This is a genomic window from Streptomyces spinoverrucosus, assembly GCF_006539505.1.
Classification (GTDB): Bacteria; Actinomycetota; Actinomycetes; order Streptomycetales; family Streptomycetaceae; genus Streptomyces; species Streptomyces spinoverrucosus.
Genome location: NZ_BJND01000030.1, coordinates 1 through 57,493 on the forward strand (window position 1 = coordinate 1; position 57,493 = coordinate 57,493).

Consider the following 57,493-nt stretch of genomic DNA (forward strand, 5'->3'; position numbering starts at 1 on the left):
TCGCGATGACCGGCGTGGTGATGACCGCGGTGGCTTCCGCCGTGACGACCGTCGCGATGACCGGCGTGGTGATGACCGTGGCGGGTTCCGCCGTGACGACCGCCGTGATGACCGGCGTGGTGATGACCGCGGTGGCTTCCGTCGCGACGATCGCCGTGACGACAGGCGCGACGACCGGCGTGACAGCGACCGGGGCGGATACGGCCGCCGGGACTACCGTCGGGACGACCGCCGGGACGACCGTCGGGACGATCGCCGGGATGATCGGCGCGACGACCGGCGTGACGACCGCGACCGTGGCGTCCGGCGGGACGATCGTGGGGACCGTGGTGGCTACGGTCGGCGTGACGACCGGGGTGAGCGTGGTGGGTTCCGCGGGCGGGACGACCGTGGACGTGGGCCCCGTCGGGACGACCGTGGCGGTCGGCCCGGTGGCTTCCGTGGGCGTGATGACCGGCGCGGCGGCGGTGGCGGTGGCGGTCGGTTCCGTGAGGAGCGGGAGCGGGACCGTGAGCCCATCAAGCGGCTGCCGATCCCGGAGGACGTGACCGGCGACGAGATCGACAAGGACGTACGGCAGGAGCTGCAGAGTCTGCCGAAGACGCTCGCGGAGGACGTCGCCAAGAACCTCGTCATGGTCGCGCGGCTGATCGACGAGGACCCCGAGGGGGCGTACGGCTACTCCAAGGTCGCCCTGCGGCTGGCGTCGCGCGTCGCTGCCGTACGGGAGGCGGCCGGGTTCGCGGCCTATGCGAATCAGAAGTACGCGGAGGCGTTGGCCGAGTTCCGTGCGGCGCGGCGGATGACGGGTTCCGTGGAGCTGTGGCCGGTCATGGCCGACTGCGAGCGTGGGCTCGGGCGGCCGGAGAAGGCGCTGGACATGGCCGGGGCGCCCGAGGTGCAGAAGCTCGACAAGGCCGGGCAGGTGGAGATGCGGCTCGTCGCGGCCGGCGCCCGGCGTGACATGGGGCAGCTCGACGCGGCCATCGTGACGCTGCAGAGCCCGGAGCTGGCCTCCAGCTCCGTACAGCCGTGGACCGCGCGGCTGCGGTACGCGTACGCCGACGCGCTGCTTGCGGCCGGGCGGGAGCGTGAGGCGCGGGAGTGGTTCGCGAAGGCCGTGGAGGCGGACCGGGACGGCAGCACGGATGCCTCGGACCGGCTGGCCGAGCTGGACGGGGTGGAGTTCGTCGACGCCCTCGACGAGAGCCAGGAGGACGAGGGCGAGGTCAAGGACGAGTCGGGCTCCGCCGGGGACGGCGACCGGGACTGACGTCCGGATGTGAGAGTGGGCGGGACCCTAAGGGTCTCGCCCACTTTCGTATGCGCGTCAGATGTTCAGCGCGCGGAGCACCAGGCCCGACGCCGGTTTGGGGCCGAACGACGTCGACTTGCGGGGCATCGTGACGCCCTGGCGGGCCAGGTCTCGTACGACGTCCTCGTGGACCGGGTGCATCAGGACCGCCGTGCTGCCGTCGCGTTCCGCCTTGCGGACCGTGGCGGCCGCGTCGTGGATGTACGCGATGTGGGCGGGGGAGTCCTCGGGGATGTGCCAGATGTGGTCGAGGAGGGTGGCGTGCAGGACCGTGGCGTCGAGGGTGCGCCAGGCCTCGGGGCGGTCCGTGGGGATCGTGCGGGTCAGGAGGTCCGGGTCGGGGCGGTCGACCAGGTGGAACGTGCCGTCGCCGGCGAGCAGGAAGGCGTTGCCTGAGGCCGCGGCTTCGGCGAGGGCCGTGAGGGCCTCGGGGAGCGGTGCGTCCACGCGGCGGACGCGGAAGTGGCCCTGGAGGGCGGACAGGGCGTCGGGCACCGGCAGGCCGTGCAGGAGGCGGTGAATGGCGCGCACGCGCAGGGGGTAGCGAGCGGTGTCGACCAGGAGGACCAGGCCGTAGTCCCAGGGGCTGGGGGAGGGGTGCTCGGCGCGCAGGCGGCGGTAGGTGGCCCAGCGGTGGTGGCCGTCGGCGATGAGGGCCTGGTGGTGGGCGAGGTCGGACTGGACGCGGGCCAGGTCGTCGGCGTCGGTGATGGACCAGAGGCGGTGGCTGAAGCCGTCCTCGGTGGTGGTGGCGAGGAGCGGGGGCTTTTCGGCAGTTCGTTCGACGACCTCGCTCGTGTCCGCCCCGCCGTTGCCGCGGTAGGTCAGCAGGAGGGGTTCGAGGTTCGCGGAGGTGGCGCGCATCAGGTCGGCGCGGTCGGCGACGATGTGCGGCATGACGTCCTCGTGCGGCAGGACCACGCCCTCCGCCGGATCGGACACGCGCAGGGCGCCGATGATTCCGCGCTGGAGCATGCCGTTGCCGTCGTGCTGTTCGTAGACGTAGAGGCCGGGTTCGGGGTCGGCGGCCAAGATGCCTTCGGTGAGCCAGCGGTGCAGGGTGTCGGCGGCCTGGGCGTTGCGCGCGGTGGGCGTGTCGGCCTCGGGGAGGATCAGCCGGACGATGTTGTGCGGGTCTGCCGACTGCAAGTGGTGCAGGCCGTCGGGGCGTACCACGACGTCGTACGGCGGGGACGTCACGGCCGCCAGACTGCCGACCCGGTCGGGGTCGTAGCGAAGGCCTCGGAACGGGGTGAGTTCCAGGCCTCGGCGCGTCGCTGCTTCCGGGTGACCTGCTGTGTTCATCTCGGCATCGTACGTGCGCGCGTGTGTCAGTGGCGTGAGGCATGATCGGGGGAAAGCCGGTGGACCGAGGAGCGGTGGGGAATGAGCCAGCAGGTCAGGACCAGGCCCGAGGGCAGCGGGCGGGCGCTGAGCGAGGCGTACGACACGGCGCTGCTCGACCTGGACGGGGTGGTGTACGCGGGCGGGGAGGCGATCGCGCACGCCGTCGACTCGCTGGGGGCCGCGCGGGCGGGTGGGATGCATCTGGCGTACGTCACGAACAACGCGCTGCGGACGCCGGACGCCGTGGCCGCGCACCTGACGGAGCTGGGCATACCGGCGCAGGCCGGTGACGTCATCACCTCGGCGCAGGCGGTCGCGCGGCTGATCGCCGAGCAGGTGCCCGCGGGGGCGCGGGTGCTGGTGGTCGGTGGCGAGGGGCTGCGGGTGGCGGTGCGGGAGCGGGGGCTCGTGCCGGTGGAGTCGGCGGACGACGACCCCGTGGCGGTCGTACAGGGGTACGGCGGGCCGGAGTTGCCGTGGGGGCGGTTCGCCGAGGCGTGTTACGCCATCGCGCGCGGGGTGCCTTGGTTCGCGTCGAACACGGACCTGACGATCCCTAGCGCGCGCGGGATCGCGCCGGGGAACGGGGCGGCGGTGGCGGTGGTGCGGATAGCGACCGGTGCCGAGCCGCAGGTGGCTGGCAAGCCGCTGCCGCCGATGCACCGGGAGACGATCCTGCGGACGGGCGCACAGCGGCCGCTGGTGGTGGGGGACCGGCTGGACACGGACATCGAGGGCGCGTTCAACGGGGGCGTCGACTCGCTGCTCGTGCTGACCGGCGTGACCGACGGGCCGCAACTGCTCGCCGCGCCGCCGCAGCACCGGCCGACGTATGTCGACGCGGATCTGCGGGGGATGCTCACCGGGCAGCCGGAGGTCGTGGAGGCCGGTGTGGGCTTCCGGTGCGGTGGCTGGACGGCGACGGCCGGGGACGGGCGGCTGGAGCTGGACGGTGAGGGGGAGGCGCTGGACGGGTTGCGGGCGCTGTGCGCGGCTGCCTGGACGGCGGCCGGGGAAGGGGTTTGTGAGCTGGACGGGGGGAAGGCGTTGGCGAGGCTGGCGCTGTAGCGGCCTGGGGGCCCGGCGTCGGGGCGTGGCCTGGTCCGGTCGGGATCTTGATCCAATGCGAGGGTAGGCTAACCTAACTGCGTGTTGGTCGAGAGTCCCCCCGAACAGCGCGCGGAAGACACCTCCGCGCCCCCAACCCGCCGGGTGATACGTGCCGTTGGGCTGCTCCTCGCTGTGCTGATCATGGTGCTCGTCGCGTTGACGAGCATCGCCGTCGGTGCGAAGGAGCTGACCCTTGGGCAGGTTTGGCACGGTCTGTTCCAGGATTCGGGGACCTACGGCGACGTCGTGGTCGGCGAGCGGCTGTCCCGGACCCTGCTCGGGCTGCTCGCCGGTGCCGCGCTCGGGCTGTCCGGAGCGGTGTTGCAGGCGCTCACCCGCAATCCGCTGGCCGACCCCGGACTGCTCGGCATCAACGCGGGCGCGTCCGCGGCGGTCGTCACCGCCATCACCTTCTTCGGCGTCACCAGCCTCAACGGCTATGTGTGGTTCGCGTTCTTCGGCGCGGCCGCGGTCGGGGCGCTGGTGTGGTTCCTGGGCGGCAGCCGGGGTGCCACGCCGGTGCGGCTCGCGCTCGCCGGTACGGCGATCAGTGCCGCCCTCTACGGCTACCTCCAGGCCCTGATGATCCTGGACGAGGCGGCGCTGGACCGGATGCGGTTCTGGACGGTCGGTTCGCTGAGCGCGGCGACCGACGACACCATCACGCAGGTGCTGCCGTTCCTGGTGGCCGGTTCGCTCCTCGCGCTCGCCCTGGCACGCCCGCTGAACGCGATGGCCATGGGCGACGACACCGCCAAGGCTCTCGGCGCCAACCTCAACCGCACTAGGGCGCTGTCCATGCTCGCCGCCACCGTGCTGTGCGGGGCGGCGACCGCCGCCTGCGGGCCGATCGTGTTCGTCGGCCTGATGGTGCCGCACGTCGTACGGTCCTTCACCGGGCCCGACCTGCGCTGGATCCTGCCATACGCGGCCGTCCTGTCGCCGGTGCTGCTGCTCGGCGCCGACGTGCTCGGCCGGATCGTCACGCGGCCCGCGGAACTCCAGGTCGGCATCGTGACAGCGATCATCGGCGGCCCGGTCTTCATCTTTCTCGTACGACGGCGGAGGACGGCCCAGCTGTGACCACCAACCGTGCCAACCGTGCCGTACGGACGCCGGGCGGGCTGTCCGTGCGCCTGGACGTCCGGGCCTGCACCGTCGTCGTCCTGCTGCTGCTCGCCGCGCTCGCCGCGAGTGTGGTGCTGATCGGCACCGGTGACTTCCCGATCCCCGCCGCCGACGTGCTGAAGACGCTCGTCGGCAACGGGGACGCCGGGCAGGAGTTCATCGTCAACGAACTGCGGCTGCCGCGGGTCCTGGTCGGGCTGCTGGTCGGCGCATCGCTCGGGCTGGGCGGCGCGCTCTTCCAGTCCATCTCCCGCAACCCGCTGGGCAGTCCGGACATCCTCGGCCTCGGGCAGGGCGCGACCGCCGGGGCGCTCGTGGTGATCGTGCTGTTCTCCGGCAGCGCGGGCGCTGTCACCGTCGGGGCGCTCGTGGGCGGCCTCGGGACAGGCCTGGCGATCTACGTGCTCGCGTGGAAGCAGGGCGTGCACGGGTATCGGTTCGTGCTGGTCGGGATCGGTATCTCCGCCGTCATGACCGCTGTCAACGGCTATCTGCTGACCAAGGCCGACCTGGTCGACGCGGCCCGGGCAGTCGTCTGGATGACCGGGTCGCTCAGCGGCCGTGACTGGGCGCAGGTCTGGCCGCTGCTCGCGCTGTGCGCCGTCGTCGTACCGCTCGTCCTCGCCAACGCACGCGGGCTGCGGATGCTGGAGATGGGCGACGACGTGTCGTACTCGCTCGGAGTGCGGGTCGAGCGGGTGCGGATGCTGCTGCTGGTGGCCGCGGTGCTGCTGACCGCCGCCGCCACCGCCGCCGCCGGTCCCGTCAGCTTCGTCGCGCTCACCGCGCCGCAGCTGGCCCGCCGGCTGACCCGCTCGCCCGGCCCGAACCTGCTGCCCTCGCTGTGCATGGGCGCGGCCCTGCTGGTCACCGCCGACTGGATCTCGCAGCGCGTCTTCGGCGCCGACCAACTGCCCGTGGGCGTGGTCACCGGCGTGCTCGGTGGCGTCTACCTGCTGTGGCTGCTGGTCACCGAGCGCAAGGCGGGGCGGATATGAGCGGCCCCGCGCACCAGAACATCCAAAGGAGCACCGTGAACCGCCTGTCCGCCGAGAACGTCACCCTCGCCTACGACCAGCGCGTCATCGCCGAGCGGTTGTCGGTGGAGATCCCCGACAACTCGTTCACCGTGATCGTCGGCCCGAACGCCTGCGGCAAGTCCACGCTGCTGCGCGCGCTGTCGCGGATGCTCAAGCCGAGCCAGGGCCGGGTGCTGCTGGACGGGCAGGTCATCCAGTCGATGCCGGCGAAGAAGGTCGCCCGGACGCTCGGTCTGCTGCCCCAGTCGTCGATCGCGCCGGACGGGATCACGGTCGCCGACCTGGTGGGCCGCGGACGGTATCCGCACCAGGGGATCCTGCGGCAGTGGTCGACCGAGGACGAGCGGGTCGTGCAGGAGTCCATGGCGCAGACCGGGGTCGCCGAACTCGCCGATCGCTATGTCGACGAGTTGTCCGGCGGCCAGCGACAGCGCGTGTGGATCGCGATGGCCCTCGCCCAGCAGACGCCACTGCTGCTGCTGGACGAGCCGACGACGTATCTGGACATCCACCACCAGATCGACGTACTGGATCTGTGCGCGGAGCTGCACGAGGAGCAGGGGCGGACCCTCGTCGCCGTGCTGCACGACCTCAATCACGCCGCCCGGTACGCCACGCACCTCATCGCGCTGCGCGGCGGCGAGGTGATCGCCGAGGGCGCGCCGAACGACATCGTCACCGCCGAGCTGGTGGAGGAGGTCTTCGGGCTGCGCTGCCAGGTCATCGACGATCCGGAGACGGGGACGCCGCTGGTGGTGCCGGCGGCGCGCAAGGCACGCGCGCGGGTGGCGGCTAAAGAAGCTTCCTGAGGCGGAACAGATCACGCAGGCCCGCCTCGAACCGGACCCGGCCCGACCCCCAGGCCTTGGCGAAGTTCAGCTCGCCGTCCACCAGCGCCACCAGGTCGTCGCCGGTCAGCGCGAGCCGGATCTGCGCCCTCTCACGGGGCGGGCCCTCAAGTGTGTCGTGCACCACGATCCGGCCCCCGGTCATCCGGCCGGCGAAGGTGACGTCCAGGTCCTTGATGTGGCAGCTCACCGAGCGGTCCAGGGCCGCCGCCTCGCGTACGTCCCCTTCGGCGCTCTGCATGTTGTCCGAGAGCTTTTCGAGTGCGGCGCGGCACTCCTCGATCGTGGCCATCGCGGTCGACCGTACCGCAGGGGTACGGGGTAGCGTCGGGGCATGAGCGACGCAGTGCCGGAAGCCGGTATCCCAGCAGCGGCGGAGGATGAGCCCGGGGCCGGGCCCGTGCCCGAGTACGACCCCGCCGCGCCCGCCCCGCTCGGCGTGCCCCGCACCCCCACAGGCAACTCCGAGGTGGACGCCCAGCTGGAGCGGCTGGCCGACGCCGACCACCTGGCCACCGACGGACACGTCGAGGTGTACGAGGATGTACATCGGGGGCTGCGCGACGCGCTCACCGCGCTCGACGCCCGCCCGGGACCTCCGGCGCCCCCATCGACGTATGGCAGTAGGAGCTGAACCGAACGTGGCAGGAGTCGCACGTCGCCGTCTGGATGCGGAGCTGGTCCACCGGAAGCTGGCGCGCTCGCGCGAGCACGCCAGTCAGCTGATCGCCGCCGGGCGGGTCGCCGTCGGCAAGATCGTCGCGACCAAGCCCGCCACGCAGGTGGAGACCTCGGCGGCCATCGTCGTCGCGGCCGACGACAGCGATCCCGGCTACGTCTCGCGCGGCGGCCACAAGCTCGCCGGCGCGCTGAAGGTGTTCGTCCCGCAGGGGCTTGTCGTCGAGGGGCGGCGGGCGCTGGACGCCGGGGCCTCCACCGGCGGTTTCACCGACGTGCTGCTGCGGGCGGGGGCCGCGCATGTCGTCGCCGTCGACGTCGGATACGGGCAACTCGCCTGGAGTCTGCAGAGCGATGAACGCGTCACCGTCAAGGACCGTACGAACGTACGGGAGTTGACGCTTGAAGCGATCGATGGGGAACCTGTGGATCTTGTCGTGGGGGATCTGTCCTTCATCCCGCTCGGGCTGGTCCTGCCCGCACTCGTGCGCTGTGTACGGCCGGACGCCGACCTGGTGATGATGGTCAAGCCGCAGTTCGAGGTGGGCAAGGAACGGCTGGGCAGCGGGGGAGTGGTACGGAGTCCGCAGTTGCGCGCCGAGGCCGTGTGCGCGGTGGCCGAGCGGGCCTGGGAGCTGGGGCTCGGGGTGAAGGGTGTGACGGCCAGTCCGTTGCCCGGGCCCTCGGGGAATGTCGAGTACTTTCTGTGGCTGCGGGCCGGGGCTCCCCGACTGGACCCGGCCGACGTCGATCGTGCAGTTGCGGAGGGGCCGCGTTGACAGCGAACCGAGCTCGTACTGTTTTTCTGCTCGCCCACACCGGACGGCCCGCGGCCGTGCGCAGCGCCGAGCTGGTGGTCAAGGGACTGCTGCGGTCCGGGATCGGCGTGCGGGTGCTGGAGGCGGAGGCGCTTGATCTGCCGCTGCCGGACGAGGTGCAGCTGGTCAAGGAGGCGACTCCGCAGTGCCTCGACGGGTGCGAGCTGCTGATAGTGCTCGGCGGTGACGGGACGCTGCTGCGGGGCGCGGAGTTCGCGCGGGCGTCCGGGGTGCCGATGCTCGGCGTCAACCTCGGGCGGGTGGGGTTCCTCGCCGAGGCCGAGCGGGACGATCTGGACAAGGTCGTCGACCGGGTGGTGACGCGGGCGTACGAGGTCGAGGAGCGGATGACGGTCGACGTCGTCGTGCACAGCAACGGCGACATCGTGCACACCGACTGGGCGCTGAACGAGGCGGCGGTGCAGAAGGCTGGCGCCGAGAAGCTGTTGGAAGTGGTGCTGGAGATTGATGGGCGGCCGGTGACCGGGTTTGGGTGTGACGGGATTGTTCTCTCGACGCCTACTGGGTCTACGGCGTATGCGTTTTCCGCGGGTGGGCCTGTGGTGTGGCCCGAGGTGGAGGCGTTGTTGATGGTGCCGATCAGTGCGCATGCGTTGTTCGCGAAGCCGTTGGTGACGTCGCCCGATTCGGTGCTTGCGGTGGAGGTTTTGCCGCATATTCCGCCGGGTGTGCTGTGGTGTGATGGGCGGCGGACTGTGGAGTTGCCGCCGGGGGCGCGGGTTGAGGTGCGGCGGGGGGCTGTGCCTGTGCGGCTTGCTCGGCTGCATCATGCTTCGTTCACGGATCGGCTGGTGGCCAAGTTTGCGTTGCCTGTTTCTGGGTGGCGGGGAGCGCCGCATTAGCTGATGCCGGTGGTCGAGTGCGGGTGGTGTGTGGTTTCTCGCGCAGTTCCCCGCGCCCCTTCCCGGCGTGCACTCGCGTGGGTGACATGGGTGGCCCGCGTGCACTTCTGCTCCCGGACCTCGTATGGTCGTGTCCGTGTTGGAGGAGATGCGGATACGGTCGCTCGGAGTCATCGACGATGCCGTCGTCGAGCTGTCGCCGGGGTTCACCGCCGTCACCGGTGAGACGGGTGCGGGCAAGACCATGGTGGTCACCAGCCTGGGGCTGTTGCTGGGTGGGCGGGCGGATCCGGCGCTCGTGCGGATCGGGGCCGGTAAGGCGGTCGTGGAGGGGCGGATCACCGTGCCCGCGGACGCCTCGGTCGCCGTACGGGCCGAGGAGGCCGGGGCCGAGCTCGACGACGGGGCCCTGCTGATCAGCCGTACCGTTTCCGCCGAGGGGCGGTCCCGGGCGCATGTCGGCGGGCGGTCCGTGCCCGTGGGGGTGCTGGCCGAGCTGGCGGACGAGCTGGTGGCCGTGCACGGGCAGACCGATCAGCAGGGGCTGCTGAAGCTGTCGCGGCAGCGGCAGGCGCTCGACCGGTACGCCGGTGACGCGGTGGCCGGGCCGCTGGCCAAGTACTCCGAGGCCTACCGGCGGCTGCGGGCCGTCTCCGTCGAGCTCGAAGAGATCACCACGCGCGCGCGTGAGCGGGCTCAGGAAGCCGACATGCTGCGGTACGGGCTCGACGAGATCGCCGCCGTCGAGCCGCGGGCCGGGGAGGACGTGGAGCTCGCCGAGGAGGCCGAGCGGCTGGGGCATGCGGAGGCGCTGGCGTCCGCCGCCACGGCCGCTCATGTGGCGCTCGCGGGGAATCCCGAGGATCCCGAGGGCGTCGACGCCTCGACGCTCGTCGCGGGGGCGCATCGGGCGCTGGAGACCGTACGGTCGCACGACCCGGCGCTGGCGGCGCTCGCCGACCGGATCGGGGAGGTCGGGATCCTGCTGGGCGATGTGGCGGGCGAGTTGGCGGGGTACGCCGACGATCTGGACGCCGATCCCCTGCGGCTGGCGGCGGTCGAGGAGCGGCGGGCCGCGCTGACCGCGCTGACCCGGAAGTACGGCGAGGACATCAACGCCGTGCTCGCCTGGGCCGAGCAGGGCGCCGCGCGGCTCACCGAGCTCGACGGCGACGACGAGCGGATCGGGGAGCTGACCGCCGAGCGGGACGCGCTGCGGGCCGAACTGGGTGGGCTGGCGCAGGCGCTGACGGACGCGCGGAGGGACGCGGCCGAGCGGTTCGCGGCCGCTGTGACCGCCGAGCTGGCGTCGCTCGCCATGCCGCACGCGCGCGTGTCGTTCGCCATCCGGCAGACCGAGGACCCGGAGGGCGTCGAGGTCGGCGGCCGCCCGGTGGCGTACGGGCCGTCGGGTGCCGACGAGGTCGAGCTGCTGCTGGCGCCCCACCCGGGTGCGCCGCCGCGGCCCATCGCCAAGGGCGCGTCCGGCGGTGAGCTGTCGCGCGTGATGCTGGCCGTGGAGGTCGTGTTCGCGGGGACGGATCCGGTGCCGACGTACCTCTTCGACGAGGTGGACGCCGGCGTGGGTGGCAAGGCCGCGGTGGAGATCGGGCGGCGGCTGGCACGGCTGGCGAAGACCGCGCAGGTCGTCGTGGTGACGCACCTGCCGCAGGTGGCGGCCTTCGCGGACCGGCAGTTGCTGGTCGAGAAGACCAACGACGGGTCGGTGACAAGGTCCGGCGTGAAGGTGCTGGAGGGCGAGGACCGGATCCGGGAGCTGTCCCGGATGCTGGCCGGTCAGGAGGACTCTCAGACGGCGCGGGCGCATGCGGAGGAGCTGCTGGAGACCGCTCGGGCGGACGGGTAGCAGGTCGTACGGTAGTGCGATGATCACCCGTCTCCGTCGCACGCCGAGGACCACCTCTCTCGCGGTCACCGCCGCCCTCACCCGCGCCGCCCTCACCGTCCTGCGCAGCACCGCCCCCGGCGGCCGTGAGCGCTGGGAGCGGAAGAACTACGCCGGACGGACCGTCGAGTTGTACGCCGGTCCGGCCACCGCCCTCGCCACGGCCGTCGGCGTCGGACGGGTGAGCCCGCTCGCCGGGGCCGCCCTGGTCGCCGTCGGCGCCTGTGGGGCGTACGACGACGTGGCCGGGGATCACCGGCGCGGCTTCCGGGCGCATCTGGCGGCGTTGCGGGAGGGGGAGGTCACCAGCGGGGCCGTCAAGCTGGTCGGGATCTCCGCTGCGGGGCTGCTCGCGGGCGCCGCGCTCAAGGAGCGGCCGCTCGACAAGGTGCTGGCGGGGATCGTGATCGCCGGGGCCGCGCATGTCGTCAACCTGGTGGATGTGCGGCCGGGGAGGGCCGCCGGGGCGGTCGTCGCGCTCGCGGCGCCCGGGCTGCTGCGCAAGGGGCCCGGGGCGGCGGAGTTGGCCGCCGTCGCCATGGGGGCGGCCGGGGCCGTGCTGCCGGACGATCTCGGGGAGCGCGTGATGATCGGGGACACGGGCGCGCATGCGCTGGGTGCCGCCCTCGGGGCGGCTGTCGTCGCGGCCAACGGGCGGGTCGGGCTGGTCGCGCATGCGGCCGGCGTCGTGGTCGCGGCGGTGTGCGGGGACCGGGTGAGTGGGCTTGCGAGGTCACTCGGGTGAGTGACGTCGGGCGGCGCGTTGCCCCGGCGTGCGGGAGCGTGTGATCTCCGGCGTTGCCGGAACGGCCGTACCTCCTGGCATCCTTGGGCGAGTGCGCGGAGGACGTCGCGCGGCGCACCCCCTCCGCCGCATCCTTCTGTACGTTTCTCCGTGACCGTCGTGAACCGTCGTCACCGTCCGACGCCGAACCGCCGAACCCAGGAGCCCCGGCCACGTGACCCCCGTGAGCAGCCACTCTCCGCACGGCCAGTCGACGCTGCGCACCGTGCAGGTGCTGGGCGGAGGCAACGCCGGCAGCAGCGCGCACGTGCGCTCGCTGGCCGCGGGGCTCGTCGCGCGGGGCGTGCGGGTCACGGTGTGCGCCCCCGTCGAGGCGGATCGCACCTACGACTTCAGCGGGGCCGGCGCCGAGCACGTGCACGTGCCGCGCAGCAGCGACCCGGGGTCGGTGGCGGCGCTGCGCGCCGCGTGCACGGGCGCCGACCTGGTGCACGCGCACGGGCTGCACGCCTCGTTCCGGGCCGCGCTCGCCCTGGCCGGACGGAGCACCCCGCTGATCGTCACCTGGCACAACCGCGCCCACGCCGAGGGGGCGCGCGCCCACTTTCTGCGCATGCTGGAGCGCCGGGTGGTGCGGGCGGCCGCCGTGGTGCTCGGCACCACCTCCGATCTCGTCGACCGGGCACGGAAGGCGGGTGCGCGCGACGCACGGCTCGCCGCGATCGCCCTGCCCGGGCACCGCACGCCCGCCGAGCCCGACGAGCCCGACCTCGCGCGCCCCAAGATCCGGGCCGAACTCGGCGCCATCGGACGCCCGTTGCTGATGGCCGTCGGCTCCCTCGACCCGCGGCGCGGCTACGACGTCCTGCTCGCCGCCGCCCGCGCCTGGCGTGGGCTCGATCCCGTGCCGCTGGTCGCCATCGCGGGCGAGGGGCCGTTGCGCACGGCGTTGCAGCGCCGGATCGAGGAGGAGGGGCTGCCGGTGCGGCTCATCGGCCGCCGCGACGACGTGGGTGAGCTGCTCGCCGCCGCCGATCTGGCACTGCTGCCGAGCCGGTGGGAGTCGCGGTCACTGCTGGCCCAGGAGGCCCTGCACGCGCGCGTGCCGCTGGTCGCCACCGCCGTCGGCGGTGTGCCCGAACTCGTCGGCGACGCGGCCGAACTCGTCCCGCCCGGGGACGCGGAGGCGTTCGCCACCGCCGTCGTACGGCTGCTCGGCGACCCCGAGCGGCGGGAGCTGCTGGCGGAGAAGGGGCTGCGGCAGGCGGCGACCTGGCCGACCGAGGACGAGACGGTCGCCCAAGTGCTCAGCGTGTACGACGAGTTGACGCAGCCCCGGCCGCTGATCTGACCCGATGCCGCTGATCTAGCCGATGCCGCTGCCCTGACCGACGTGCCTGCGGGCCCGCAGGGCGAGGCTCAACGCCAGCACCGTCTGCGGGTCGTCGAGGTCGGTGCCCAGCAACTCACCGATGCGGGCGAGGCGGTTGTACAGCGTCTGCCGGTTGAGGTGCAGCTCGCGGGCCGTCTCCGCCTTGCGTCCGGCGTGCGCGAGATAGGTCTCCAGGGTGGGCAGCAGCGGCGGCTTGGCACGGCTGTCGTGGTCCCGGACCGGACCGATCGCCCGGTCCACGAAGGCGGCCAGATCGGGATGGTCCCGCAACCGCCACAGCAACAGGTCGATGTCCAGCCGGCGGGCGTCGTACCAGGGCCGGTCCGTGAGCCCCTGCGCGGCGGTCGCCGTCTCCGCCGCGTGCCGCAGCCCCGCCGACGCCGCCGCCCAGCCGCCGGCCACCCCGACGACCACGACCGGCGGCTGCGCCCCCGGACGCTGCATCCCGGCCCGCTCCACCCCGGCCCGCAGCGCCGCCGCGACCCGGTCGGCGACCGCCGAGCGCTCCGACTCCGAACGCAGGCCGAGCAGCACCAGGACGCGGCCCTCCACCGGTCGTACGCCGAGCAGGACAGGCACGCCCACCGAGGCCAGCTCCTCCGAGACGGCGCGTGCCAGCACCGCCCAGCCGCCGCCCGGCGCCAGCGCGTCGCCCAGCCGCATGACCACCGGCAGCAACGGGCTGCCGCCCGGTTTGAAGCCCAGCACGCGCGCTTGCGCCGGGGCGTCCTCGGCGGTGATCCGGCCCTCGGCCAGGTCGGTCAGGAAGTCGCCGCGGCCGCGCGCGGCCAGCTCCTCCTCCTGGCGGGCCTGCATCAGCACCACGGCCAGGATGCCCGCGGTCCGCTCGGCGGCGATCCGGTGCACCGGCGCGAGCGGCGCGCGCACCGGCAGCAGCACCAGCCTCGCCCGCACCGAGCCAGTGCCGGGGCCCGTGCCCGGGCCGCTGCCCGGCACGTCCACCAGCACCGACCCGGCCGGCGGGGCGTCCTTGTGCTGGCCGCGCAGCCCCTCCCACACCTGGAGCGGTTCCGCGCCTTCAGGCCCGGCCCCGGCGGCGTACAGCAGCTGGCCGTCGGTGGTCTCCAGGAAGACCGGGTTGCCGCTGAAGTCGGCCAGGATGCCGAGGACCTGCGGGATGCCGCCACCGCCCAGCAGGGCCTCCGTGCAGCGGCGGTGCACCTCCTCGGCGCGCTGGAGCAGCGCGTAGTGGCCGTTGACGATCTCGGTGTGGATCTCCTCGGTGACCGTCACGAACGGCACCTCGCGGTGCAGCTGGACCAGCGGCAGCCCGGCCGTGCGGGCCGTCTCGACCAGGGCGGCGGGCAGCCGGGTGAAGCGGGGGCCGAGCTCGACGACCAGGGCCGCGATACCGCGCTCGGCCAGGGTGCGGACGAACGCGCGCTGGTCCGCGGGGCGGGTGCCGAGGCCGTACCCCGTGGTCAGCAGCAGTTCTCCGCCCTTCAGCAGCGAGGCGATGTTCGGCACCTCGCCCGCGTGCACCCAGCGCACGGTCCGCTGCAGCCGCTCCGCACCCGCGAGCACCTCGGGGAGCCCGCTGCGCAGGCCGGGCAGCTCCAGCGCCCGTTGAACGGTGATCCCGGCGCCCGTGCTGTCGAATCGGCTGTCCATGCAGCGGACGCTACCTGCGCGGACGGCTCGGTGACAGTTCCGGGGGGAGCACGGAGACGATCACGTGCCCGCCAGGCCTACAGGGGCCTGATGTTGTGGTTGAAGCGGAAGACGTTGTCCGGGTCGTAGCGCCGCTTCACCACGCCCAGCCGCCACATGTTGTGCGGGCCCAGTCCGGCCCGTACCCGGTCCCGTCCCTCGTCGCCGACGAAGTTGAGGTTGACCGCGCCGGTGCTCCACGGCCGGACGGCGGCGCGGACGTCCCGCACCCAGCCCATGCACCGCTCGTCGTCCGCCGGGTCCGTCCAGTGACCGAAGGGATGCACGGCCCAGGCCGCGTTCCGGTACGGCACCGGGTGGTCGGCCGGGGCGTCGGCGACTGCGCCGCCCAGCGGGAACAGCAGGTACCGGGTGCCGGTCGGCGCGGGCAGGGTGTCCGCGAGGGCGCAGAAGACGTCCACGAAGTCGTCCGGCGCGCCGGACAGATACTCCGCCGACCAGTGGTTGCGCAGGCCGGGCGGGGCATCGAGCAGGCACTGGACGTCGGCGTACGGGACGGCGGTGACGACCTCCGACTCGTGCGGCAGCGCCAGCAGCGGCTCGGCCAGCTTGCGCAGGTCCTCCTCGGAGCCCGCGTACGTCAGCAGCACACAGCACAGCAGCCTGCCGACCAGCGACGCCGGTACGAACTCGGCGGCCGGGCCGGTCCGGCAGACGACGGCTCCACTCGCCTCCAGTGGGCCGGAGCCGATGACCTCCCGGTAGGTGCGGATCGCCTCGCGGGCGTGCTCCGGGAGGTACAGCACGCGGGCGAGGGCGAACTCCGGCACCTCGTACAGCTTCAGGGTGAGGGCGGTGGCGATGCCGAAGTTGCCGCCGCCGCCGTGCAAGGCCCAGAACAGCTCCGGGTTTTCGTCGGCGTTCGCGTGCATCCGCTCGCCGGTCGCGGTGACCAGCTCGACGCCGAGCAGGTTGTCGGCGGCGAGGCCGCAGGAGCGCTCCAGCCAGCCGCTGCCGCCGCCCAGCACAAAGCCGGCGACGCCGGTGGTGGAGGCCCGGGCGCCGGTGGTCGCCAGGCCGTACGGCTGGGTCGCGCGGTCCAGCCGGCTCATGGTGGCGCCGCCCTCGACGCGGACCGCCTCGGCCGCGGGGTCGACGGTCACGCCGTGCATCCGGCGCAGATCGACGACCAGCCCGGCGTCGTTCGTCCCCATGCCCGCGACGCTGTGCCCGCCACCGCGCACCGCGATGTTGAGGTCCAGCTCCCGGGCGAACCGCACCGCCCGGACGACGTCGGCCTCGTGCGCGCACTGCGCGATCACGGCGGGCCGCCGGTCGATCATGGCGTTGAAGACGGCCCGGGCCGCGTCGTATCCCGGATCCCACGGCGCGAACACATCGCCGTCGAGATCCTCGCGAAGCTCGACGAGGGCAGTGTGCGCCTTGGAGGACATGACCGCCCCCTTCCCGGGAAGGGCAGGTGAGCTTCCAGCCTAGGCGGGCCCGGCCCTCACAGCCTGCTCAGCCGCCGTACGCCCCCGAAGCCGTCAGGCGCAGGGCCGTGTCGATCAGGGGGACGTGGCTGAAGGCCTGTGGGAAGTTGCCGACCTGGCGTTGCAGGCGCGGGTCCCATTCCTCGGCGAGGAGGCCGAGGTCGTTGCGCAGTGACAGGAGCTTCTCGAACAGCCGGCGGGCCTCGTCGACGCGGCCGATCATCGCCAGGTCGTCGGCCATCCAGAACGAGCAGGCGAGGAAGGCGCCCTCGTCGCCGGGGAGGCCGTCGACGCCGGCGTCCTCGCCGGAGGTCGGGTAGCGCAGGATGAAGCCGTCCGGCGTGGACAGCTCGCGCTGGATGGCCTCGATGGTGCCGATGACCCGCTTGTCGTCCGGCGGCAGGAAGCCCATCTGCGGGATCAGCAGCAGCGAGGCGTCCAGTTCCTTCGAGCCGTAGGACTGCGTGAAGGTGTTGCGCTCCTTGTCGTAGCCCTTCTCGCACACGTCCCGGTGGATGTCGTCGCGCAGCTCGCGCCAGCGCTCCAGCGGACCGTCCGCGTCGCCGGACTCCAGCAGCTTGATCGTGCGGTCGACGGCGACCCAGGCCATGACCTTGGAGTGCACGAAGTGGCGGCGCGGACCGCGCACCTCCCAGATGCCCTCGTCCGGCTCCTGCCAGTGGTCCTCCAGGTAGCGGATCAGCTTGAGCTGGAGCAGTGAGGCGTAGTCGCTGCGGGCCAGGCCGGTCATGTGGGCCAGGTGCAGGGCCTCGGTGACCTCGCCGTACACGTCGAGCTGGAGCTGGTGGGCGGCGCCGTTGCCGACGCGGACCGGCGCGGAGTTCTCGTACCCGGGCAGCCAGTCCAGCTCGGCCTCGCCCAGCTCGCGCTCACCGGCGATGCCGTACATGATCTGCAGGTTCTCCGGGTCGCCGGCGACCGCGCGCAGCAGCCACTCGCGCCAGGCGCGGGCCTCCTCGCGGTAGCCGGTGCGCAGCAGCGAGGACAGGGTGATCGCGGCGTCGCGCAGCCAGGTGTAGCGGTAGTCCCAGTTGCGTACGCCGCCGATCTCCTCCGGGAGGGAGGTCGTGGGGGCGGCGACGATGCCGCCCGTGGGGGCGTACGTCAGGGCCTTCAGCGTGATCAGCGAGCGGATCACCGCCTCGCGGTACGGGCCGTGGTACGTGCAGTGCTCGACCCACTCGCGCCAGAAGTCCTCCGTCGCCTCCAGCGACTGCTCCGGCTCCGGCAGCGGCGGCGGCTGCTTGTGCGAGGGCTGCCAGGAGATGGTGAACGCGATCCGGTCGCCGGGCGCGACCGTGAAGTCCGCGTACGTGGTCAGCGCCTTGCCGTAGGTCTCGGTGGAGGTGTCGAACCACACCGAGTCCGGGCCGGCGACGGCCACCGTCCGCCCCTCGTGCTTGTGCACCCACGGCACGATCCGGCCGTACGAGAAACGCATCCGCAGCGCCGACCGCATCGGCACCCGGCCCGAGACGCCCTCCACGATCCGGATCAGCTGCGGGGCCCCGTCACGCGGCGGCATGAAGTCGATCACGCGGACCGTGCCGCGCGGGGTGTCCCACTCGGATTCCAGGATCAGCGAGTCGCCGCGGTAGCCCCGGCGCGCGGCGGTCGGCGGCTCGGCGTCGGCCGCGTGCGCGGGGCCGATCCGCCAGAAACCGTGCTCCTCGGTGCCCAGCAGACCGGCGAAGATGGCATGCGAGTCGAAGCGGGGCAGGCACAGCCAGTCGACTGTGCCGTCCCGGCAGACCAGAGCAGCGGTCTGCATGTCTCCGATGAGTGCGTAGTCTTCGATGCGCCCGGCCACGTGCAACTCCAGTCGAACGGCCACGTAGCCCCATAGGGGGCTTTCGCTAGTGCGGTCAAGGGGTGGTTGTAATGCGTCGTTGAGCAGTGAAGTAAAACCGTCGCGCTGCCCTGAGGCAAAACGACCGTCGTCGCTCAACGATCTGACGAGCTCGTGTTGTTCCGGTGCTTACGGGCTGGGGTGGTGCCGTGTTGCCGGCCGACTCGGCAGCGAGTGTCCGAGCAGGATACGACGCACGTAGATGATCTGCGTGCCGCTCCCGGCAACGCGCCTGCGCCGAACGAGTGAGCACCGGGTGAGAAACAGGTGAGCGGTACGCATACGTGGCGGGCCGTGCGCGGAGCGTGGGCGGGCGCCATCGGGCCGCCGCGCTGATACCCTGGTAGCCCGTGGACCGGTGGGCACGAAACCCCCGAACCGCAGCGACGGCACCCCCGGCGACGCCCGGCACGGCAGCCGCACCGCACCCCCAGACCGAGACCACGGGAGCCTCCTCTTGGCCATGCCGCCCAAATCTTCGACGACCAAGCACATCTTCGTCACCGGGGGTGTCGCCTCTTCTCTCGGCAAGGGTCTGACCGCCTCCAGCCTGGGCATGCTGCTCAAGGCCCGGGGTCTGCGCGTCGTGATGCAGAAGCTCGACCCGTACATCAACGTCGACCCGGGCACGATGAACCCCTTCCAGCACGGTGAGGTGTTCGTCACCAACGACGGCGCCGAGACCGACCTGGACATCGGCCACTACGAGCGCTTCCTCGACCGCGATCTGGACGGCTCCGCCAACGTCACCACCGGCCAGGTCTACTCGACGGTGATCGCCAAGGAGCGGCGCGGCGAGTACCTGGGCGACACCGTGCAGGTCATCCCGCACATCACGAATGAGATCAAGCACCGCATCCGGCGCATGGCGACGGACGAGGTGGACGTCGTGATCACCGAGGTCGGCGGCACGGTCGGCGACATCGAGTCGCTGCCGTTCCTGGAGACCGTCCGCCAGGTCCGTCACGAGGTCGGCCGCGACAACGTCTTCGTCGTCCATATCTCGCTCCTGCCGTACATCGGCCCCTCGGGAGAGCTGAAGACGAAGCCCACCCAGCACTCGGTTGCGGCCCTGCGCAACATCGGTATCCAGCCGGACGCCATCGTGCTGCGCTGCGACCGCGAGGTGCCGACCGCCATCAAGCGCAAGATCTCGCTGATGTGCGACGTCGACGAGGCCGCCGTCGTGGCCTGCCCCGACGCGCCGTCCATCTACGACATCCCCAAGGTCGTGCACTCCGAGGGCCTGGACGCCTACGCCGTCCGCCGCCTCGACCTGCCGTTCCGTGACGTGGACTGGACGACCTGGGACGACCTGCTCGACCGGGTGCACAGCCCGCAGCACGAGATCAACCTCGCGCTCGTCGGCAAGTACATCGACCTGCCCGACGCCTACCTCTCGGTCACCGAGGCGCTGCGCGCGGGCGGCTTCGCCAACAAGACCCGCGTGAAGATCAAGTGGGTCACCTCCGACGACTGCAGGACCCCGGCCGGCGCCGAGGCGCAGCTGTCCGACGTGGACGCCATCTGCGTCCCGGGCGGCTTCGGCGACCGCGGCGTCTCCGGCAAGGTCGGCGCCATCCAGTACGCCCGCGAGAACAGGATCCCGCTGCTCGGCCTCTGCCTCGGCCTGCAGTGCATCGTGATCGAGGCCGCGCGCAACCTGGCCGGCATCGGCGACGCCAACTCCACCGAGTTCGACCCGGCCACCGCCCACCCTGTCATCTCCACCATGGCCGAGCAGCTCGACATCGTCGCGGGCGAGGGCGACATGGGCGGCACGATGCGCCTGGGCATGTACCCGGCCAAGCTGGCCGAGGGCTCCATCGTGCGCGAGGTGTACGACGGCAAGGAGTACGTCGAGGAGCGGCACCGGCACCGCTACGAGGTGAACAACGCCTACCGCTCGGAGCTGGAGAAGAAGGCCGGCATCCTCTTCTCGGGCACCTCCCCGGACGGCAAGCTCGTCGAGTACGTGGAGTACCCGCGCGACGTCCACCCGTACCTGGTCGCCACCCAGGCGCACCCGGAGCTGCGCTCCCGGCCGACGCGTCCGCACCCGCTGTTCGCCGGGCTGGTGAAGGCCGCGGTCGAGCGGAAGAACTCGAAGTAACACACCGGTTGTACGGTGGCCGGGGTGCAAATCTTCAAAGGTGAGCACCCCGGCTTGTTTGTGCACGTCCGGTAGTACGTCTGGAAGGGCAGGGCATGACGATCAAGGACACCCGCGAGGAGTGGGAGATCCGGGCCACGGACACCCCCTTCGTGGGCAACAAGACCTCGGTCCGCACGGACGACGTGGTCATGCCCGACGGCACGGTCGTGCGCCGCGACTACCAGGTCCACCCCGGCTCGGTGGCGGTCCTCGCCCTCGACGACGCCGGCCGGGTGCTGGTGCTGCGCCAGTACCGGCACCCGGTGCGCCAGAAGCTGTGGGAGATCCCGGCCGGCCTGCTCGACGTGCCCGGCGAGAACCCGCTGCACGCCGCGCAGCGCGAGCTGTACGAGGAGGCGCACGTCAAGGCCGAGGACTGGCGGGTGCTGACCGACGTCTACACCACGCCCGGCGGCTGCGACGAGGCCGTGCGCATCTTCCTCGCCCGCGAGCTGTCCGAGGCCGACGGCGAGCGCTTCGAGGCCGAGCACGAGGAGATCGACCTGGAGCTCGCGCGGGTCCCCCTCCAGGAGCTGGTACGCGGCATCCTGGCCGGTGAGCTGCACAACAACTGCCTCGTGGTGGGCGTCCTCTCGCTGGTCGCCGCCCAGCAGGGCGACGGGCTCGACGCGCTGCGCCCCGCTCAGGCGCCGTGGCCGGCGCGTCCCTTCGAGATCTAGCCGCCGTATGCCGCACCCCACGTGCTGCGGTGTGACGATCGCCTGATCCGATCGGGGGACGTGCCCGCCGTGCTCCGCATGGTTCGTCGCAGAGCGTGAACTAGGCTCTTGAAACGCCCGAACCCGGAGTCCCGGCGGGTCTTTGCGCGTGCGGTTGGACGGGAGTGTGGCCCGTGGCGGATCAGGCGGTGGAGCCAGACGGCGTGCAGGTGTCGGTCACCTCCGCGCAGAGCCAGTTCCTGGGCCGCACACGGGAGTTGAAGGAACTGCGCGCCGACATCGAGCGTGCGGGACTGGACACCCTCTCCGGCCGCAAGGCCCCCCGCGCGCGCGTGCTGCTGATCGCGGGCCGACCGGGCTCCGGCCGTACGGCCCTCGCCGAGGAGCTGGTACGACAGGTCGCTCGCCGTTATCCCGACGGGGTGCTGCGCGCCCGGCTCAGCGAGCCCGACGGCACCCCCGTGCCGATGACCCGCACCGCGGGCGACCTGCTCACCGCCCTGGGCCTGCCGACCCCGCCCGGCGCCGCCGAGGACGACCTCACGGCGGCGCTCCGCGAGGGCCTGACCGGCCGCCGGGTCCTGCTCCTGCTGGACGACGCGGCCGACGCCGAGCAGGTCGACGCTCTGCTGCCGGACGCCCCGGACTGCCTGGTCGTCGCCGTCGCCCAGGGCCCGCTGACCGGCATCTCCGACGTCCGCCCGTGCACCCTCGGGGGCCTCGACACCAAGTCCGCCGTCGAGCTGCTGTCCCGGCACACCGGCTCCGTCCGGATCACCGTCGACCCGCGGGCGGCGGAGGGACTCGTCGAGGCGTGCCAGGCTCAGCCGGCCGCGTTGATGATGGCCGGCGGCTGGCTCGCCGCCCGCCCGCAGGCGGCCGTCGCCGACCTCACCAAGCACCTGCACTCCCAGGGCGACGACGGCACAGCGCTCAGCCGGGTCTTCCGGCTGGCCTACGCCGCGCTGCCCGGCTCCGCCGCCCGGATCCTGCGCCTGCTCTCCCTCGCCCCCGCCGGCCGCGTCGACCCGCACACCGCCTCCGCGCTCGCCGGCTGCTCGGTCAACGGCGCCCGGCACACCCTGGAGGACTTCGTCGCCCTGGGCCTGCTGCGCAGAAGCGGCTCGCCGCTGGCGGAGTACGAGGTGCCCGGCTGTCTGCACCCGCTGCTGCGTGCCGTCACCGAGGCCGAGGACCGTCCCGGCGAGCTGCAGCTGGCCCGCGCCCGGATGCTGGAGCGTACGGTACGGCTGCTGCAGTCCTGCCGGGCGATCACCGAGACCGACAACCCGCAGGCCCGCGAGAAGCTGGCCGGCACCCCGCGCGCCCTGCGCTTTCCCACTCCCCGGGCGGCGGCCGACTGGCTGCGCCTGCGCCGCCCGGCCCTGCTCGCCTCGGCCCGGCTCGCGGTCGCCGACGGGGAGCTGGACACGCTGGCCCGGCGGCTGATGTCCCAGTTGGTGCGGGCGATGGTGGCCCACTTCGGGATGCAGGCCGCCGCCCCCGACCTGTACGGCATCCACCGGCTCGTCCTCGACGTGGCCGAGCGCCGGGACCTGCCCAGGGAGCAGGCGGCGGCGCTGCTGAATCTGGGCGATCTGGACGCCAGTACCGGCCGGACGGCCGACGCTCTGGTCCGTTACCGGGCCGCGCTGGACGCCGGACGCCGGGCGAACGACCCGTATGCGACCGGTCGCGCGATGGAATCCGTAGGGGGCGCGCACCAGGAGCTCGGGGATCACGACCGGGCCGCCGACTGGTTCGGCCGGGCCCTGGCCGAGCGGCTGGCCCGCGGGGAGCGCGAGGAGGCCGCCCGGCTGTACGGCCGGATCGCGACCGCGCACACCTACGCGGGTCACTACGGCGAGGCGCAGCGCAACTGGCGGGCCGCCACCGCCGGGTACCGCAAGCTGGGCGATGTGGCCGCCCACGCCCGGGCGTTGAGCGAGCTGGCGCGGGTCCAGGAGTACGCGGGGCGGCCCGAGGAGTCGTTGCGTACCTGCCAGGAAGCCGTGGAGTGGGCGCGGCGCGCGGAGGACGTGCGCCTGCTGGCCGCGCTGCATCTGCGGCTGGCCGACACGTTGGAGCGTCTCGGTGATCCCACGGCCGCCCTGCTGCACCGCAGCGCCGCCGAGCGCATGCTGGGGGAGGAGATCCAGGAGGACGAAACGCCAGATCCAGCCACGGAACAAGACGCTAACGCCTGCGAAATCCGTAGTACATCCGCAGAAGATTGATGCAATGAAAGGCTAGACAGCGGGAACGCCTTCATTAGACTGGCTCTGCCGCACGTTCTCCTGCGGTGTCTCCCGGTGTGCCCCGTGCATCCGGGTATGTCGCGTAATACACCCCCTCTGAGCCAAGGACCGTGATCGACGTGAAGGTCGGCATCCCCCGCGAGGTCAAGAACAACGAGTTCCGGGTGGCCATCACCCCCGCCGGCGTGCACGAGCTGGTGCGCAACGGCCACCAGGTCGTCATCGAGCGCGGCGCCGGTCTCGGCTCCTCGATCACGGACGCCGAGTACGTGGCCGCCGGCGCGCAGATCCTGGAGACGGCCGACGAGGTGTGGGCCTCTGCCGACCTGCTGCTGAAGGTGAAGGAGCCCATCGCCGAGGAGTACCACCGCCTCCGCAAGGACCAGACGCTCTTCACCTACCTGCACCTGGCTGCCTCCAAGGAGTGCACGGACGCCCTGCTGGAGTCCGGCACCACCGCCATCGCCTACGAGACCGTCGAGCTGCCCAGCCGCGCGCTGCCGCTGCTCGCCCCGATGTCCGAGGTCGCGGGCCGCCTCGCCCCGCAGGTCGGCGCCTACCACCTGATGCGCGCGGCCGGCGGCCGTGGTGTGCTGCCGGGCGGTGTGCCGGGCGTGACCCCGGCCAAGGCCGTCGTCATCGGCGGGGGCGTCTCCGGCTGGAACGCCACCCAGATCGCCGTCGGCATGGGCTTCGAGGTGACCCTGCTGGACCGCGACATCAACAAGCTGCGCGAGGCCGACCGGATCTTCGGTACCAAGGTCAAGGCGATCATGTCCAACTCCTTCGAGCTGGAGAAGGCCGTCCTCGACGCCGACCTCGTCATCGGCGCGGTGCTCATCCCCGGCGCCAAGGCCCCGAAGCTCGTCACCAACGAGCTGGTCTCCCGGATGAAGCCGGGAAGTGTCCTTGTCGACATCGCGATCGACCAGGGCGGCTGCTTCGAGGACTCCCGCCCCACCACGCACGCCGAGCCGACCTTCCGGGTCCACGAGTCGGTCTTCTACTGCGTCGCCAACATGCCCGGCGCGGTGCCGAACACCTCCACGAACGCCCTCACCAACGCCACGCTCCCCTACATCGTGGAGCTGGCCAACCGCGGCTGGGTCGAGGCACTGCGCCGTGACCCGGCACTGGCCAAGGGCCTCAACACGCATGACGGCAAGGTGGTTTACCGCCAGGTCGCCGAGGCGCACGGGCTGGACCACGTGGAGCTTGAGTCCCTGCTCGGCTGAGTCGCTCGGCTAAGTCACCTTTTCGTAAAGGCGATACGTCAACATCGGTCGTCAACCGCCAGCACCCGGCCGGACCTTGCCCGACAAGGTCCGGCCGGATGTGTGTATGGTCACTTTGCGACGCTCGGTCAACTCGCCTCGAACGTAACCCTTGAACCGATTCGCACACCGGTGAAACCTGCCGTGCGACGGTCGTACGCCCTTGACAGAGGGATGTTTCATTGCCGACACATCCTGCCGGGTCCGGCGGATTGTGTTGCTGCGGACGCCCGACACGCCATAGAGTCGCCAAACGTCGGCATGGTGCCACGCTGACCTGTCTAGAAGTTTCCTGGTCACCAAGGAGGTAAGACGACTTGTGAATGAGTCGACATTTTCTCCCGGGGGTGGTCAACCAGGAAGCCCTGCGCGGGGCCAGGCTCCCGCGGGGTTCGAGGCTGTCGGCTCCGTCGCGGTGCGCACCTTCGCAGCCCACCAGAGTCACCACAAGTCAGGGGTGACTCAGCCAGCACACCAGAGCATGGATGGCCATCACGTGAACGCCATGGCCGGCGACGGAAGTGGCGCGCCCCACAACCACTTCGCCGACTACGAGGAAATGCCCGACGGGCACTTCTACGACCCGGACGCCGAGTACGAGCCCGACCCGGAGTACGCGGCCACCCTCGCGCCCGACGCGGCCCGCCAGCGCCGTGAGCGCATCGGCCCGACCGGGCGCCCGCTGCCGTACTTCCCGATCCCGGGCCCGCTGACCGATCACGGGCCCGCGACGATCATCGCGATGTGCAACCAGAAGGGCGGCGTCGGCAAGACGACGTCCACCATCAATCTGGGTGCCGCGCTCGCGGAGTACGGACGCCGGGTGCTGCTCGTGGACTTCGACCCGCAGGGCGCGCTGTCGGTCGGTCTCGGCGTCAACCCGATGGAGCTCGACCTCACCGTCTACAACCTGCTCATGGAGCGGGGCCTGGCGGCCGACGAGGTGCTGCTGAAGACCGCGGTCCCCAACATGGACCTGCTGCCCAGCAACATCGACCTGTCGGCGGCCGAGGTCCAGCTGGTCTCCGAGGTGGCCCGCGAGTCCTCGCTGCAGCGGGCGCTGAAGCCGCTGCTGCCGGACTACGACTACATCGTGATCGACTGTCAGCCCTCGCTCGGCCTGCTCACCGTGAACGCCCTGACGGCCGCTCATAAGGTGATCGTGCCGCTGGAGTGCGAGTTCTTCGCCCTGCGTGGTGTGGCACTGCTGACGGAGACCATCGAGAAGGTCCAGGAGCGGCTCAACCCGGAGCTGGAGCTCGACGGCATCCTCGCCACCATGTACGACTCGCGCACGGTGCACAGCCGTGAGGTGCTCGCGCGTGTCGTCGAGGCGTTCGACGACCACGTCTACCACACGGTCATCGGGCGCACGGTCCGCTTCCCGGAGACCACGGTCGCCGGTGAGCCGATCACCACGTACGCCTCCAACTCCGTCGGTGCCGCCGCCTACCGCCAGCTCGCCAGGGAGGTGCTCGCCCGGTGTCACGCCGAGTGAGTCTGCCGGGGGCCGACGAACTGTTCCGTACGACAGGGGGAATGGCGCTCCAGGCATCCACTCCCCGGCGGGGCGCCAACGGCGAGGCCCGGGTGCCGCCCCCTGCGGGGGAGGGCGACGCCGCGGCCGCCGGCACGGAGGACGCGCCGCAGGCCGTGCCCGCGCAGGGCGGGGACGGCGACGGCGCGGAGCATGTCGCGGCCGACGCGGAGCCCGCCGACACCGAGTCGCGCAGCCGGGGCGCGGAGCGCTCCTCGCGGAGCCAGGGTCAGACGGCGGCGCAGGAAGGTTCTGCCGCGGCGGCGCCGCGCAAGCGCGGACGGGCGGCCACGCGGCGGCCCAGTGGGCGTGAGCGGCACGACGAGAAGATCACGGTGTACGTTTCCGCCGAGGAGCTCATGGATCTGGAGCACGCGCGACTCGTGCTCCGGGGCGAGCACGGGCTGGCCGTCGACCGGGGGCGGATCGTGCGCGAGGCGGTCGCCGTGGTGCTGGCCGACCTGGAGTCCCGGGGAGACGCCAGCATCCTCGTACGACGGCTCCGTGGACGGTAGCGATAGCCTGCGGGGGCTATGACCTCGAACGGTTCCCCAGTTCCCCCCTCCGGCCCGGCCGGTCGTCGGCGTGCGCTGGGGAGGGGGCCGGGGGCTCCGGCGGTACCCGTTGAGGCTCCGGTTCCTGTTCAGGCGACGGTTCCTGTACAGGCTCCGCCTCCGCCGGTCGCTCCCGTGGAGCCGGAACCCGAGGTCCCCGAGGTCGTCGTACCGGAACCCGAGCCCGAACCCGCGGAGCCCGCTGAGTCCACGAAGCCCGCGGAGGGCGACACCGGTGGCTTCAAGGTGCGGCTCTCGAACTTCGAGGGCCCCTTCGACCTGCTGCTCCAGCTGATCTCCAAGCACAAGCTCGACGTCACCGAAGTCGCCCTGTCCAAGGTGACCGACGAGTTCATGGCGCACATCCGGGCCATGGGGCCGGACTGGGACCTGGACGAGACGACCGAGTTCCTGGTCGTCGCCGCCACCCTGCTCGACCTGAAGGCGGCGCGGCTGCTGCCCGCCGCCGAGGTGGAGGACGAGGCCGACCTGGCCCTGCTGGAGGCCCGTGACCTGTTGTTCGCGCGGCTCCTGCAGTACCGCGCGTACAAACAGGTCGCCGAGATCTTCAACCGCCGCCTCGACGACGAGGCCCTCCGCTACCCCCGCACCGTCGGCCTCGAACCGCAGCACGCCGAGCTGCTCCCCGAGGTCGTGATCAGCATCGGCCCGGAAGGGTTCGCGAAGCTCGCGGTCAAGGCGATGCAGCCGAAGCCCAAGCCGCAGGTGTACGTCGACCACATCCACGCGCCGCTGGTGAGTGTGCAGGAGCAGGCCGGGATCGTCGTGGCGCGGCTGAAGGAACTCGGCGAGGCGAGCTTCCGCACGCTCGTCGAGGACACCGACGACACCCTCACCGTGGTGGCCAGGTTCCTGGCGTTGCTGGAGCTGTACCGGGAGAAGGCCGTGGCGCTGGAGCAGGAGACCGCCCTCGGGGAGCTGCTGGTGCGCTGGACCGGCGGCGAGGGGGATGCCGCACCGATGGTGACCGACGAGTTCGACCGACCGCCGGAGCAGCCCGAGCAGGCCCCGTCCCAGTCCCAGTCCCAGGAGCAGGAGCAGGAGCAGGAGGAGCAGGAGTGAGCGAGGAGACCACCGAGCTGCCGGCCGGGCTGCGTGCCGTCGCCGATCTGGAGCTGAAGCCCGCCCTGGAGGCCGTCCTGATGGTCGTGGACGAGCCCGCGACCGTGGAGCACCTCGCGAAGATACTGGAGCGGCCCAAGCGGACGATCACCAAGGCGCTGCGGGAGCTGGCCGACGAGTACACCGCGCAGGGGCGCGGCTTCGAGCTGCGGCTCATCGCGGGCGGCTGGCGTTTCTACACCCGCCCCGAGTACGCCCCCGCCGTCGAGCGGCTCGCCCTGGAGGGCCAGACCGCCCGGCTCACCCAGGCGGCGCTGGAGACGCTCGCGGTGGTGGCGTACCGCCAGCCGGTCAGCCGCAGCCGCGTCTCCGCCGTACGCGGAGTCAACTGCGACGGTGTCATGCGCACCCTCCTGCAGCGCGGGCTGGTGCAGGAGGCGGGCACGGAACCCGAAACAGGTGCGATCCTGTACACGACGACGAACTACTTCCTGGAGCGGATGGGCCTGCGCGGCCTGGACGAACTTCCGGAGCTCGCGCCCTTCCTCCCCGAGGCGGCGGCGATCGAGGCCGAGACGCAGGAAGGCGTGCCGTCGTTCGATCCGGACGCTCCGGATTCCGAGGACGCAGACGACAAGACGACGGAACTTTGATGCGAAGCAGCGGCAGTGGCAAGAGTGGCGGGACCGGCGGGCGCGGCAACTACCGCGGTGCCGGTAACAACAGGGACCAGAAGCAGGGGCAGGGCCGCCCCCGCAAGCCCCGCCCCGAGGAGCGCCGCTACGACGTGGGGCCCGGGGCGACCAAGGACGGCCCGAAGGCGGGACGCGGCGGCGCGGCCCGCGGCGGCGCCAAGGGCGGGCCCAAGAAGCCCCAGCAGGGCGGGCGTACGGCACCCGCGCGCTCGCGTGAGTACGAGACGCGGGTCGAGGAGCGCAACCGGGAGCGGTACGCGGGCAAGAAGGACGTCAAGCTGCCCAAGACCTTCCCCGGCGCCGAGCAGGAGGGCGAGCGGCTGCAGAAGGTGCTCGCGCGCGCGGGCTACGGCTCCCGGCGCGCCTGCGAGGAGCTGATCGACGAGGCCCGCGTCGAGGTCAACGGCGAGATCGTCACCGAGCAGGGCCTGCGGGTCGACCCCGAGAAGGACGAGATCAAGGTCGACGGCCTGACGGTCGCCACGCAGTCGTACCAGTTCTTCTCCCTCAACAAGCCCGCCGGTGTCGTCTCGACGATGGAGGACCCCGAGGGGCGCCAGTGCCTCGGCGACTACGTCACCAACCGCGAGACGCGGCTCTTCCACGTCGGCCGGCTCGACACCGAGACCGAGGGCGTCATCCTGCTCACCAACCACGGTGAGCTGGCCCACCGCCTGACCCACCCCAAGTACGGCGTGAAGAAGACCTACCTCGCGCACATCGTCGGCCCGATCCCGCGCGACCTGGGCAAGCGACTGAAGGACGGCATCCAGCTGGAGGACGGGTACGCGCGCGCGGACCACTTCCGGGTCGTCGAGCAGACCGGCAAGAACTACCTCGTCGAGGTCACCCTGCACGAGGGCCGCAAGCACATCGTGCGGCGGATGCTGGCGGAGGCGGGCTTCCCCGTCGACAAGCTGGTGCGCACGGCCTTCGGCCCGATCACGCTGGGCGACCAGAAGTCGGGCTGGCTGCGGCGGCTGTCCAACACCGAGGTCGGGATGCTGATGAAGGAAGTGGACCTCTAGTCCGCCCCCTCAGTCCGCCCTTGCTGGTCCCCCCTTGTGAGTGACGACCACCCCCTTTATAGTCAGTACGACTATTAAGGGGGTGGTGGTGTATGCGGGCCTACGACAAGTACGCCTACGAACCCTTCGCCGTCACCGTCGACCTCGCCGTCCTCACCCTCCGCGCCGGCGCGCTGCATGTGCTGCTCGTCGAGCGCGGACAGGAGCCGTACGCCGGCCGCTGGGCGCTGCCCGGCGGCTTCGTGCAGCCGGACGAGTCCGCCGAGACGGCGGCCCGGCGTGAACTCTCCGAGGAGACCGGCCTGTCCGACGTCTCCGGGCTGCACCTGGAGCAGCTGCGGACCTACAGCGAGCCGGACCGCGACCCCCGCATGCGGGTCGTGTCCGTCGCCTTCACCGCGCTGCTGCCCGACCCTCCCGAGCCGCACGGCGGCGGCGATGCCGCGCAGGCCCGCTGGGTGCCGTACGACACAGCCCGGCCGCTGGCCTTCGACCACGACCGGATCCTGGCCGACGCGCATGAGCGGGTCGGCGCCAAGCTGGAGTACACCGGCCTGGCCACCGCCTTCTGCCCGTCCGAGTTCACGCTCGGCGAGCTCCAGCAGGTCTACGAGACCGTGTGGGGCACCCCGCTCGACCGGCCCAACTTCCGGCGCAAGGTGCTCGCCACCCCCGGCTTCGTCGAACCGGTCCCCGGCGCCGCGCGCCTGACCGGTGGCCGCGGCAAACCCGCCGCCCTCTACCGCGCGGGCGGCGCCGCCGCCCTGCACCCGCCCCTCCTCCGACCGTCCCGGGAAGGACGCCCCGCATGACCACGACCACCGTCCGCAAGCGCGCCGCCACCGGCTCACTGCTCGGCCTCGCCCTCGGGGACGCGCTCGGCTACCCGACCGAGTTCCACAACGTGCCGTCGATCCTCGCCAAGTACGGACCCTGGCGGCAGCTGGAACTGCCCACGCCCGCGCTCGTCACCGACGACACCCAGATGACGCTGGCGCTGGGGCGCGGGCTGCGGACGGCGATGGACCGGGGGGTGCTCGGGCCCAAGCGGTTCGAGCGGCCGGTGCGCGAGGAGTTCGTGGACTGGTACCAGTCCCCGGAGAACAACCGGGCGCCGGGCCGGACCTGCCTCGTCGCGTGCAACATGCTCAAGGACGAAAGCCGCGCCTGGCAGGACGCCAGCCAGATCCAGTCCAAGGGCTGCGGCGCCAACATGAGGGTCGCGCCGATCGGCCTGGTCCCCGGCCTGAGCGACGAACAGCGCGCGGGCGCCGCCCAGTTGCAGGCCGCCCTCACGCACGGGCATCCGACGGCCCTCGCCGCGTCCGACCTCACCGCGCACGCCGTACGACTGCTCGCGCAGGGCGCCGAGCCGACCGGACTGGTCGGGCTGCTGCGGTCGTACGCCTACGAGAACCGCAACCGCTACCACGAGCGCTGGCTGGGCGATCTGTGGACGCGGGCGGAGGACGCCACGCCGGAGCAGTTCATCGCGCGCGGGTGGGACGAGTGCCTGGGGGTGCTCGACCGGCTGCGGGACGCCGTACGGACGATCTCGCCGGAGACCGACCCCTGCCTCGCCACGGGGGAGGGCTGGATCGCCGAGGAGGCGCTGGCCACCGGGCTGCTGTGCTTCCTGCAGTTCGTGGACGAGCCACTGACGGCCCTGCGGCGGGCCGCGTGCACCTCCGGCGACTCCGACTCCATCGCATGCCTCGCTGGGGCCTTCGCGGGCGCGTACCTCGGCGCCGAGGCCTGGCCGACCGAGTGGGCGGACCGGATCGAGTACCGGGGGGAGCTGGTCACGCTGGGCGCGCTCTGGGACCTCTGAGGCGTCTGCTCCGTCTCAGGGGGCGAGCGCCCCGCACCTGTGTGTAGCGGGCTGACTAGGCTTGATGGACGTAGAGCCGATTCGCACACCAGCAAGGAGCATCGCCGTGGCGGTACGAGCGGTCCGGGGCGCCGTCCAACTTCAGCGGGACGAGGCCGGCCACATGGACGAGCAGGTCGGGGCCCTGCTCACCGCCATCCTGGAGCGGAACGGGCTGACCACCGACGACCTGATCAGCATCTGGTTCACGGCCACGCCCGATCTGCACAGCGACTTCCCGGCCGCCGCCGCCCGCAAGCTCGGCATCCTCGACGTGCCGCTGATCTGCGCCCAGGAACTGGACATCGAGGGCGCGATGCCCCGGGTCGTCCGGGTGCTCGCGCACATCGAGTCCGACAAGCCGCGCGCCGACATCAACCACGTCTACCTCGGCGCCGCCGCCGCTCTGCGCAAGGACATCGCCCAGTGAGAACCGCACTCGTCATCGGCACCGGGCTCATCGGCACCTCCGCCGCCCTGGCCCTCGCCCAGCGCGGCGTCGTCGTCCACCTCGCCGACCACGACCCCGAGCAGGCCCGTACGGCGGCCGCGCTCGGCGCCGGCACGGACGAGGCGCCCGAGGGGCCCGTCGACCTCGCGATCGTCGCCGCCCCGCCCGCGCACGTCGCCGCGGTGCTCGCCGACGCCATGCGACGCGGCGTCGCCCGCGGCTACATCGACGTGGCCAGCGTCAAGGGCGGCCCGCGCCGGGAGCTGGAGGCGCTCGGGCTGGACCTGACCTGGTACCTCGGCACGCACCCCATGTCCGGCCGGGAGAAGTCCGGCCCGCTGGCCGCGACCGGCGACCTCTTCGAGGGCCGCCCCTGGGTGCTCACGCCCACCCGGGACACCGACACCGAGGTGCTGAACCTCGCCCTGGAGCTGGTCTCGCACTGCCGTGCCGTGCCGGTCGTCATGGACGCCGACGCCCACGACCGGGCCGTTGCCCTGGTCTCGCACATGCCCCACCTGGTCTCCAGCATGGTCGCCGCCCGTCTGGAGAACGCCGAGGAGGCGGCCGTACGGCTGTGCGGGCAGGGCATCCGGGACGTGACCCGGATCGCCGCCTCCGACCCGGGGATGTGGATCGACATCCTCTCCGCGAACCCCGGCCCGGTCGCCGACCTGCTCAGCGATGTCGCCGCCGACCTCGGCGAGACCGTCCAGGCCCTGCGCGCCCTGCAGTCCTCCGACGAGGCCAAGCGCAGGGAGGGGACCGTCGGCATCGAGGACGTGCTGCGGCGGGGCAACGCCGGGCAGGTCCGCGTGCCCGGCAAGCACGGGTCCGCGCCGCGGGCGTACGAGGTCGTCGCGGTGCTCATCGACGACCAGCCCGGCCAGCTGGCCCGCATCTTCGCGGACGCGGGGCAGGCCGGGGTCAACATCGAGGACGTACGCATCGAGCACGCGACCGGGCAGCAGGCCGGTCTCGTGCAGCTGATGGTGGAGCCGAAGGCGGCGCCCGTGCTGACGGCGGCCCTGCGGGAGCGAGGGTGGGCGATCCGGCAGTAGCGGGTGGCGTGCGTGCGGCCGGACGAGTGACCCGCACCCAGTAACCTTGTGCGGGGCACCGGCACGCCCCACACCACCACCCCGGCCCAGGAAGGTCCCCACAGTGGAAAGCGCCCCGGCAGTGATTGTCGCCATCGACGGCCCCTCCGGCACGGGCAAGTCGAGCACGTCGAAGGCAGTGGCGGCGCAGCTCGGTCTGAGCTACCTGGACACCGGTGCCCAGTACCGGGCGATCACCTGGTGGATGGTGACCAACGGGATCGACGTCGACGACCCGTCGGAGATCGCCGCCGTGGCCGGCAAGCCGGACATCGTCTCCGGCACCGACCCGGCGGGCCCGACGATCACGGTCGACGGTGTGGACGTCGCCGGTCCGATCCGCACCCAGGAGGTCACCGCCAAGGTCAGCGCGGTCAGCGCGGTGCCCGAGGTGCGCGCCCGGATCACCGAGCTGCAGCGCTCGATCGCGGCCGCCGCCGAGAAGGGCATCGTCGTCGAGGGCCGCGACATCGGTACGACGGTGCTGCCGGACGCCGACCTGAAGATCTTCCTCACCGCCTCCCCGGAGGCCCGCGCCGCCCGGCGCAGCGGCGAGCTGAAGAACGCGGACGTGCACGCCACCCGCGAGGCCCTGATCAAGCGGGACGCCGCCGACTCCAACCGGAAGACCTCGCCGCTCGCCAAGGCGGACGACGCGGTCGAGGTGGACACCACCGACCTGACGCTGCCGCAGGTCATCGAGTGCGTCGTCACCCTCGTCGAGGAGAAGCGGGCGGCGAAGTGACCGAGGCACCGTCCCAGCGGGGCGCGGAGGCCGGCCGGCGCATCGGCCTCCCGCTGATGCACGCGCTGTGGCGGCCCCGGGTGCTGGGCGCCTGGAAGGTTCCGGCGACCGGCCCGGTCATCCTCGCCGTCAACCACTCGCACAACGTCGACGGTCCGATGGTGATGGGCGTCGCGCCCCGGCCGGTGCACTTCCTGATCAAGAAAGAGGCGTTCGTCGGCCCGCTCGACCCCTTCCTGACCAGGATCGGCCAGGTCAAGGTGGACCGGCAGAGCACCGACCGCACGGCCGTCACACGGGCGCTGGACGTGCTGTCGGCCGGCGGTGTGCTGGGGATATTCCCGGAGGGCACCCGGGGTGAGGGCGACTTCGCCTCGCTGCGCGCCGGGCTCGCGTACTTCGCCGTGCGCAGCGGCGCGCCGATCGTCCCGGTCGCCGTACTGGGAAGTTCCGAGCGGCGGGGACGGTTGATAAAGGGGTTGCCCCCACTGCGGCACCGCATCGACGTCGTCTTCGGCGAACCGTTCGAGGCGGGCGACGGCAGCGGGCGGCGTACCCGCACGGCGCTGGACGAGGCGACCGAGCGCATCCAGAAGCAGCTCACCGAGCACCTGGAAAACGCCAGGCGCCTTACCGGGCGCTAGGCGACACTGAGTAGTGGATCAGCCCGAACCGGGGTACTCCACCGATCACCACGATGAACGACGAGGTACGGACTTCATGAACGACCAGATCCAGCCCGACGGCTCGGACGCGTTCGAGCACGATCACGGGGCGCTCGGCGACGCCGAGTACGCGGAGTTCATGGAGCTCGCCGCCGAAGAGGGCTTCGACCTGGAGGAGGTCGAGGGCGCCATCGAGGCGGCCGGGCACGGACCGCTGCCCGTCCTCGCCGTGGTCGGCCGCCCCAATGTCGGCAAGTCGACTCTGGTGAACCGCATCATCGGCCGCCGCGAGGCCGTCGTCGAGGACAAGCCGGGCGTCACCCGCGACCGTGTCACCTACGAGGCCGAGTGGGCGGGCCGCCGCTTCAAGGTCGTCGACACCGGCGGCTGGGAGCAGGACGTCTTCGGCATCGACGCCTCTGTGGCCGCGCAGGCCGAGTTCGCCATCGAGGCGGCCGACGCGGTCGTCTTCGTCGTCGACGCCAAGGTGGGCGCCACCGACACCGACGAGGCGGTGGTACGACTGCTGCGCAAGGCCGGCAAGCCCGTCGTTTTGTGCGCCAACAAGGTCGACGGCCCGAGCGGCGAGGCCGACGCGGCCTACCTGTGGTCCCTCGGCCTCGGCGAGCCGCACCCCGTCTCCGCGCTGCACGGCCGCGGCACCGGCGACATGCTGGACGCGGTCCTCGAGGCGCTGCCGGAGGCACCGCGCGAGGCCTTCGGCGGGACCGGCATCGGCGGCCCGCGCCGCGTCGCCCTGATCGGCCGCCCGAACGTCGGCAAGTCCTCGCTGCTGAACAAGGTGGCGGGCGAGGAGCGCGTCGTCGTCAACGAACTCGCCGGCACCACCCGCGACCCGGTCGACGAGCTGATCGAACTCGGCGGCAAGACCTGGAAGTTCGTCGACACGGCGGGCATCCGCAAGCGCGTCCACCTCCAGCAGGGCGCCGACTACTACGCCTCGCTGCGCACCGCCGCCGCCGTCGAGAAGGCCGAGGTGGCCGTCGTCCTGATCGACGCCGCCGATTCCATCTCGGTGCAGGACCAGCGGATCATCACCATGGCCGTGGAGGCGGGCCGCGCGCTCGTCGTCGCGTACAACAAGTGGGACACCCTCGACGAGGAGCGCCGCTACTACCTGGAGCGGGAGATCGAGACCGAGATGGCCCAGGTCTCCTGGGCGCCCCGCGTGAACGTCTCGGCGCAGACCGGGCGGCACATGGAGAAGCTGGTCCCGGCGATCGAGACGGCCCTGGCGGGCTGGGAGACGCGCGTTCCGACGGGCCGGCTGAACGCCTTCCTCGGCGAGCTGGTCTCCGCCCATCCGCACCCGGTCCGGGGCGGCAAGCAGCCGCGCATCCTGTTCGGCACCCAGGCCGGCACGAAGCCCCCGCGGTTCGTGCTCTTCGCCTCCGGCTTCATCGAGGCGGGCTACCGGCGCTTCATCGAGCGTCGGCTGCGCGAGGAGTTCGGCTTCGAGGGGACGCCGATCCATATCTCGGTGCGGGTGCGCGAGAAGCGCGGCGCCAAGAAGAAGTGACTGAAGGGCGGCCCCGAGGGGCCGCCCTTTTCAGATGCCCCGGCGGGGGCCGGGCGGCAGCGCGGGGACGTGGTGCGTCCCGGTGGAGTGCTGCTGCCCGATCGTCCCGACCCGTTGCCACGTCGGCTGGTGCCCACCGTGGTGCCGGGTGCTCTGCGCGCCCGCGCTGTAGGCGCTGTACGAGCCGCTCTGCGATCCCGAGCCGTGCGTGAGGTATCCGAAGGCGATGAACTGCAGGTTCTCCTCGCCGCGCCGATCACCCGGCAGCGCACGGAAGGACTTGACGTACTCGGCGTAGAGCGCGTCGTAGATCGGCGTGGCCGATGGCCCGCCGGAATGATCCTGACCCGAGCGAGCGGACGGAATCGGCTGCAGGGACTGGCGGCGGGGAACGTCGTATGCGTGCACGTATGTCCAAACGACCCCGGACGGGAAGGGATGCGGTCGGGCAGCGCCCCTTGGGGGGCGCCGGGCGGGGCAGGGGGTCCCGGGCTCACGTCCCCGCGAGCGGCAGCACACTCGCCACCAGCTTGCCGTTCGCCGCGGCCTTGTCCAGCGCATCGCGCAGCAGGTCCTCCCTCGGCTGGCGCCCGATGGACCCCACCGGCGCCGCGAACATCAGCACCTGCTGGTGCTTGTTCGCGGCCGCCCGCCATCCGTCGGTCACCTGCAACGGCTGGTGCGCCTGCCACCAGGCCACCGGCTGCCCGCCGTTCACCCCCGGCTGGAGCACCGCGTGCAGCTGCCCCATGGCCAGCAGCACCGACCAGCCGTGCAGCACCGGCGGTACGGAGTTCAGCTCGGTCACCGGCATGAAGCCCTGCTCGATCAGCAGCGGCAGGAAGTCGTCCCCGGCGGCGGTGGAGCCGGGGCGCACGATGGGGCCGGTGGGTTCCACGACCAGGGCCGGGTGCAACTCCCCGGCGATCAGGACGAGTCCGCTGGTGACCCCGAGTACGGCCTGCTCGGGCACGACCTTGTCGGGGTCGAGGTCGACGGTGTTGCCACTGATGGACTTCACGGCGCCCTGGAGCTGTTCCTCGGTGACCTGGACGACCTGCGAGGGCAGGCAGCCGGCGTGGGCGAAGGCGAGCACGGCGGTCTCGTCGCCGATGAACAGCACGGTGCTGGTGCGCTCGCGCTCGGAGTCGCCCGGGGTGCGGCAGGACGTGCAGTCGTAACTGCCCGGGGCGGTGTCTCCGGCGAGCAGCCGGTCGGCTTCTTCGTCGCCGATCTCGGCGCGAACCTCGTCGCTGACGTCGAGCATGCGCGGCACGGGTGGCTCCCTCGGGATGCGGTGCGTGGCGAGGCCGGGTGGCTCCCGGCCTGTGGTCCGGGGTGGGTCCCCGGCTCATGAAGAAGACAACGGGCGAGCTGTGGCGGTAGTCACGCTGCACGGCGAACGGAATCGAACCATCCACCGCACACGGTCACGGCCGGCGCGGAACCGGACACTCACCGTCAAGTCGGCGTGAACGCAAGGGACTTGAGCCGGTGAGGTGAGTCACAGGATGGCGGAAGGAGTGGTCGACAAATCCCGAAATCGGCGAATGAAATGGGTGGCCGAAAATTGTCGCTACCTCAGGTAACCGCGAACTGGCCTGGAAGGACGGGCAGTTGGTTGATCCCGGCTCGTCATGCTCCGTACATTCCTCCGCCGTGTGCAACGAGCACCGCTCGGGTACGTCCGCCGCCGCACCAGCCAGCAACAGAGCACGCCCCTCGGCGGACGGGACGGAGCACGCCGACCGCGCCCATGCGCGGAGAGCGCGCCTCGTCCGGGGACCCCGGGTCCGTGGAGAGGGATCTACATGATCGAATGTGCCGATACCACCCGCCACAACGTCCGCAAGACCCGTACGACGGCGGTTCTCGCCGGGGCGGCCCTGCTGGCCCCGCTGGGACTGCTGGCCTTGAGCGGCAACGCCGCGGCGGCGGACGGCGGAGTGTGGGACCGCATCGCCCAGTGCGAGAGCGGCGGCAACTGGCACATCAACACCGGCAACGGCTACTACGGCGGACTCCAGTTCTCCGCCGGCACCTGGCGCGCGTACGGCGGCACCGCATACGCCCCGACCGCCGACCAGGCCTCCAGGGAGCAGCAGATCGCCATCGCCACCAAGGTCCAGCGCGGCCAGGGCTGGGGCGCCTGGCCGACCTGCTCCACACGTGCCGGGGCGTACGGCAGCGCACCGGCCGCACCCGACGCATCCGCCGGGAACTCGGCGCCGAAGCAGTCGTCCCAGTCCCCGTCCCGGTCGTCGCAGCCCGCGCAGGCGCCGGTGCGCGAGTCGGGGCACACCGACCGCGACGCGTCCCGCGGTGACTACACCGTCCGCCAGGGCGACACGCTCAGCGGCATCGCGGCCCGCAACGGCACCACCTGGCAGCGGCTCTACGCCGCCAACAAGGCCGTCATCGGCGGTGACCCCGACGTGATCTTGCCCGGGCAGCGCCTCGTCCTCTGAGCCGCTCCCTCCGGAACACCGCACGGGGCTCCGCCCGGTCCGCCGACCGGGTGGGGCCCTCGGCCGTACCGGGCGCGGCTCAATCGGTCCGCACCGGCACGCTGCCTAGCGTGAGCCGATGAACCGCACGCCCCTCACGCTCGCCCTCGCCACCGCCCTGCTCACCGTCCTCGCCCCCGTCACCGCCCACGCGGTGCCCCCGCCCCCGGCGTCCGGACCGTCCGCCCGGCACGTGCTCTCCTCGTGCTCCGACGACCAGTGGCCCTGGGGGTGCGTCGCCGAGTGCGAGAGCGGCAGACGCTGGCACCTCAACACCGGGAACGGCCACTACGGTGGCCTGCAGTTCTCGCAGTCCACCTGGAAGGCGTTCGGTGGCCGGAAGTACGCCCCGCGCGCGGACCTCGCCACCCGCAAGCAGCAGATCGCGGTCGCCCGCGAGGTCGTCGCCGTACAGGGATGGCAGGCCTGGCCGGTCTGTGCGAAGCGCTACGGCCTCAAGGGCCACTCCTACTCCGCGAAGCGCGGGGCGGTGCCCGATGGGCCGCGGGCACATGATCGGGGTCCGCAGGCAGACCCTCTGCACGCCGACAAGACGGCGATCGGGCCCGGTCCTGAGCTGATCGAGGTCGGCATGACGCCGGTCATCCCGGAGGATGCGGGTGGCGTGCAGGGCGCTCCCACGGTGTCCGGGCCGCCGCTTCCCGCCTGAGCAGCTCGCCCGCCTCGCCGCCGAAGACGACGGCACCCCGGCGCAGTTCGTACACCAGTGCAGGCCGGTCGCGCAGGGCGGGCGGCATCCGCTGCTCGGCGACCACCACGCACGCGTCCAGCGCCGCCAGCACCTCGTACGTCCGGGTCGCGACCGCCGGGGACATGCCCTGCGCGGGTTCGTCGACGAGCAGCACGCGCGCGCGTGCCAGCAGCGCCCGGGACAGGGCCAGCATCCGCTGCTCGCCGCCGGAGAGCGTGCCGGCGCGGCGCGCGAGCAGGGGCTCCAGCCGGGGATAGGCGGCGAGGGCGGTGTCGTAGGAGGGCGCGGCGAGTTCCAGGTTCTCCCGCACGGTGAGCGAGCCGAACACGGCCTGCCGTTCGGGTACGAGGCACAGTCCCCGGCGGGCTCGCTCGTGGGCGGGCATACGGGTCACGTCGGTGCCGTCCCACACCACCGCGCCGCCCGACAGCGGCACCGTTCCGGCGAGCGCGCGCAGGGCCGTCGTACGGCCGGAGCCGTTGCGGCCGAGCAGGACGGTCAGGCCGCGGGAGGGGGCGGCGAGGGTGATGCCGTGCAGGGCTTCCAGGGGGCCGTAGCGCACGCGCGCGTGGCGCAGGGCGATGGTCACGAGGTGGCCTCCCGCGCGCCGAGGGTGTCGAGGACGTCGCGGGGCGGGCCGGAGGCGATGATCCGTCCGGCCGTCATCACGTGCACGACGTCGGCGAGGTCGGCGACCAGGTCGAGGTCGTGCTCGACCACGAGCAGGGCGGTGCCGTCGGCGGCGAGCGCCCTCAGTACGCGGGCCAGCGCGGCCACTTCGGCGCTGTCCAGACCGGCGGCGGGCTCGTCGAGCAGCAGTACGCGCGGGGCGCCCGCGAAGGCCCGGGCCAGTTCGACGCGGCGCAGGGTGCCGGTGGGCAGCCCGGCGGCGGGCAGCGCCCGGACCGGCCCGTCCAGCCCGAACAGCCGCAGCGCCCGCTCCACGGCGCCCGGATCGGCGACCCGCCCCTGCTCGGCACCCACGCGCACGTTGTCGGCGACGGTCAGCGAGGGGAACACGGCCAGCTGCTGGAAGGTCCGCGCGATACCGAGCCGGGTACGGGCGTGGGCGGGCAGCCGGGTGATGTCCCGCCCGCCGAGCAGGACACGCCCGCGCGCGGGGCGCAGGGTTCCGGCGAGGCAGTGGAAGAGGGTGCTCTTTCCCACGCCGTTGGGGCCGACGACGGCGGTGATCTGTCCGGGCGGGAGGTCGAGGTCGACGCCGTCGAGGGCGGTGAAGCCGCCGTAGCGGGCGTGCAGGGCGCGGGCGTGGAGGGTGGGTGGTGTGGTGGGGCGTGTGGGTATTGGGGGAGGTTGGGGGGAGGGGGCTGGGGGTTGGGGCCGGGCAGCCGGTATTTCCGAGGCCTCCTGTTCAACCGGCCTCACCCTCTTCCGCACCCGCTTCCCCAGCGGCGTAAGCGTCCTCCCTCGCCGCATCCGCAGCCTCGTCGTCGCCGTGCGCAGGGCCTCGTACGGGCCGCCCGGGAAGCGGCCGACGAGGACCGCCAGCAGGCCGATGAGGGCGGCCGCGACGCCGCCCCCGGTGCCCGCGTCGAGGCCGACCAGGAGGGCCGCGGCGGCGAGTGCGCCGAGGGTGCTGTCGGCGCCGAGGACGACGATCGCGGCGAACCACAGCAGCCCGCGGACGGGGTCGAAGGCGGCGGGGTCGAAGGCGCGCAGCCCCATGCCGAGCATGCCGCCGCCGAGGGCGGCCAGCGCGGCGCCCGCGACGAACGCGAGCAGCTTCAGGGAGGGGACGCGGACCCCGGCGGCCTGCGCGCCCGCCTGGTGGTCCCGCATGGCCGCGAGCGCCCGGCCGGTACGGCCCCGGCGCAGTGCGTGCGTCGCCAGCAGGGCGGCGGCCAGGAGGGCCAGTTCCAGGAGGTAGTAGGCGCGGTCGCCCTCGAAGCCCGCGGGGCGGCCCAGGGCGAGGCCCGAGGTGGCGTACGGCTGGTCGAAGACGAAGCGGCTCACCCCGACGCCCACCGCGAACGTCGCCAGCGCTAGGGCCAACCCCTGGCGGCCGATCGCGGGCCAGCCGGTCAGCAGTCCGAGCGGGGCGACCAGCAGGACGGCGACCGCCAGCGCGGCCAGTTCCGGCAGCCGGGGCAGGCCCGGGAACCGGCCCGCCGCGAGCAGGGCCGTGAACAGGGCGCCCAGACCCGCGTACGCCGCCTGACCCAGCGAGATCTGGCCGCCGCGCCCGGTGACGACGACCAGGGAGAGCAGCACCACGCCCAACGCCGGGACCTGCACCGACGTATGCAGGTCCCGGCCCGCGAAGCCCAGCGGCAGCAGGAACAGCACCATGGCGACGATCCAGGCGCCCGGCGGTGTCGGCACGCGCGCGGTGGCCGTGCGCGGCAGCGCGTCCCGGGTGCCGACGCCGGGCAGCACCAGCGCGGCGACCAGCAGCGCCACCACGAACAGGTTGGCGCCGACCGCCTGCAGCAACGGCTCGCCCCAGCCGCCGGGATGAAGCCGCGTCAGCTGCGCCTGCGCCACCCCGATGCCCACCGCCACCACCACGGCGACCGGCAGACTGCGCATCCGCGCGGCCACGGCGACCGCCACGACCTCCATGACCAGCAGCGGCATGCCGTACGGGTCCAGGCGCACGTACGGCGCCAGCAGCACGCCCGTCAGGCCCGCCGTGAACGCCCCGAACGCCCACCCCGCCGCCGCCACCCGGTCCGCGTCGATGCCTCCCAGCACGGCCAGGTGACGGTCGTCCACGACCGCGCGCAGCTCCCGCCCGAACCGCGTCCACCGGATCACCGCGGCGACCCCCGCCGCCAGCACGACCACGACCGCCAACTGCCCCCACGGCTCGTCCGGCACCAGCACCGGCGCGTCGTCCCGCGCTCCCTGCCCCCACAGCAGCACGGCCCCGCCCACCAGCAGCACGAACACACCGATGGACGCCACCAGCGTCTGCGCGGGATCGCCGCCCAGCACCGACAGCGGCCGGAACACCCACCGTTCCAGCGCCACACCGAGGGCCGGAGCGACGACGACCAGCGTCACCACGGCCCCCAGCCACACCGGCCAGCCCCACTCGACCACGCACTGCCGCAGCCCGTACGCGCACACCATCGCGATCGCCCCGTGCGCGAAGTTGAGCACGCCGGTCGCGCGGTACGTCACGATCAGCCCGATCCCGGTGAGCGCGGCGGCGCTGCCCACCGACAGCCCGGCGAGCGTCAGGTCGTAGGTGAGCGAGGACATCAGGGGGCCGCTTCGGCGGGCTCGCAGATCGGGCAGGGCCCCAACTCGCCGCCCGCCAGCAGCTTCGCGTCCACCGGCACCGCCTCCGCCTTGCCGGTGACCAGCGGGCAGTCCGCGCGGTGCAGCAGCGTCCCGCCCGGCACCATCAGCAACTTGCCGCTGACCGCGACCGGCACGGCCGCCGCCTGCCCCGCCTCGTCCGCGTCGGCGGGCTCGGCGGCCACCAGCAGCCCGTACAGCTCCTCCACGCGCGCGGCGGCGACGGTGGTGCGGCCGTGGGTGAGCAGTACCGCCCCGGCGACGATCAGCGCGGCGCCGGGGACCGTGCAGGAGGCGAGGTAGGGCAACTGCCGCTCGGCGAACCGCTCGCCGGAGACGCCGTACCAGCCGAGCACGCACAGCACCGCGCCCGCCGCGAGCGCGGCCCAGCCGGCCCACAGGACGGGGTGCACGGATCGCAGTCGGGACGTCCGCATCGATGGCTCCCACACGTCGCGTGTCTGGCTGTGTCAGCCGATGGCTTGCACTATGCCTTCTGGAAGCCGACCCTGAAAGCTCCGGGCGCGCACCGCCCGGACCGACATCCGGTGGTGAGCCAGATGGTTCTCGGGAGCGACCTCGGGCGCAGGAACACGGGACGGGGTACGGCACTTGCGGCCGCCCTGCTGCTCTTCCTCGCCCCGGCACTCGCCGCGTGCGGCGACGACGCGGGAGGTGGCGGCGACAGTCCGCCGCCCACGCCGACCGTGGAGGAGACCACGGGCCCGGCGGCCACGGCACCTGCCGACCAGGCGGCGGCCGAGCGGGAAGTCCGGCAGAACTGGGAGAAGTTCTTCGACCCGGGCACCTCCCTGCGGGACAAGCAGAACTACCTGGAGAACGGCGACCGGATGGCCCCGGTGCTCCAGGCGTTCAGCGGCGACGAACGCGGATCGCAGGTCGGGGCCAGGGTCGAGAAGGTCGAGTTCACCTCACCGACCGAGGCGAACGTGACGTACACCCTGACCCTCAACGGCGCCACCGCGCTGCCGGACGCCGCCGGGACGGCGGTCGAGCAGGACGGCGCCTGGAAGGTGTCCGTCAAGACCCTGTGCGGCCTGGTCGCGCTGAACCAGACCGGCGATGCGACGCCGCTGCCGGGCTGTTGAGGCCGCCGCCGCGGTGCTGCTGACCCTCCTGGGCACGGCCTGCGGCAGCCGCCTCCCGGAGAGCGACTTCGAGCGCGACGGACATACGGCCGCGCCACCGGGCGCCGCCGCGCCGGTGCGGGTCGGCATCATCACCAGCGCCACCAGCCCCGTCGGCGGCGACGCCTTCACCGGCCCGCGCGACGGCGCCCGGGCCTACTTCGAGCGTCTCAACGCGCGCGGGGGCATCGACGGCCGCCGCGTCGAGGTACGGCTGTGCGACGACGGCGGCAGCGGCGTCGGCAACAACGAGTGCGTGCGGAAGCTGATCGACGAGGACCGGGTCGTCGCCCTCGTCGCCACCACCGCCCTCGACTACGCCGGTGCCGCGCGCGTCTCCCACGCGCGCGTGCCCGACATCGGCGGCCAGCCCATCGGCGCCGCCTACGACACTTATCCGCACTTGTACGGCATTTACGGCAGTCAGTCGCCCCGCGACGGCACCCCGGGCTGGGACGGGAAGCTGTACGGCGGCACGGAGGTCTACCGCTACTTCAAACGCGCCCACGGGGCCCGTACGGCCGCCGTCGTCTCGTACAACCAGGCCGCCTCGGCCGCCTACGCGCGGCTCGTGGAGCGGGGACTGAAGGCCGAGGGGTACAAGGTCGTCAGCGAGCAGGTCGACTTCGCACTGCCCAACTTCCGTGCCGTGGCCGCCGATCTGAAGCAGCAGGGCGCCGACCTCGTCTTCGACGCCATCGACACGCACGGCAACGCCCGGCTCTGCCAGGCGATGGACGACGTCGGCGCCGAGGTCATCGCCAAGGTGACGAACGTACAGAACTGGACGTCCACCGTCCCCGACGACTACCGGGACGCCCCGCGCTGCCGCAACGCCTTGTGGGCGACCGGGGCGAGCCGCAACTACGAGGACACCCGCCACGCGGCCGTACGGGAGTTCCGGGACGCCACCGAGGGGCTGCCGGCGCACTCGCAGTGGCAGCTGGAGGGCTGGGCGGCGGCGAAGTGGTTCACGGACGCGGCGCGGGCCTGCGCCGACAGCGGCATCACGCGCGCGTGCGTCGACGACTTCGTGCGCCGCAGTGACGGTTACACCGCCGGCGGGCTGCTGCTCCCCGTCATGTTCGAGCCGCTGTCCGAGCCGCCGAAGACCCGCCGGAACTGTCTGTCGGTGGCGCGCTGGCAGGACGACCGGGGCTGGGTGACGCAGGGGGAGATGACGAGGAACTGCTTCGACGTGCCCCACCTGGCCTATGAGCCCTAGCCAGGGGTCCGGGCGATCCATGTCACCTTGACTTCAAGCCAGATCCACTTGCACGTTATGGCGAAGTCATGATGGTGTCATGCGCGGACCGGATCGAGGGTTAGTTCGATGGTCCGGATCCGACGAGCAAGGAGATTTTCACGGTGCCCGTCCGCCGCCTCGCGTACCCCCCGCGGCCCACGTCCGATGACATGCCATCCGTTCCGAAACCGCGGGACGGCGCTCCGGGGGAGCGATCCGGGAAACGGTCCGCTGCGGCGGCGGGCGGTGGGGGACTGCGGCTGGACATCCAGGGCCTGCGCGCGGTGGCCGTCTCGCTCGTGGTGCTCTCCCACTCAGGCGTGCCCTACGTGGCCGGTGGATACGTCGGCGTGGACGTCTTCTTCGTGATATCCGGGTTCCTCATCACCTCGCTGATGCTCCGCGAATGGAGCCGCGAGGGCCGGATCTCACTGGGCCGCTTCTACGCCCGCCGGGCGCTGCGCCTGCTGCCCGCCTCCACCCTCGTCGTCCTGGCGACGCTGGCGGGCTCCTGGCTCTTCCTGGGGCCGCTGCGCTTCGCCGACTACGCCAAGGACGCCATCGCCTCCGCCTGGTACGTGGTCAACTTCCGGCTGGCCGAGGCCGGGACCGACTACTTCAACACGGACGTGCCGCCCTCGCCGTTCCAGCACTTCTGGTCACTGGCGGTCGAGGAGCAGTTCTATCTGATCTGGCCCATCGTCCTGATCGTCGGCCTCAAGCTCTTCCGGCGCCGGGTTCTGCTGGCGCTTCCGCTGCTCGCCCTGGCCGCCGCCTCCTTCGCCCTGAACCTCCACCTCACCGAATCCTCCCCCTCCTGGGCCTACTTCGGGTCGCAGGGGCGGATCTGGGAGCTGGCGGTGGGTGCCCTGCTGGCCCTGGCGGCGCACCGCCTCCACACCATTCCGCGCCTCGCGGCGGCGGTCCTGAGCTGGGCCGGCCTGGCCGCCATCGGCTACGCCGCCGTGGCCTTCGACGAGAGCACCCGCTTCCCCGGCCACAACGCCCTGGTCCCGGTCCTCGGCGCCGCCGCCGTCCTCGCCGGAGGCGCGGCGGCCGGCCGCTACGGCGCGGGCGCGGTCCTCTCGCTGCGCCCCGCCGTCTGGATCGGCGGGATTTCCTACGCCTGGTACCTGTGGCACTGGCCGCTCATCCTCATCGTTCCGGCCGCCGCCGGATTCGGCGAGCACGACGGGCCGCTGCGGCTGATCGCCGCACTGGGCGGCATCGGTCTCGCCTGGCTGACCCTTCATCTGGTCGAGAATCCGATGCGCTTCCACCGCGCGTTCAAGGCCCATGCCCGTCGGGGGCTCTCGATGGGGCTCGGCCTGTCGGCCGTCGCGGCCGCGGCCGCGGTGTTCGCCGCGCAGTTCCCGCCGGTCCTGGACTCGGGTGTGGCGCGGCAGAACACCAAGGAGACGATCGCGGCCGCGTCCGACCCCCGTGCCGCACTGACCGCGCTGCTTCAGCAGCGGGTGGAGAAGCTCCCGTCCAACCTCGAGCCGAGCATGCGGGACACGGCCTACAAGAGGTCCGCTGTGTACACCGACGACTGTGCCCTCACCATGACCGACGAGGTGCAGACGCAGCCCTGTCTGTACGGCGACACCACCGCCGACCGCGCCGTGGTGCTCTTCGGCGACTCGCACGTCGCGCAGTGGTTCCCGGCGCTCGACTCGATCGCCCGCAAGCACCACTGGCGGCTCTACTCGTTCACCAAGAACGCGTGCAAGGTCTCCCAGATCACCATCGAGTACAACGGCGGCCCGTACTCGACCTGTGACGACTGGCGGGCGGTGACCCTCGACAAGATCCGCAAGCTGGAGCCCGAACTCGTCATCACGTCGAGCTCCAACTCGGCGAAGCTGTACGGGGACGGCGACATGGGCGAGGCCTGGGAGAAGGGACAGGCCGAGACATACCGGATGCTTCAGCAGGGCCGCACCCAGGTGCTCACCCTGCTGGACACCCCCTGGCCGAAGAACAACGCGGTGGACTGCGCGGTGGCGCACCCCGACAGCCTCAGCTCCTGCGCCCGCCACCGTTCGGATGCCGACCCCAAGCCCGAGGTCACCGAGGCGATCCGGGCGGCGGCGGCCGCCGAGGACGTGGCGGTCATCAACCCCTACGACTGGGTCTGCGCCCCGTCCGGCACCTGCCCGGTCGTGGTGGGGAACACCATGGTCTACCGGGACTACGGGCACCTGGCGGACGGGTTCGTCGAGGCGCTCACCCCGGTGGTGGAGCACGAACTGCTGCGGCGCTTCGGCGCGGATCTGAGCCGGCGTCCCGGTGCGTGATACTCGGGCGCATGCTCGAGACCTCTGCCCGCCTCCTGCGCCTGCTGTCCCTGCTCCAGGCGCGCCGTGAGTGGTCCGGCGCCGAGCTGGCCGAACGTCTCGGTGTCACCCCGCGTACTGTGCGCCGGGACGTCGACCGGCTGCGCGAGCTGGGCTACCCGGTCAACGCCAGCCCCGGCACGGGCGGCGGCTACCAGCTGGGTGCGGGCGCCGAGCTGCCGCCGCTGCTGCTGGACGACGACGAGGCCGTCTCGGTCGCCGTCGGTCTGCGCACGGCCGCCGGGCAGGGCATCGAGGGCATCGGCGAGACCTCCGTCAGGGCGCTCGCCAAGCTGGAGCAGGTGCTGCCGAACCGGCTGCGCCGCAGGGTCGGCGCGCTCAACGCCTTCACCGTGCCGATGTTCCAGGGCCCGCAGGCCGTCGTCGACCCGGCCGTGCTGACCGAGCTGGCGGGACTGTGCCGGGACGCCGAGCGGCTGCGCTTCGAGTACCTCGACCACGAGGGTGCCCCCAGCCGCCGTACCGTCGAACCCCACCGCCTGGTGTGCACCGAGCGCCGCTGGTACTTGGTCGCGTGGGACCTCGACCGGGACGACTGGCGGACGTTCCGCGTCGACCGCATCACCCCCAAGCCGCCGCACGGCCCGCGGTTCACCCCGCGCACGCCGCCCGCCGAGGACCTGGCCGCGTACGTGTCGCAGGGCATCTCCACGCGCGCGTACGCCACGCAGGCCGTCGTCCGGCTGCTGGTGCCCCTCAAGGAGGCGGCCGCCCGGATCTCGCCGTCCGACGGGACGCTGGAGCCCGACGGCGACGACGCGTGCGTTCTGCGTACGGGGGCCGCGAGCCTGGACGTGATGGTCATTCACGTGATGCTGATGGGCTTGGAGTTCGAGGTGCTGGAGCCGGCCGAGCTGACCGAGGCGCTCACGGTCGCCCGGGACCGCCTGAGCCGGGCTCTGGAACGCCGGGCTCCTGAACGGCGTGGCGCTCGGCGTACTCCGGGTGGTGCAGGTCGAACGCCGGGGAGTCCGAGCGGATCCTCGGCAGAGTCGTGAAGTTGTGCCGGGGCGGCGGGCAGGAGGTCGCCCACTCCAGGGAGCGGCCGTAGCCCCAGGGGTCGTCGACGTCGACCTTCCTGCCGTACTTGGCGGTCTTCCAGACGTTGTAGAGGAACGGCAGCGTCGACAGGCCGAGCAGGAACGCACCGATCGTCGAAACCATGTTGAGGGCGGTGAAGCCGTCCGCGGCCAGGTAGTCGGAGTAGCGCCGCGGCATGCCCTCCGCGCCCAGCCAGTGCTGCACCAGGAACGTGGTGTGGAAGCCGACGAACAGCGTCCAGAACTGGATCTTGCCGAGCCGCTCGTCGAGCATCTTGCCGGTGAACTTGGGCCACCAGAAGTAGAAGCCCGCGAAGATCGCGAAGACGACGGTGCCGAACACCACGTAGTGGAAGTGCGCCACGACGAAGTACGAGTCGGTGACGTGGAAGTCCATCGGCGGCGACGCCAGGATCACCCCGGTCAGGCCGCCGAAGAGGAACGTCACCAGGAAGCCCACCGACCACAGCATCGGCGTCTCGAAGGACAGGGAGCCCTTGAGCATGGTCCCGGTCCAGTTGAAGAACTTCACGCCGGTCGGCACGGCGATCAGGAAGCTCATGAAGGAGAAGAACGGCAGCAGCACCGCCCCGGTCGCGAACATGTGGTGCGCCCACACCACGATCGACAGCCCGGTGATCGCCATGGTCGCGCCGACCAGCGCGGTGTAGCCGAAGATCGGCTTGCGGCTGAAGACCGGGATGATCTCCGTGACGATCCCGAAGAACGGCAGCGCGATGATGTAGACCTCGGGATGGCCGAAGAACCAGAACAGGTGCTGCCACAGCAGGGCGCCGCCGTTCGCCGCGTCGAAGACCTGGCTGCCGAACCGCCGGTCCGCCTCCAGCACCAGCAGCGCCGCCGCCAGCACCGGGAACGCCAGCAGGATCAGGATCGACGTGAACAGCGTGTTCCAGGTGAAGATCGGCATCCGGAACATGGTCATGCCGGGGGCGCGCATCCCGATGATCGTGGTGATGAAGTTGACCGCGCCGAGGATCGTGCCGAACCCGGACAGCGCCAGCCCCATGATCCACAGGTCGGGTCCGACGCCCGGCGAGCGTTCCAGGCTGTTGAGCGGCGCGTAGGCGAACCAGCCGAAGCCGGCCGGCCCGTCCGGCACGATCAGCGAGCCGAGCACGATCAGCCCGCCGAACAGGAACAGCCAGTACGACAGCATGTTCAGCCGTGGGAACGCCACGTCGGGGGCGCCGATCTGCAACGGCATCAACTCGTTGGCGAAGCCCGCGAAGCTCGGCGTCGCGAACAGCAGCAGCATGATCGTGCCGTGCATCGTGAACAGCTGGTTGAACTCGTTGTTGCTCACGATCTGCAGCCCCGGCCGGGCCAGCTCGGCGCGCATCACCAGCGCCATCGCCCCGCCGATCAGGAAGAACGCGAACGCTGTGATCAGGTAGAGATGACCGATCTTCTTGTGGTCGGTGGTGGTCAGCCAGTCGACGATCACCCGGCCGTGCCGCCGGGTCGGTACGGGTCGTGCTGTCGCCGGTACTGTCTGCGTCCCCATGCCGCGCTCGCCCCTTCGCCTCTCGCGTCCCGGGCCCGCCGAGCCCGCGCCACGGGTGCCCGCGAGCTCCCGCCATGATGCTCGCGCGGCCGCGGCCGCGACAGGGGGCGTAGGGGGACTCTGTGTCGGATGCGTGTATTTCCTGTGCGGTTCCGGCAGTGCGCGGGCCCACCGGAATGAGAAAGAAAAGGCGTCCGGGGCGAGTGCGCCGCGAGGTTTCCGGTGGGCTATTCGGAGTGCCGCGCCGAGGCGCGGGAATTGCGTTCGAATACACGCGCACGGCGTACAGAACCGCCCATCCGTGTGACGGAGTTCCGCCGAAACACATGTCGTGATCCTGTGACAGAAGTGTGACCGGAGAGGGATCAGTGACGCCTGTGCACGGCTTCCACTTCCCCGCCCGCCGTACAGCGCCTAGCGTGGCGGCATGGCACCGTTTTCGACATCTGAACCCGATGACGATCCCGAGACCTACGTCGGTCTCCCGCAGGCCGACGCCGAGGAACGCGCGCGTGGGCGCGGCTGGACGACGGTGCGTTCGCTGGCACCGGGGACGATCATCACGATGGAGTACCGGGCGGGTCGGCTGAACTTCGAGGTAAAGGACGGCACAGTGACACGGTCCTGGAAGGGCTGATCGAGAGTATCTGGCAAAGGCCCCGGTTCCTGGTGTGGGAACCGGGGCCTTCGCCGTGCGTCCGTGCTGGTCAGCCGCCCGTGAGCGGGCGGGCCGCCGGGGTCGAGCCGCGGGTGGCGCGCTCGGGGTACGGCGGGCGGCGGCTGCCGACCGGGGTGACCGGAGTGCGCTCCGAGCGGGTCGTGTGCGGGCCCGGCGCCAGGTAGACCGGCGCACGCGGGGCGCGGGCCGCCGACGGGGAGACGGTCTCGCGCGGCGGCGCCTCCTCCTCGGCGGCCGCCAGCGGGGTGACTGGGACCGGCGCTGCGGCCGGTACCGGCGTGGCCTGCGGCGTCGTACGGCTCGCGCCCGCGAGCCAGCGGTCGCGCAGGTCCAGCAGCCAGGCCTCGGCGCGGGCGATCGGCGGCTCGAACCACGGCAGCCCCAGTAGGATCAGCAGCCCCGCGGCCCAGCCCAGCAGCACATCGCTCAGCCAGTGCGTACCGAGATACACCGTGGTCAGGCCGACGCTGAGCGACAGCACGGCCGACAGGGCCGACAGCCAGCGCCGGGCCCGCGGCGAGGTGGCCAGGTAGGCGAGGATGCCCCAGGTCACGACGGCGTTCGCGGTGTGACCCGAAGGAAATATGTCGCTGCCGGCTTGGAACCAGTGCCACATCTCGTTGGAGCCGACCTCGGTCGCGTAGTGCGGACCCGAGCGGCCCAGGCCGTACTTCACGGCGCCCACGCTCACGTTCAGCAACAGCAGCGCCGCACCGAAGGCCAGCAGCGGCCGCAGGGTGTGCTGCCGCCAGGAGCGCCAGCCGAGCCACGCGGCGACCATCACGGCGGTCGGGCCGCGCTGACCCAGGACGACCCAGTAGTCCAGGAAGGCGTGGATCTCGGGCCACTGCTGGTACGGCCGGAAGAGCATCGCCTGCCAGTCGAACCGGACCAGCCACGAGGTGGTCACCACTGCCAGGACGATCGTGAGGTAGAAGGCGAGCGTCGCGCCGAAGAGCACCACCCGGTGCCGCGTCATTCGCGGCACGTCGAGGACCGGCCGCTTGGGTTCACGGTCCAGTCGGGCGAAGATCCGGTCGAGCCGGGTCAGCTTTGGTTCGGTACGCACGCAATCGACGTTACAGCGAGTGAGCTCAGGTACCCGCCGAATCACCGGGGTTGTAATGACGATGTGATGTGGGATTGCTCTCAGGAACGGGTTTATTTCCAAGGAATCAGGCAATAGGCAGGTGCCCTTACCTTCAATTCCTTTGATCTTTCGAGGGGTGGTGTTTTAGGCCGCTTGAGGAATCGTTCACCCGTTCATCCGGTGGAATTCCCCGCAGGCTCACGGCGGACCGGAGCCGTTCAGCCAGAACGCCCCGTACACCGCCGACGCCACCGCGACCCCGCCGACGACCAGCGCGGACCTGGTGGTGCGCAGCCGGGTGAGGGCGACCGCGAGGGGCAGCAGCAGCGGGAAGGCCGGGAGCAGCAGGCGCGGTTTCGAGCCGAAGTAGCTCGACGCGCACAGCGCGAGGGCGGTGACGACCCCCGCGTACACCAGGAGCGGCAGCGGCTGACGCTGCCGTACGCAGACGACATGCAGCCAGATCACCAGGGCCACCCCGACGACCAGCCCCAGGCCGGCCGGGGCCGAAGGAAACGACGTGAACTTTTCGGCGACGAAGCGGGCGAAGGCGTAGCCGCCGTCGAAGCCGTTGCGCCAGCCCGCCTGGACGTCGAGATAGCCGAGCGGGCCCCGGCCGGTGCGGTGGCCGACCCACAGGACGTACCCGGCGGCGCCGAGGGGCGCGAGAAGCATGCCGAGGGCGCGCCGCCAGGCCGGTGCGCCGTCGGGGAGCAGGTGCCGGGTGGGGGAGAGGGCGTGCTCGGCCGGGCGCGCGCCGGGGATGGGCGTCGTGCTGCGGGGGTGCGCGAATGGAGCAGTGTTGCGCTCCCGTATGAAGGTGGTGATGCCGGCCGCCCACACCGCCGCGACCACCGCCAGCCCCACGGGCCGGGTCAGGCCCGCCAGCAGCGCCAGCGTGCCCGCGGTGAGCCAGCGGCCGGTGAGGACCGCGTACAGCGACCAGGCGGCGAGCGCGGTGAACAGGGACTCGCTGTACGCCATCGACTGCACGATCCCCACCGGGAGCACGGCCCACAGCAGCACCGCACAGACGCCCGCCCGCCGCCCGTAGACATGGTCGGCGACCGCGAAGATCCCCCAGGCCGCGGCGAGCGAGGCGAGCAGGCTGACGACGAAGCCCGCGTCGGCGTACGACAGCGGGGTCACCTTGTGCAGCAGCCGCTCCAGCCAGGGCAGCAGCGGGAAGAAGGCGAGGTTGGAGTGCACATCGCCGTTCGGCAGGCGCACCTCGTAGCCGTAGCCCAGCTCGGCGACCCTGGTGTACCAGAGGGAGTCCCAGCGGGCGGTCAGCAGGGTGTACGCGCTCTTGTCGCGCGCGGTGCTCCATACGGCCAGCACGAGCAGGCCGAGGGCACGGACGGCCGCGTACCCGAGCAGGGCCGGGGCCGCCCCCCTGAGTCCCGGGGGCGCCACGCGTGTTTCAAGATCGGTCACGGGCTCGATTATCGACGGCGTGCGGAACCGGTCCGCCCGTCCCGACGTGGTGGAAGGGGAGGGTAGTGGCGCACGCCACACTGTTCCGCCATTCGTATGAGAGGTCCGCCACGTGACCCCGGCGTGGACTCGCGTACGCTGACGTGTCACTCGCCATTCGTTGCGCGGGCCGGAGACCACCGCTCCTCTCCGGCCGAGTCGCGGGAGGTCCCCCGCTCCCGCGAGCCCGCCGAACGCGAGGGAACATCTGGGAGGTACGTACATGTCCGGGACGACCACGGCCGCCGTCGGGCTGCGCCGTCGGGCGGCCGGGGCCGGTGCCAACCGCTGGGTCGTTCTCGTCGTCCTCTGCACCAGCCTGCTGCTGGTCGCGGTCGACGCGACCGTGCTGCACGTGGCGGTTCCCGCCGTCACCGAGGACCTCAAGCCCAGCGCGATAGAACTGCTCTGGATCGTCGACACCTACCCGCTCGTCTGCGCCTCGCTGCTGATCCTCTTCGGCACCCTCGGCGACCGGGTGGGCCGCAGACGGATCCTGCTGCTCGGCTACGCCCTGTTCGGCGTCGCCTCCGCCATGGCGGCCGTCGCCGAGGGCCCGCAGGTGCTGATCCTGGCGCGGGCACTGCTCGGCGTCGGCGGCGCGATGATCATGCCCGCGACGCTGTCGATCCTGCGGCAGGTCTTCCCGGACCGGCGTGAGCGGGCGCTGGCGATCGGTGTCTGGAGTGCGGTGGCCGCGGTCGGCGCGGCGGTCGGGCCGCTGCTCGGCGGCTTCCTGCTGGAGCACTTCTGGTGGGGCTCGGTGTTCCTCGTCAACATCCCGTTGATGCTGGTCAGCCTGCCGGTGGGGCGACTTCTGCTGCCCGAGTCGACGGGCAGCGGGGACGGGCCGTGGGACGTGGTCGGTGCGCTGATGGCGGCGGCCGGTCTGTTCGGGGTGGTGCTCGGGGTCAAGCGGCTGGGCGGCGGGGAGCCGGTCGGCAGCGTGCTCACCGCGGTGCCGCTCCTGGTGGGTGCGGTGCTGCTCGCGCTGTTCGTACGGCGGCAGCGGCGGCGCAAGCATCCCCTGGTGGACCTGCGGATGTTCGCGCGGCCTGCGTTCAGTACGTCGGTCGGGTGCATCGTGCTGGCGATGCTCGCCCTGGTGGGGCTGGAGCTGATCGCGGCGCAGTATCTGCAGCTGGTGCTCGGGCTGTCGCCGTTGGAGACGGGGCTCAGGCTGCTGCCGCTCACCGTGGCGGCGATGGCGGCGGGGCTGTTCGGGGCGCGGATGCTGCGGCGGTTCGGGCCACGGCGGATGGTCTGTGCGGGGTTCTGTCTGACCGCGCTCGCGGTCGTGCTGCTTACGGCGCTGGGGCGGGAGGACAACGCGCCGCTGATGCTGGCCGGGTTCGTGCTGCTGGGGTTCGGGCTGGAGACGACGCTGTTCGGGGCGTACGAGTCCATGCTGAGCGAGGCGCCGTCGGAGCAGGCCGGAGGTGCGGCGGCGATCGGGGAGACGTCGTATCAGCTGGGGGCGGGGATCGGGATCGCGCTGCTGGGGACGGTGATGAACGCGGCGTATGCGCCGGGGTTGTCTTCCGTGCCCGGTGTTCCGGCTTCGGCGTCGGCGGCCGCGGGGCATTCGCTGGGGGAGGCGTATGACGTTGCCGGGGAGCTCGGGGGGTCGGCGGGGGTTGCTCTGCGGCGGGTGGCTCGGGACTGTTTTGTGCACGGGCTGCATGTGACGTTGCTGGTGAGTGCGGGGTTGTTGCTGCTGGGGGCCGTTATGGCTCTGCGGTTGCCTCGGGTGATGCAGTGTGATGCCGACGTGGCTGTCGAGGTGCCGTCGCCTCGTGCCGGCGTCGGGTCTCCCACCCACGCACCATCCGTGCAACTCCGTTCAGAGGTGGACGTCGCCCGCCGGGGTTGATCGCCGTTGGCGGCTTGCGGGTGGTTGCTCCGGGACTTTCCGCGTCGTAACGTCAGCCCCGAGTCCGTGACTAGCGGTGCTAGTTTGAGCTGCCCGGAGGATGCCCGTGTCCCCGAAGTTGCCCCCCTTCGATCCGTCGGATCCGCTCGGGATCGACGACCTGCTGGAGCCCGAGGACCTGGCCGTCCGGGACACCGTGCGCAGCTGGGCGGCGGATCGCGTGCTGCCGTTCGTCGCCGAGTGGTACGAGGCGGGGGAGCTGCCGGGGATCCGGGAGCTGGCCAAGGAGCTCGGGGGGATCGGGGCCCTCGGGATGTCGCTCAGCGGGTACGGGTGCGCGGGGGCCAGTGCCGTGCAGTACGGGCTCGCCTGTCTGGAGCTGGAGGCCGCCGACTCCGGGATCCGGTCGCTGGTGTCCGTGCAGGGGTCGCTGGCCATGTACGCCCTGCACCGGTTCGGCTCCGAGGAGCAGAAGCAGCGGTGGCTGCCGGCCATGGCCGCCGGGGACGTCATCGGGTGCTTCGGGCTGACCGAGCCCGACCACGGGTCCGACCCGGCCTCCATGCGGACGTACGCCAAGCGGGACGGCGGCGACTGGGTGCTGCGCGGGCGCAAGATGTGGATCACCAACGGGTCCGTCGCCGGGGTGGCCGTGGTGTGGGCGCAGACCGAGGACGGGATTCGTGGGTTCGTCGTGCCCACCGATGTCCCCGGGTTCTCGGCGCCCGAGATCAAGCACAAGTGGTCGCTGCGGGCGAGTGTCACCAGTGAACTAGTGCTCGATGATGTGCGGTTGCCCGGCGATGCCGTACTGCCGGAGGTTACCGGGCTGCGGGGGCCGCTCAGCTGTCTGTCGCACGCGCGGTACGGGATCGTGTGGGGGGCTATGGGAGCGGCGCGGACCTGCTTCGAGGCCGCCGTCGACTACGCGAAGACGCGGGAGCAGTTCGGGCGGCCCATCGGGGGATTCCAGCTCACCCAGGCCAAGCTCGCCGACATGGCGGTCGAACTGCACAAGGGGATTCTGCTCGCCCATCACCTCGGGCGGCGGATGGACGCCGGGCGGCTGCGGCCGGAGCAGATCAGCTTCGGCAAGCTCAACAACGTACGAGAGGCCATCGACATCTGCCGTACGGCCCGGACGATCCTCGGTGCCAACGGGATCTCACTGGAGTACCCGGTGATGCGGCACGCGACCAATCTGGAGTCGGTGCTCACCTATGAGGGCACCGTCGAGATGCACCAGCTCGTGCTGGGCAAGGCGCTCACCGGACTCGATGCGTTCCGGTAGCCCGCGCGCGGGGGCGGCTTCCGGTGAGCGGCCCTGCCTCAGCTCTGGTTGAAGAAACCGTCCGCCCGATGGGCGGCGGGCTCCCCGCTGATGATCTCCGTGTCGGCGGGGCTCAGCAGGAAGACCCGGTTGGACACGCGGTCGATCGCACCGCGCAGCCCGAAGATCAGGCCGGCCGCGAAGTCCACCACGCGCTTGGCGTCGGCGGGCTCCATGGCCGTCAGGTTCATGATGACCGGGACACCGTCCCGGAACAGCTCGCCGATCGCACGGGCGTCCCGGAAGCTGTCCGGGGTCACCGTGGCGATCCGGCGCTCCTTCTGCTCGGCCGTGTCCGTGGTCACCTTCACCCGCGGGTCCGTGACCCAGGCGGCGCCGGACTCGGTCCCCTCGGTGTACTCGTCGTCGTAGTAACGCTCGTCATCGTTGTCGTCGACGAGGCCGAGCCACGCACTCGCCTTGCGCACCGATCCCATGGACGCCTCCTCTCACAGCGGTCTTTTCTGCTTTCCGCATCCCTATGGTCATCCATGATGCGGACGGCGCGCCAAGTGGATAGACGCCGCGCGGGGGGTTTGTGACGGTACTGGTGCACGGCGGATACGTCGAGAGCCCGGATACCCCAAGGGTGTTGCCATACACAGCTGCTGACTGTGAGTGAAATATGATTCTTCCTGGCGTATGGGTGAGCGGCGGGGCGTACGGGTGAACCGCGACGGTAGATCCGATGTGAAAATCGGGCGATACGACGAAGCTGCTCGACGTCGATACGATGCGGCCGCTCAACATCGCACGTATCACGGGGGATCATCGTGTTCGGAATCGTCAGGCCGTGCCGGCATCGGCTGGGGGAGCGGCTCAAGACCGAGTGGATGGCGCATTTGTGCGGGCTGTGTCTCGCGCTGCGCGGCGACCACGGGCAGTTCGCGCGGGTGGTGACCAATTACGACGGGCTGCTCGTCTCCGTTCTGACGGAGGCTCAGGCCGGGCCCACCGAGCGGGGCGGGTGGCGGCGTACGGCCGGACCGTGTCCGTTGCGCGGGATGCGGACCGCGTCCGTCGCGCGGGGTGAGGGGGCACGGCTGGCGGCCGCCGTCTCGCTCGTGCTCGCCTCGGCCAAGGTGCGCGACCATGTGGCCGACGGTGACGGGCTGCTGGCCCGCAGGCCCGTGGCGCTCGCCGCGCGCCGGGTCGCGGACCGCTGGGGGCGCGCGGGGGCTCGTGGTGGGGCGGGTGTCGGCTTCGACACGGCGGTGCTGGTCGACGCCGTGGACCGGCAGGCCGGCATCGAGGCGCTCGCCGGGCCCGGTACGCCGGTCCTGGTCGTCACCGAGCCGACCGAGACCGCGACCGCCGCCGCCTTCGCGCACACCGCTGTGCTGGCCGGGCGGCCGGGCAACGCCGAGCCGCTCGCCGAGGCCGGGCGGCTGTTCGGGCGGCTGGCGCATCTGCTGG

50 protein-coding genes and 2 pseudogenes (1 of these 52 cut by a window edge) are annotated in these 57,493 nt (G+C 72.0%); 38 read left to right on the plus strand and 14 right to left on the minus strand.

What is annotated here, in order from left to right:
- Positions 1–548, plus strand: a pseudogene (locus SSP24_RS43540) (hypothetical protein); the annotation flags it as partial.
- A complete protein-coding gene (locus SSP24_RS43545) occupies positions 527–1,273 on the plus strand; it encodes a tetratricopeptide repeat protein (protein WP_141311337.1) in 747 nt (248 codons plus the stop codon). The pseudogene SSP24_RS43540 and the gene SSP24_RS43545, both read left to right, overlap by 22 nt.
- A gap of 57 nt (positions 1,274–1,330) precedes the next feature.
- On the opposite strand, the gene SSP24_RS21260 is transcribed toward SSP24_RS43545, so the two are convergent.
- Positions 1,331–2,620, minus strand: coding sequence for a DUF1015 domain-containing protein (locus SSP24_RS21260; RefSeq protein ID WP_141311259.1), 1,290 nt, complete (start codon positions 2,618–2,620; stop codon positions 1,331–1,333).
- Between the two features lie 81 nt (positions 2,621–2,701).
- On the opposite strand from SSP24_RS21260, the gene SSP24_RS21265 reads away from it, so the two are divergent.
- From SSP24_RS21265 to SSP24_RS21280, 4 genes are all read left to right on the plus strand, one after another.
- Positions 2,702–3,730: an HAD hydrolase-like protein gene (locus SSP24_RS21265; protein WP_141311260.1), complete on the plus strand. Its 1,029-nt coding sequence runs from the start codon at positions 2,702–2,704 to the stop codon at positions 3,728–3,730.
- Positions 3,731–3,811: 81 nt separating this feature from the next.
- The gene (locus tag SSP24_RS21270) at positions 3,812–4,855 is read left to right on the plus strand and encodes a FecCD family ABC transporter permease (protein WP_141311261.1); all 1,044 of its coding nucleotides are present in this window, start codon (positions 3,812–3,814) and stop codon (positions 4,853–4,855) included.
- Positions 4,852–5,898 carry a FecCD family ABC transporter permease gene (locus SSP24_RS21275; protein WP_141311262.1) on the plus strand — a complete coding sequence of 349 codons (1,047 nt, stop codon included), beginning with the start codon at positions 4,852–4,854 and terminating at the stop codon, positions 5,896–5,898. The genes SSP24_RS21270 and SSP24_RS21275 overlap by 4 nt, the downstream gene beginning before the upstream one ends.
- Positions 5,895–6,749: an ABC transporter ATP-binding protein gene (locus SSP24_RS21280; protein WP_141311263.1), complete on the plus strand. Its 855-nt coding sequence runs from the start codon at positions 5,895–5,897 to the stop codon at positions 6,747–6,749. The genes SSP24_RS21275 and SSP24_RS21280 overlap by 4 nt, the downstream gene beginning before the upstream one ends.
- Here SSP24_RS21280 and SSP24_RS21285 read toward each other — a convergent pair.
- The gene (locus SSP24_RS21285) at positions 6,733–7,080 is read right to left on the minus strand and encodes a sterol-binding protein (protein WP_141311264.1); all 348 of its coding nucleotides are present in this window, start codon (positions 7,078–7,080) and stop codon (positions 6,733–6,735) included. The two genes, SSP24_RS21280 and SSP24_RS21285, sit on opposite strands and share 17 nt — an antisense overlap.
- Positions 7,081–7,122: 42 nt before the next feature.
- On the opposite strand from SSP24_RS21285, the gene SSP24_RS21290 reads away from it, so the two are divergent.
- The 6 genes from SSP24_RS21290 (at position 7,123) to SSP24_RS21315 (ending at position 13,149) form a co-directional block, all read left to right on the plus strand.
- The gene (locus tag SSP24_RS21290; RefSeq protein WP_141311265.1) at positions 7,123–7,422 is read left to right on the plus strand and encodes a hypothetical protein; all 300 of its coding nucleotides are present in this window, start codon (positions 7,123–7,125) and stop codon (positions 7,420–7,422) included.
- Between the two features lie 7 nt (positions 7,423–7,429).
- Complete coding sequence (locus SSP24_RS21295; protein ID WP_141311266.1) at positions 7,430–8,245, plus strand: TlyA family RNA methyltransferase; 816 nt, start codon at positions 7,430–7,432, stop codon at positions 8,243–8,245.
- On the plus strand, positions 8,242–9,147 hold the full coding sequence (locus SSP24_RS21300; protein ID WP_141311267.1) for an NAD kinase: 906 nt from the start codon (positions 8,242–8,244) through the stop codon (positions 9,145–9,147). The genes SSP24_RS21295 and SSP24_RS21300 overlap by 4 nt, the downstream gene beginning before the upstream one ends.
- Before the next feature lie 124 nt (positions 9,148–9,271).
- Positions 9,272–11,014, plus strand: a complete 1,743-nt coding sequence (recN, locus tag SSP24_RS21305; protein ID WP_174864680.1) for a DNA repair protein RecN — start codon at positions 9,272–9,274, stop codon at positions 11,012–11,014.
- Between the two features lie 19 nt (positions 11,015–11,033).
- Complete coding sequence (locus tag SSP24_RS21310; protein WP_141311268.1) at positions 11,034–11,798, plus strand: hypothetical protein; 765 nt, start codon at positions 11,034–11,036, stop codon at positions 11,796–11,798.
- 214 nt (positions 11,799–12,012) lie between these two features.
- Positions 12,013–13,149 carry a glycosyltransferase family 4 protein gene (locus SSP24_RS21315; RefSeq protein ID WP_141311269.1) on the plus strand — a complete coding sequence of 379 codons (1,137 nt, stop codon included), beginning with the start codon at positions 12,013–12,015 and terminating at the stop codon, positions 13,147–13,149.
- A gap of 15 nt (positions 13,150–13,164) precedes the next feature.
- On the opposite strand, the gene SSP24_RS21320 is transcribed toward SSP24_RS21315, so the two are convergent.
- From SSP24_RS21320 to SSP24_RS21330, 3 genes are all read right to left on the minus strand, one after another.
- Complete coding sequence (locus SSP24_RS21320; RefSeq protein ID WP_141311270.1) at positions 13,165–14,823, minus strand: PucR family transcriptional regulator; 1,659 nt, start codon at positions 14,821–14,823, stop codon at positions 13,165–13,167.
- A gap of 77 nt (positions 14,824–14,900) precedes the next feature.
- On the minus strand, positions 14,901–16,277 hold the full coding sequence (locus tag SSP24_RS21325; RefSeq protein ID WP_141311271.1) for an FAD-binding oxidoreductase: 1,377 nt from the start codon (positions 16,275–16,277) through the stop codon (positions 14,901–14,903).
- A gap of 67 nt (positions 16,278–16,344) precedes the next feature.
- Entirely contained in the window at positions 16,345–18,147 is a 1,803-nt protein-coding gene (locus tag SSP24_RS21330) for a glycoside hydrolase family 15 protein (RefSeq protein WP_174864684.1), read from the minus strand.
- 502 nt (positions 18,148–18,649) lie between these two features.
- On the opposite strand from SSP24_RS21330, the gene pyrG reads away from it, so the two are divergent.
- The 16 genes from pyrG (at position 18,650) to der (ending at position 35,821) form a co-directional block, all read left to right on the plus strand.
- Entirely contained in the window at positions 18,650–20,299 is a 1,650-nt protein-coding gene (gene pyrG, locus SSP24_RS21335) for a CTP synthase (protein WP_141311272.1), read from the plus strand.
- Between the two features lie 95 nt (positions 20,300–20,394).
- Complete coding sequence (locus SSP24_RS21340; protein ID WP_141311273.1) at positions 20,395–21,021, plus strand: NUDIX domain-containing protein; 627 nt, start codon at positions 20,395–20,397, stop codon at positions 21,019–21,021.
- Between the two features lie 173 nt (positions 21,022–21,194).
- Entirely contained in the window at positions 21,195–23,258 is a 2,064-nt protein-coding gene (locus SSP24_RS21345) for a tetratricopeptide repeat protein (RefSeq protein ID WP_141311274.1), read from the plus strand.
- 131 nt (positions 23,259–23,389) lie between these two features.
- Positions 23,390–24,514: an alanine dehydrogenase gene (gene ald, locus SSP24_RS21350; RefSeq protein WP_167529649.1), complete on the plus strand. Its 1,125-nt coding sequence runs from the start codon at positions 23,390–23,392 to the stop codon at positions 24,512–24,514.
- 358 nt (positions 24,515–24,872) lie between these two features.
- Positions 24,873–26,051: a ParA family protein gene (locus SSP24_RS21355; RefSeq protein ID WP_141311275.1), complete on the plus strand. Its 1,179-nt coding sequence runs from the start codon at positions 24,873–24,875 to the stop codon at positions 26,049–26,051.
- Positions 26,036–26,605 carry a hypothetical protein gene (locus tag SSP24_RS21360; protein ID WP_167529650.1) on the plus strand — a complete coding sequence of 190 codons (570 nt, stop codon included), beginning with the start codon at positions 26,036–26,038 and terminating at the stop codon, positions 26,603–26,605. The genes SSP24_RS21355 and SSP24_RS21360 overlap by 16 nt, the downstream gene beginning before the upstream one ends.
- An 18-nt stretch (positions 26,606–26,623) precedes the next feature.
- Entirely contained in the window at positions 26,624–27,727 is a 1,104-nt protein-coding gene (locus SSP24_RS21365) for a segregation and condensation protein A (protein WP_141311276.1), read from the plus strand.
- A complete protein-coding gene (gene scpB, locus SSP24_RS21370) occupies positions 27,724–28,380 on the plus strand; it encodes an SMC-Scp complex subunit ScpB (RefSeq protein WP_141311277.1) in 657 nt (218 codons plus the stop codon). The genes SSP24_RS21365 and scpB overlap by 4 nt, the downstream gene beginning before the upstream one ends.
- On the plus strand, positions 28,380–29,450 hold the full coding sequence (locus SSP24_RS21375; protein ID WP_141311278.1) for a pseudouridine synthase: 1,071 nt from the start codon (positions 28,380–28,382) through the stop codon (positions 29,448–29,450). The genes scpB and SSP24_RS21375 overlap by 1 nt, the downstream gene beginning before the upstream one ends.
- A 92-nt stretch (positions 29,451–29,542) precedes the next feature.
- Complete coding sequence (locus tag SSP24_RS21380; protein ID WP_141311279.1) at positions 29,543–30,262, plus strand: NUDIX hydrolase; 720 nt, start codon at positions 29,543–29,545, stop codon at positions 30,260–30,262.
- Positions 30,259–31,281, plus strand: a complete 1,023-nt coding sequence (locus SSP24_RS21385; RefSeq protein WP_141311280.1) for an ADP-ribosylglycohydrolase family protein — start codon at positions 30,259–30,261, stop codon at positions 31,279–31,281. The genes SSP24_RS21380 and SSP24_RS21385 overlap by 4 nt, the downstream gene beginning before the upstream one ends.
- Positions 31,282–31,387: 106 nt before the next feature.
- Complete coding sequence (gene aroH, locus SSP24_RS21390; RefSeq protein ID WP_141311281.1) at positions 31,388–31,750, plus strand: chorismate mutase; 363 nt, start codon at positions 31,388–31,390, stop codon at positions 31,748–31,750.
- Positions 31,747–32,832 carry a prephenate dehydrogenase gene (locus SSP24_RS21395; RefSeq protein WP_141311282.1) on the plus strand — a complete coding sequence of 362 codons (1,086 nt, stop codon included), beginning with the start codon at positions 31,747–31,749 and terminating at the stop codon, positions 32,830–32,832. Before aroH ends, SSP24_RS21395 begins: the two co-directional genes overlap by 4 nt.
- Positions 32,833–32,935: 103 nt before the next feature.
- Positions 32,936–33,616 carry a (d)CMP kinase gene (gene cmk / locus SSP24_RS21400; protein WP_141311283.1) on the plus strand — a complete coding sequence of 227 codons (681 nt, stop codon included), beginning with the start codon at positions 32,936–32,938 and terminating at the stop codon, positions 33,614–33,616.
- A complete protein-coding gene (locus SSP24_RS21405; RefSeq protein WP_373306677.1) occupies positions 33,574–34,260 on the plus strand; it encodes a lysophospholipid acyltransferase family protein in 687 nt (228 codons plus the stop codon). The genes cmk and SSP24_RS21405 overlap by 43 nt, the downstream gene beginning before the upstream one ends.
- A gap of 76 nt (positions 34,261–34,336) precedes the next feature.
- Entirely contained in the window at positions 34,337–35,821 is a 1,485-nt protein-coding gene (gene der, locus SSP24_RS21410; protein ID WP_141311285.1) for a ribosome biogenesis GTPase Der, read from the plus strand.
- A gap of 30 nt (positions 35,822–35,851) precedes the next feature.
- On the opposite strand, the gene SSP24_RS21415 is transcribed toward der, so the two are convergent.
- Both SSP24_RS21415 and SSP24_RS21420 read right to left on the minus strand, forming a co-directional pair.
- Positions 35,852–36,229, minus strand: a complete 378-nt coding sequence (locus SSP24_RS21415) for a hypothetical protein (protein WP_141311286.1) — start codon at positions 36,227–36,229, stop codon at positions 35,852–35,854.
- Between the two features lie 85 nt (positions 36,230–36,314).
- Positions 36,315–37,097, minus strand: a complete 783-nt coding sequence (locus tag SSP24_RS21420) for a DUF8842 C-terminal domain-containing protein (protein WP_141311287.1) — start codon at positions 37,095–37,097, stop codon at positions 36,315–36,317.
- 535 nt (positions 37,098–37,632) lie between these two features.
- Between SSP24_RS21420 and SSP24_RS21425 the strand changes: the two genes are divergently transcribed.
- Positions 37,633–38,289, plus strand: coding sequence for a LysM peptidoglycan-binding domain-containing protein (locus SSP24_RS21425; protein WP_141311288.1), 657 nt, complete (start codon positions 37,633–37,635; stop codon positions 38,287–38,289).
- A 118-nt stretch (positions 38,290–38,407) separates the two neighbouring features.
- Positions 38,408–38,998 (plus strand): transglycosylase family protein, encoded by a 591-nt coding sequence (locus SSP24_RS21430; RefSeq protein WP_141311289.1) that lies wholly within the window; start codon positions 38,408–38,410, stop codon positions 38,996–38,998.
- On the opposite strand, the gene SSP24_RS21435 is transcribed toward SSP24_RS21430, so the two are convergent.
- The 3 genes from SSP24_RS21435 to SSP24_RS21445 are packed head-to-tail and all read right to left on the minus strand — an operon-like array spanning position 38,931 to position 42,744.
- Positions 38,931–39,629: an ABC transporter ATP-binding protein gene (locus SSP24_RS21435; protein ID WP_141311290.1), complete on the minus strand. Its 699-nt coding sequence runs from the start codon at positions 39,627–39,629 to the stop codon at positions 38,931–38,933. The two genes, SSP24_RS21430 and SSP24_RS21435, sit on opposite strands and share 68 nt — an antisense overlap.
- Positions 39,626–42,268: an ABC transporter permease subunit gene (locus SSP24_RS21440; protein ID WP_141311291.1), complete on the minus strand. Its 2,643-nt coding sequence runs from the start codon at positions 42,266–42,268 to the stop codon at positions 39,626–39,628. Before SSP24_RS21440 ends, SSP24_RS21435 begins: the two co-directional genes overlap by 4 nt.
- Positions 42,268–42,744, minus strand: a complete 477-nt coding sequence (locus SSP24_RS21445; protein ID WP_141311292.1) for a hypothetical protein — start codon at positions 42,742–42,744, stop codon at positions 42,268–42,270. Before SSP24_RS21445 ends, SSP24_RS21440 begins: the two co-directional genes overlap by 1 nt.
- A 123-nt stretch (positions 42,745–42,867) precedes the next feature.
- On the opposite strand from SSP24_RS21445, the gene SSP24_RS21450 reads away from it, so the two are divergent.
- The 4 genes from SSP24_RS21450 to SSP24_RS21465 all read left to right on the plus strand — a co-directional run bounded on the left by SSP24_RS21450 (position 42,868) and on the right by SSP24_RS21465 (position 48,059).
- Positions 42,868–43,416, plus strand: coding sequence for an MTB12 C-terminal domain-containing protein (locus tag SSP24_RS21450; RefSeq protein WP_141311293.1), 549 nt, complete (start codon positions 42,868–42,870; stop codon positions 43,414–43,416).
- The gene (locus SSP24_RS21455) at positions 43,391–44,680 is read left to right on the plus strand and encodes an ABC transporter substrate-binding protein (RefSeq protein WP_141311294.1); all 1,290 of its coding nucleotides are present in this window, start codon (positions 43,391–43,393) and stop codon (positions 44,678–44,680) included. Before SSP24_RS21450 ends, SSP24_RS21455 begins: the two co-directional genes overlap by 26 nt.
- Before the next feature lie 191 nt (positions 44,681–44,871).
- Positions 44,872–47,001: an acyltransferase family protein gene (locus SSP24_RS21460; RefSeq protein WP_141311295.1), complete on the plus strand. Its 2,130-nt coding sequence runs from the start codon at positions 44,872–44,874 to the stop codon at positions 46,999–47,001.
- 11 nt (positions 47,002–47,012) lie between these two features.
- On the plus strand, positions 47,013–48,059 hold the full coding sequence (locus SSP24_RS21465; RefSeq protein WP_141311296.1) for a helix-turn-helix transcriptional regulator: 1,047 nt from the start codon (positions 47,013–47,015) through the stop codon (positions 48,057–48,059).
- Here the strand turns inward: SSP24_RS21465 and ctaD are convergent.
- A pseudogene (ctaD, locus tag SSP24_RS21470) lies at positions 47,947–49,629 on the minus strand (aa3-type cytochrome oxidase subunit I); the annotation flags it as partial. The gene SSP24_RS21465 and the pseudogene ctaD sit on opposite strands and share 113 nt — an antisense overlap.
- A gap of 427 nt (positions 49,630–50,056) precedes the next feature.
- Here ctaD and SSP24_RS21475 point away from each other — a divergent pair.
- Positions 50,057–50,266, plus strand: coding sequence for an I78 family peptidase inhibitor (locus SSP24_RS21475; protein WP_141311297.1), 210 nt, complete (start codon positions 50,057–50,059; stop codon positions 50,264–50,266).
- 70 nt (positions 50,267–50,336) lie between these two features.
- Here SSP24_RS21475 and SSP24_RS21480 read toward each other — a convergent pair whose 3' ends face one another.
- On the minus strand, positions 50,337–51,377 hold the full coding sequence (locus SSP24_RS21480; protein ID WP_141311298.1) for a phosphatase PAP2 family protein: 1,041 nt from the start codon (positions 51,375–51,377) through the stop codon (positions 50,337–50,339).
- A gap of 219 nt (positions 51,378–51,596) precedes the next feature.
- Positions 51,597–52,835: a glycosyltransferase family 39 protein gene (locus SSP24_RS21485; RefSeq protein WP_141311299.1), complete on the minus strand. Its 1,239-nt coding sequence runs from the start codon at positions 52,833–52,835 to the stop codon at positions 51,597–51,599.
- A 262-nt stretch (positions 52,836–53,097) separates the two neighbouring features.
- Here SSP24_RS21485 and SSP24_RS21490 point away from each other — a divergent pair, with 262 nt between their 5' ends.
- Together SSP24_RS21490 and SSP24_RS21495 are read left to right on the plus strand one after the other, a co-directional pair.
- Positions 53,098–54,747 carry an MFS transporter gene (locus SSP24_RS21490; RefSeq protein ID WP_141311300.1) on the plus strand — a complete coding sequence of 550 codons (1,650 nt, stop codon included), beginning with the start codon at positions 53,098–53,100 and terminating at the stop codon, positions 54,745–54,747.
- A gap of 100 nt (positions 54,748–54,847) precedes the next feature.
- Positions 54,848–56,038: an acyl-CoA dehydrogenase family protein gene (locus tag SSP24_RS21495; RefSeq protein ID WP_141311301.1), complete on the plus strand. Its 1,191-nt coding sequence runs from the start codon at positions 54,848–54,850 to the stop codon at positions 56,036–56,038.
- Between the two features lie 38 nt (positions 56,039–56,076).
- Here the strand turns inward: SSP24_RS21495 and SSP24_RS21500 are convergent, their stop codons facing one another.
- Positions 56,077–56,514: a cell division protein SepF gene (locus SSP24_RS21500; RefSeq protein ID WP_141311302.1), complete on the minus strand. Its 438-nt coding sequence runs from the start codon at positions 56,512–56,514 to the stop codon at positions 56,077–56,079.
- A gap of 336 nt (positions 56,515–56,850) precedes the next feature.
- On the opposite strand from SSP24_RS21500, the gene SSP24_RS21505 reads away from it, so the two are divergent.
- Positions 56,851–57,493 carry the 5' portion of a DUF5685 family protein gene (locus SSP24_RS21505; RefSeq protein ID WP_141311303.1) on the plus strand. Its footprint extends 536 nt past the window's final position, so only the first 643 of its 1,179 coding nucleotides appear in the window; the start codon lies at positions 56,851–56,853; the stop codon falls past the right edge of the window.

Excerpts from the sequence above, each read along its gene's own strand:
- SSP24_RS21310 (WP_141311268.1), top strand. The coding sequence starts at position 11,034 with ATGATCACCCGTCTCCGTCGCACGCCGAGGACCACCTCTCTCGCGGTC.
- SSP24_RS21465 (WP_141311296.1), top strand. The coding sequence starts at position 47,013 with ATGCTCGAGACCTCTGCCCGCCTCCTGCGCCTGCTGTCCCTGCTCCAG.
- SSP24_RS21455 (WP_141311294.1), top strand. The coding sequence starts at position 43,391 with ATGCGACGCCGCTGCCGGGCTGTTGAGGCCGCCGCCGCGGTGCTGCTG.
- SSP24_RS21280 (WP_141311263.1), top strand. The coding sequence starts at position 5,895 with ATGAGCGGCCCCGCGCACCAGAACATCCAAAGGAGCACCGTGAACCGC.
- SSP24_RS21365 (WP_141311276.1), top strand. The coding sequence starts at position 26,624 with ATGACCTCGAACGGTTCCCCAGTTCCCCCCTCCGGCCCGGCCGGTCGT.
- SSP24_RS21440 (WP_141311291.1), bottom strand. The coding sequence starts at position 42,268 with ATGTCCTCGCTCACCTACGACCTGACGCTCGCCGGGCTGTCGGTGGGC.
- SSP24_RS21425 (WP_141311288.1), top strand. The coding sequence starts at position 37,633 with ATGATCGAATGTGCCGATACCACCCGCCACAACGTCCGCAAGACCCGT.
- der (WP_141311285.1), top strand. The coding sequence starts at position 34,337 with ATGAACGACCAGATCCAGCCCGACGGCTCGGACGCGTTCGAGCACGAT.
- SSP24_RS21285 (WP_141311264.1), bottom strand. The coding sequence starts at position 7,080 with ATGGCCACGATCGAGGAGTGCCGCGCCGCACTCGAAAAGCTCTCGGAC.
- SSP24_RS21265 (WP_141311260.1), top strand. The coding sequence starts at position 2,702 with ATGAGCCAGCAGGTCAGGACCAGGCCCGAGGGCAGCGGGCGGGCGCTG.
- SSP24_RS21380 (WP_141311279.1), top strand. The coding sequence starts at position 29,543 with ATGCGGGCCTACGACAAGTACGCCTACGAACCCTTCGCCGTCACCGTC.
- SSP24_RS21475 (WP_141311297.1), top strand. The coding sequence starts at position 50,057 with ATGGCACCGTTTTCGACATCTGAACCCGATGACGATCCCGAGACCTAC.
- SSP24_RS21490 (WP_141311300.1), top strand. The coding sequence starts at position 53,098 with ATGTCCGGGACGACCACGGCCGCCGTCGGGCTGCGCCGTCGGGCGGCC.
- SSP24_RS21325 (WP_141311271.1), bottom strand. The coding sequence starts at position 16,277 with ATGTCCTCCAAGGCGCACACTGCCCTCGTCGAGCTTCGCGAGGATCTC.
- SSP24_RS21340 (WP_141311273.1), top strand. The coding sequence starts at position 20,395 with ATGACGATCAAGGACACCCGCGAGGAGTGGGAGATCCGGGCCACGGAC.
- SSP24_RS21290 (WP_141311265.1), top strand. The coding sequence starts at position 7,123 with ATGAGCGACGCAGTGCCGGAAGCCGGTATCCCAGCAGCGGCGGAGGAT.
- SSP24_RS21260 (WP_141311259.1), bottom strand. The coding sequence starts at position 2,620 with ATGAACACAGCAGGTCACCCGGAAGCAGCGACGCGCCGAGGCCTGGAA.
- SSP24_RS21385 (WP_141311280.1), top strand. The coding sequence starts at position 30,259 with ATGACCACGACCACCGTCCGCAAGCGCGCCGCCACCGGCTCACTGCTC.
- SSP24_RS21320 (WP_141311270.1), bottom strand. The coding sequence starts at position 14,823 with ATGGACAGCCGATTCGACAGCACGGGCGCCGGGATCACCGTTCAACGG.
- SSP24_RS21450 (WP_141311293.1), top strand. The coding sequence starts at position 42,868 with ATGGTTCTCGGGAGCGACCTCGGGCGCAGGAACACGGGACGGGGTACG.
- recN (WP_174864680.1), top strand. The coding sequence starts at position 9,272 with ATGGTCGTGTCCGTGTTGGAGGAGATGCGGATACGGTCGCTCGGAGTC.
- SSP24_RS21495 (WP_141311301.1), top strand. The coding sequence starts at position 54,848 with ATGCCCGTGTCCCCGAAGTTGCCCCCCTTCGATCCGTCGGATCCGCTC.
- SSP24_RS21430 (WP_141311289.1), top strand. The coding sequence starts at position 38,408 with ATGAACCGCACGCCCCTCACGCTCGCCCTCGCCACCGCCCTGCTCACC.
- SSP24_RS21445 (WP_141311292.1), bottom strand. The coding sequence starts at position 42,744 with ATGCGGACGTCCCGACTGCGATCCGTGCACCCCGTCCTGTGGGCCGGC.
- SSP24_RS21460 (WP_141311295.1), top strand. The coding sequence starts at position 44,872 with ATGCCATCCGTTCCGAAACCGCGGGACGGCGCTCCGGGGGAGCGATCC.
- SSP24_RS21500 (WP_141311302.1), bottom strand. The coding sequence starts at position 56,514 with ATGGGATCGGTGCGCAAGGCGAGTGCGTGGCTCGGCCTCGTCGACGAC.
- SSP24_RS21375 (WP_141311278.1), top strand. The coding sequence starts at position 28,380 with ATGCGAAGCAGCGGCAGTGGCAAGAGTGGCGGGACCGGCGGGCGCGGC.
- pyrG (WP_141311272.1), top strand. The coding sequence starts at position 18,650 with ATGCCGCCCAAATCTTCGACGACCAAGCACATCTTCGTCACCGGGGGT.